This window comes from Burkholderia sp. RF2-non_BP3, from assembly GCF_001522185.1.
GTDB lineage: Bacteria > Pseudomonadota > Gammaproteobacteria > Burkholderiales > Burkholderiaceae > Burkholderia > Burkholderia diffusa.
The window spans coordinates 1-56,202 of record NZ_LOSU01000023.1; the positions used below are offsets into that span (position 1 = coordinate 1).

Annotated in this window: 53 protein-coding genes and 1 pseudogene (1 of these 54 only partly in view); 34 read left to right on the forward strand and 20 right to left on the reverse strand. The window is 68.8% G+C overall.

The features are described 5' to 3' along the window. The 7 genes and pseudogenes from glyA to WS45_RS08125 form a co-directional block, all read left to right on the forward strand. A pseudogene (gene glyA, locus WS45_RS08095) lies at nt 1–246 on the forward strand (serine hydroxymethyltransferase); the annotation flags it as partial. A gap of 6 nt (nt 247–252) precedes the next feature. Then, nucleotides 253–732 (forward strand): transcriptional regulator NrdR, encoded by a 480-nt coding sequence (gene nrdR / locus WS45_RS08100; RefSeq protein ID WP_006760615.1) that lies wholly within the window; start codon nt 253–255, stop codon nt 730–732. 153 nt (nt 733–885) lie between these two features. After that, nucleotides 886–1,443, forward strand: a complete 558-nt coding sequence (locus WS45_RS08105; RefSeq protein WP_059699504.1) for a GspH/FimT family pseudopilin — start codon at nt 886–888, stop codon at nt 1,441–1,443. Beyond that, entirely contained in the window at nt 1,440–1,862 is a 423-nt protein-coding gene (locus WS45_RS08110) for a PulJ/GspJ family protein (protein WP_059699502.1), read from the forward strand. The genes WS45_RS08105 and WS45_RS08110 overlap by 4 nt, the downstream gene beginning before the upstream one ends. Beyond that, nucleotides 1,846–2,685 (forward strand): PilW family protein, encoded by an 840-nt coding sequence (locus WS45_RS08115; protein WP_082721876.1) that lies wholly within the window; start codon nt 1,846–1,848, stop codon nt 2,683–2,685. The genes WS45_RS08110 and WS45_RS08115 overlap by 17 nt, the downstream gene beginning before the upstream one ends. A gap of 113 nt (nt 2,686–2,798) precedes the next feature. Then, nucleotides 2,799–3,347: a pilus assembly protein gene (locus WS45_RS08120; protein WP_082721885.1), complete on the forward strand. Its 549-nt coding sequence runs from the start codon at nt 2,799–2,801 to the stop codon at nt 3,345–3,347. Next, on the forward strand, nt 3,344–3,796 hold the full coding sequence (locus WS45_RS08125; protein WP_059699310.1) for a type IV pilin protein: 453 nt from the start codon (nt 3,344–3,346) through the stop codon (nt 3,794–3,796). Before WS45_RS08120 ends, WS45_RS08125 begins: the two co-directional genes overlap by 4 nt. Before the next feature lie 64 nt (nt 3,797–3,860). Here the strand turns inward: WS45_RS08125 and WS45_RS08130 are convergent, their stop codons facing one another. The 3 genes from WS45_RS08130 to WS45_RS08140 all read right to left on the reverse strand — a co-directional run bounded on the left by WS45_RS08130 (nt 3,861) and on the right by WS45_RS08140 (nt 5,164). Continuing rightward, a complete protein-coding gene (locus WS45_RS08130; RefSeq protein WP_059530521.1) occupies nt 3,861–4,304 on the reverse strand; it encodes a DUF3318 domain-containing protein in 444 nt (147 codons plus the stop codon). A gap of 43 nt (nt 4,305–4,347) precedes the next feature. Further along, nucleotides 4,348–4,737 (reverse strand): phage holin family protein, encoded by a 390-nt coding sequence (locus WS45_RS08135; protein ID WP_059690700.1) that lies wholly within the window; start codon nt 4,735–4,737, stop codon nt 4,348–4,350. Nucleotides 4,738–4,861: 124 nt separating this feature from the next. Beyond that, nucleotides 4,862–5,164: a DUF883 family protein gene (locus tag WS45_RS08140; RefSeq protein ID WP_006754606.1), complete on the reverse strand. Its 303-nt coding sequence runs from the start codon at nt 5,162–5,164 to the stop codon at nt 4,862–4,864. Nucleotides 5,165–5,482: 318 nt separating this feature from the next. Between WS45_RS08140 and WS45_RS08145 the strand changes: the two genes are divergently transcribed. Next, complete coding sequence (locus WS45_RS08145) at nt 5,483–6,121, forward strand: peroxiredoxin (RefSeq protein ID WP_034182833.1); 639 nt, start codon at nt 5,483–5,485, stop codon at nt 6,119–6,121. Between the two features lie 140 nt (nt 6,122–6,261). On the opposite strand, the gene WS45_RS08150 is transcribed toward WS45_RS08145, so the two are convergent. After that, entirely contained in the window at nt 6,262–7,449 is a 1,188-nt protein-coding gene (locus tag WS45_RS08150) for an acyl-CoA dehydrogenase (RefSeq protein ID WP_059682460.1), read from the reverse strand. Between the two features lie 172 nt (nt 7,450–7,621). On the opposite strand from WS45_RS08150, the gene WS45_RS08155 reads away from it, so the two are divergent. Further along, complete coding sequence (locus WS45_RS08155; protein WP_044844103.1) at nt 7,622–8,413, forward strand: IclR family transcriptional regulator; 792 nt, start codon at nt 7,622–7,624, stop codon at nt 8,411–8,413. Between the two features lie 102 nt (nt 8,414–8,515). Further along, nucleotides 8,516–8,926: a GFA family protein gene (locus WS45_RS08160; protein WP_059699509.1), complete on the forward strand. Its 411-nt coding sequence runs from the start codon at nt 8,516–8,518 to the stop codon at nt 8,924–8,926. Between the two features lie 176 nt (nt 8,927–9,102). On the opposite strand, the gene WS45_RS08165 is transcribed toward WS45_RS08160, so the two are convergent. Next, entirely contained in the window at nt 9,103–9,906 is an 804-nt protein-coding gene (locus WS45_RS08165; protein ID WP_059530510.1) for an EAL domain-containing protein, read from the reverse strand. A 379-nt stretch (nt 9,907–10,285) separates the two neighbouring features. On the opposite strand from WS45_RS08165, the gene WS45_RS08170 reads away from it, so the two are divergent. The 5 genes from WS45_RS08170 to fahA are packed head-to-tail and all read left to right on the forward strand — an operon-like array spanning nt 10,286 to nt 16,243. Next, nucleotides 10,286–11,974: an FAD-dependent oxidoreductase gene (locus tag WS45_RS08170; RefSeq protein WP_059699312.1), complete on the forward strand. Its 1,689-nt coding sequence runs from the start codon at nt 10,286–10,288 to the stop codon at nt 11,972–11,974. Nucleotides 11,975–12,003: 29 nt separating this feature from the next. Then, nucleotides 12,004–12,234: a DUF2783 domain-containing protein gene (locus tag WS45_RS08175; RefSeq protein ID WP_044844106.1), complete on the forward strand. Its 231-nt coding sequence runs from the start codon at nt 12,004–12,006 to the stop codon at nt 12,232–12,234. Further along, nucleotides 12,231–13,592, forward strand: coding sequence for an MFS transporter (locus tag WS45_RS08180; RefSeq protein ID WP_059530505.1), 1,362 nt, complete (start codon nt 12,231–12,233; stop codon nt 13,590–13,592). Before WS45_RS08175 ends, WS45_RS08180 begins: the two co-directional genes overlap by 4 nt. Before the next feature lie 15 nt (nt 13,593–13,607). Then, nucleotides 13,608–14,942 carry a homogentisate 1,2-dioxygenase gene (gene hmgA, locus WS45_RS08185; protein WP_059699315.1) on the forward strand — a complete coding sequence of 445 codons (1,335 nt, stop codon included), beginning with the start codon at nt 13,608–13,610 and terminating at the stop codon, nt 14,940–14,942. After that, nucleotides 14,939–16,243 (forward strand): fumarylacetoacetase, encoded by a 1,305-nt coding sequence (gene fahA / locus WS45_RS08190; RefSeq protein ID WP_059699317.1) that lies wholly within the window; start codon nt 14,939–14,941, stop codon nt 16,241–16,243. The genes hmgA and fahA overlap by 4 nt, the downstream gene beginning before the upstream one ends. A 157-nt stretch (nt 16,244–16,400) precedes the next feature. Here the strand turns inward: fahA and WS45_RS08195 are convergent, their stop codons facing one another. From WS45_RS08195 to WS45_RS08215, 5 genes are all read right to left on the reverse strand, one after another. Further along, entirely contained in the window at nt 16,401–17,561 is a 1,161-nt protein-coding gene (locus WS45_RS08195) for an MFS transporter (protein WP_059690706.1), read from the reverse strand. A gap of 133 nt (nt 17,562–17,694) precedes the next feature. Then, nucleotides 17,695–18,864 carry an MFS transporter gene (locus WS45_RS08200; RefSeq protein ID WP_059530493.1) on the reverse strand — a complete coding sequence of 390 codons (1,170 nt, stop codon included), beginning with the start codon at nt 18,862–18,864 and terminating at the stop codon, nt 17,695–17,697. Between the two features lie 262 nt (nt 18,865–19,126). Further along, nucleotides 19,127–19,918, reverse strand: a complete 792-nt coding sequence (gene bluB, locus WS45_RS08205; RefSeq protein ID WP_059699511.1) for a 5,6-dimethylbenzimidazole synthase — start codon at nt 19,916–19,918, stop codon at nt 19,127–19,129. A gap of 119 nt (nt 19,919–20,037) precedes the next feature. Then, a complete protein-coding gene (locus tag WS45_RS08210; RefSeq protein WP_059690708.1) occupies nt 20,038–21,036 on the reverse strand; it encodes a 2-hydroxyacid dehydrogenase in 999 nt (332 codons plus the stop codon). A 30-nt stretch (nt 21,037–21,066) separates the two neighbouring features. Beyond that, nucleotides 21,067–22,053, reverse strand: a complete 987-nt coding sequence (locus tag WS45_RS08215; protein ID WP_059699320.1) for a LysR family transcriptional regulator — start codon at nt 22,051–22,053, stop codon at nt 21,067–21,069. Here WS45_RS08215 and WS45_RS34840 point away from each other — a divergent pair. Next, a complete protein-coding gene (locus WS45_RS34840) occupies nt 22,052–22,423 on the forward strand; it encodes a hypothetical protein (RefSeq protein ID WP_156437089.1) in 372 nt (123 codons plus the stop codon). The two genes, WS45_RS08215 and WS45_RS34840, sit on opposite strands and share 2 nt — an antisense overlap. A 385-nt stretch (nt 22,424–22,808) precedes the next feature. Beyond that, nucleotides 22,809–24,020: a pyridoxal-phosphate-dependent aminotransferase family protein gene (locus tag WS45_RS08225; RefSeq protein WP_059699324.1), complete on the forward strand. Its 1,212-nt coding sequence runs from the start codon at nt 22,809–22,811 to the stop codon at nt 24,018–24,020. A 72-nt stretch (nt 24,021–24,092) separates the two neighbouring features. On the opposite strand, the gene WS45_RS08230 is transcribed toward WS45_RS08225, so the two are convergent. Next, a complete protein-coding gene (locus tag WS45_RS08230) occupies nt 24,093–25,028 on the reverse strand; it encodes an AraC family transcriptional regulator (RefSeq protein WP_059530479.1) in 936 nt (311 codons plus the stop codon). 133 nt (nt 25,029–25,161) lie between these two features. On the opposite strand from WS45_RS08230, the gene WS45_RS08235 reads away from it, so the two are divergent. After that, a complete protein-coding gene (locus WS45_RS08235) occupies nt 25,162–26,052 on the forward strand; it encodes a DMT family transporter (protein WP_059690710.1) in 891 nt (296 codons plus the stop codon). Between the two features lie 112 nt (nt 26,053–26,164). On the opposite strand, the gene WS45_RS08240 is transcribed toward WS45_RS08235, so the two are convergent. Beyond that, nucleotides 26,165–27,379 (reverse strand): MFS transporter, encoded by a 1,215-nt coding sequence (locus tag WS45_RS08240; RefSeq protein ID WP_059690711.1) that lies wholly within the window; start codon nt 27,377–27,379, stop codon nt 26,165–26,167. A 349-nt stretch (nt 27,380–27,728) separates the two neighbouring features. On the opposite strand from WS45_RS08240, the gene xdhA reads away from it, so the two are divergent. The 4 genes from xdhA to WS45_RS08260 all read left to right on the forward strand — a co-directional run bounded on the left by xdhA (nt 27,729) and on the right by WS45_RS08260 (nt 32,858). Further along, complete coding sequence (gene xdhA, locus WS45_RS08245; RefSeq protein WP_059699326.1) at nt 27,729–29,288, forward strand: xanthine dehydrogenase small subunit; 1,560 nt, start codon at nt 27,729–27,731, stop codon at nt 29,286–29,288. Between the two features lie 18 nt (nt 29,289–29,306). Next, on the forward strand, nt 29,307–31,670 hold the full coding sequence (gene xdhB, locus WS45_RS08250) for a xanthine dehydrogenase molybdopterin binding subunit (RefSeq protein ID WP_059699328.1): 2,364 nt from the start codon (nt 29,307–29,309) through the stop codon (nt 31,668–31,670). 1 nt (nt 31,671) lies between these two features. Beyond that, nucleotides 31,672–32,349 (forward strand): xanthine dehydrogenase accessory protein XdhC, encoded by a 678-nt coding sequence (xdhC, locus tag WS45_RS08255; RefSeq protein ID WP_059699512.1) that lies wholly within the window; start codon nt 31,672–31,674, stop codon nt 32,347–32,349. 107 nt (nt 32,350–32,456) lie between these two features. Continuing rightward, nucleotides 32,457–32,858 (forward strand): hypothetical protein, encoded by a 402-nt coding sequence (locus tag WS45_RS08260; RefSeq protein WP_059699330.1) that lies wholly within the window; start codon nt 32,457–32,459, stop codon nt 32,856–32,858. Between the two features lie 43 nt (nt 32,859–32,901). Here WS45_RS08260 and WS45_RS08265 read toward each other — a convergent pair whose 3' ends face one another. From WS45_RS08265 to WS45_RS08275, 3 genes are all read right to left on the reverse strand, one after another. Beyond that, nucleotides 32,902–33,849 (reverse strand): LysR family transcriptional regulator, encoded by a 948-nt coding sequence (locus WS45_RS08265; RefSeq protein ID WP_059530460.1) that lies wholly within the window; start codon nt 33,847–33,849, stop codon nt 32,902–32,904. Between the two features lie 69 nt (nt 33,850–33,918). Further along, nucleotides 33,919–34,557, reverse strand: a complete 639-nt coding sequence (locus WS45_RS08270; protein WP_059699332.1) for a 2-hydroxychromene-2-carboxylate isomerase — start codon at nt 34,555–34,557, stop codon at nt 33,919–33,921. Nucleotides 34,558–34,664: 107 nt separating this feature from the next. After that, the gene (locus WS45_RS08275) at nt 34,665–36,128 is read right to left on the reverse strand and encodes a TAXI family TRAP transporter solute-binding subunit (protein WP_059699334.1); all 1,464 of its coding nucleotides are present in this window, start codon (nt 36,126–36,128) and stop codon (nt 34,665–34,667) included. Nucleotides 36,129–36,580: 452 nt separating this feature from the next. On the opposite strand from WS45_RS08275, the gene WS45_RS08280 reads away from it, so the two are divergent. The 3 genes from WS45_RS08280 (at nt 36,581) to WS45_RS08290 (ending at nt 41,717) form a co-directional block, all read left to right on the forward strand. Continuing rightward, entirely contained in the window at nt 36,581–36,946 is a 366-nt protein-coding gene (locus tag WS45_RS08280; protein ID WP_059699336.1) for a BON domain-containing protein, read from the forward strand. Nucleotides 36,947–37,181: 235 nt separating this feature from the next. After that, complete coding sequence (locus WS45_RS08285; protein ID WP_059690717.1) at nt 37,182–39,272, forward strand: D-(-)-3-hydroxybutyrate oligomer hydrolase; 2,091 nt, start codon at nt 37,182–37,184, stop codon at nt 39,270–39,272. Between the two features lie 612 nt (nt 39,273–39,884). Continuing rightward, a complete protein-coding gene (locus tag WS45_RS08290; protein WP_059699344.1) occupies nt 39,885–41,717 on the forward strand; it encodes a S10 family peptidase in 1,833 nt (610 codons plus the stop codon). Between the two features lie 156 nt (nt 41,718–41,873). On the opposite strand, the gene WS45_RS08295 is transcribed toward WS45_RS08290, so the two are convergent. From WS45_RS08295 to WS45_RS08315, 5 genes are all read right to left on the reverse strand, one after another. Then, nucleotides 41,874–42,662, reverse strand: a complete 789-nt coding sequence (locus WS45_RS08295; RefSeq protein WP_059530551.1) for a sulfite exporter TauE/SafE family protein — start codon at nt 42,660–42,662, stop codon at nt 41,874–41,876. Nucleotides 42,663–42,941: 279 nt separating this feature from the next. After that, nucleotides 42,942–44,381, reverse strand: coding sequence for a DHA2 family efflux MFS transporter permease subunit (locus WS45_RS08300; protein ID WP_059699346.1), 1,440 nt, complete (start codon nt 44,379–44,381; stop codon nt 42,942–42,944). A gap of 127 nt (nt 44,382–44,508) precedes the next feature. Next, nucleotides 44,509–45,243: a DsbA family oxidoreductase gene (locus tag WS45_RS08305; RefSeq protein WP_059699350.1), complete on the reverse strand. Its 735-nt coding sequence runs from the start codon at nt 45,241–45,243 to the stop codon at nt 44,509–44,511. A 183-nt stretch (nt 45,244–45,426) separates the two neighbouring features. Beyond that, a complete protein-coding gene (locus WS45_RS08310) occupies nt 45,427–46,221 on the reverse strand; it encodes a helix-turn-helix transcriptional regulator (RefSeq protein ID WP_059530436.1) in 795 nt (264 codons plus the stop codon). Continuing rightward, the gene (locus tag WS45_RS08315; RefSeq protein ID WP_059690721.1) at nt 46,218–47,192 is read right to left on the reverse strand and encodes an ornithine cyclodeaminase family protein; all 975 of its coding nucleotides are present in this window, start codon (nt 47,190–47,192) and stop codon (nt 46,218–46,220) included. Before WS45_RS08315 ends, WS45_RS08310 begins: the two co-directional genes overlap by 4 nt. Before the next feature lie 332 nt (nt 47,193–47,524). Here WS45_RS08315 and WS45_RS08320 point away from each other — a divergent pair, with 332 nt between their 5' ends. From WS45_RS08320 to WS45_RS08360, 9 genes are all read left to right on the forward strand, one after another. After that, nucleotides 47,525–48,304 carry an ABC transporter substrate-binding protein gene (locus WS45_RS08320; protein ID WP_059699352.1) on the forward strand — a complete coding sequence of 260 codons (780 nt, stop codon included), beginning with the start codon at nt 47,525–47,527 and terminating at the stop codon, nt 48,302–48,304. Between the two features lie 67 nt (nt 48,305–48,371). Beyond that, a complete protein-coding gene (locus tag WS45_RS08325) occupies nt 48,372–49,616 on the forward strand; it encodes an NAD(P)/FAD-dependent oxidoreductase (RefSeq protein ID WP_059699354.1) in 1,245 nt (414 codons plus the stop codon). Between the two features lie 486 nt (nt 49,617–50,102). After that, nucleotides 50,103–52,967 carry a beta strand repeat-containing protein gene (locus WS45_RS08330; protein ID WP_059699356.1) on the forward strand — a complete coding sequence of 955 codons (2,865 nt, stop codon included), beginning with the start codon at nt 50,103–50,105 and terminating at the stop codon, nt 52,965–52,967. A gap of 277 nt (nt 52,968–53,244) precedes the next feature. Then, nucleotides 53,245–53,604: a COG4315 family predicted lipoprotein gene (locus tag WS45_RS08335; RefSeq protein WP_059530421.1), complete on the forward strand. Its 360-nt coding sequence runs from the start codon at nt 53,245–53,247 to the stop codon at nt 53,602–53,604. Between the two features lie 46 nt (nt 53,605–53,650). Next, entirely contained in the window at nt 53,651–54,166 is a 516-nt protein-coding gene (locus WS45_RS08340) for a sigma-70 family RNA polymerase sigma factor (protein ID WP_059507036.1), read from the forward strand. Beyond that, entirely contained in the window at nt 54,166–54,954 is a 789-nt protein-coding gene (locus tag WS45_RS08345; RefSeq protein WP_059690724.1) for an anti-sigma factor family protein, read from the forward strand. The genes WS45_RS08340 and WS45_RS08345 overlap by 1 nt, the downstream gene beginning before the upstream one ends. A gap of 28 nt (nt 54,955–54,982) precedes the next feature. Continuing rightward, entirely contained in the window at nt 54,983–55,396 is a 414-nt protein-coding gene (locus tag WS45_RS08350) for a hypothetical protein (RefSeq protein ID WP_059699359.1), read from the forward strand. Then, nucleotides 55,393–56,025 (forward strand): LolA family protein, encoded by a 633-nt coding sequence (locus WS45_RS08355; RefSeq protein WP_059690726.1) that lies wholly within the window; start codon nt 55,393–55,395, stop codon nt 56,023–56,025. Before WS45_RS08350 ends, WS45_RS08355 begins: the two co-directional genes overlap by 4 nt. Before the next feature lie 41 nt (nt 56,026–56,066). Next, nucleotides 56,067–56,202 carry the start of an SRPBCC family protein gene (locus tag WS45_RS08360; RefSeq protein WP_059530407.1) on the forward strand. The gene runs 374 nt beyond the window's last position, so 136 of the gene's 510 nt are visible here — the first part of the coding sequence; its start codon is at nt 56,067–56,069; its stop codon lies off the right edge, out of view.

The window sequence follows — 56,202 nt, forward strand, 5'->3', positions numbered from 1 at the left end:
CTGGGCGCGGCACACATCACGGTGAACAAGAACGCGATCCCGAACGATCCGGAAAAGCCGTTCGTGACGAGCGGGATCCGTCTGGGTTCGCCGGCGATGACGACGCGCGGCTTCGGCCCGGCGGAAGCCGAGCAGGTCGGTAACCTGATCGCCGACGTGCTCGAGAACCCGGAAGACGCAGCGACGATCGAGCGTGTGCGCGCGCAAGTAGCCGAGCTGACCAAGCGTTTCCCGGTTTATCGCTGATCCAGCATGCGCTGTCCGTTCTGCCGGCATGAGGACACGCAGGTCGTCGACTCGCGTGTGTCCGAAGATGGCGCCGCGATTCGTCGGCGCCGTCGTTGTTCGGCTTGCGACAAGCGCTTCACGACGTACGAGCGGGTCGAGCTGAACTTGCCGGCCGTCGTGAAGAAGGACGGCAGCCGCACGGAATTCGACCGTCGCAAGATCGTCGCCAGCATGCAACTCGCGCTGCGCAAGCGGCCGGTTGCGGCTGACGCGATCGACGCGGCGGTCGCCCGCATCGAATATCAACTGCTCGCAACCGGCGAGCGCGAAGTGCGTAGCGAGAAGCTTGGCGAACTCGTGATGAACGAGTTGCGCGGCCTCGATACGATCGCCTATGTCCGTTTCGCATCGGTATACCGCCGGTTCGAGGATGTTTCCGAATTTGCCGACGTGATCGAAGAGTTCCGTCGCGCGTCCCCCTCCAAACCTCCGCGTAAGCGCTGACGCGCTGCGTCCGTTCATCGTCTTCTCCGTGGGTTCAGTTCGCGCCGATTGTGTCGGCCGCGATCGCATGTCGCCAGTCGGCCGTTCGGCTAATGGCGCGTGTGTGCTTGCGTCGCTACAGTCGTCCCATCACGTTGACGGAGGGCGATGGCGATGGGACTGCACCGACAAGGCGTTAAACAACGCATGCGATGCGGCGGCTTTACGCTCGTCGAGCTGATGGTCGCGATCGCACTGGCAGCCGCGATCGGACTATACGCAGCACCTGCATTCGATCACTGGCACATGCGCGAACGTGTGGATGCACGCTCGCGTGCGTTGCTCGGCGCGCTGTCGTTCGCGCGCACCGAGGCGACACGTCTCGGCGTGCGCGTCACGCTGTGCAGGGCCGGGCGCAACGGCGATTGCGCGCATTCCGGCGAGCGGTGTGACCTGGCGGGATGGTCATGCGGCTGGATCGTCCGCGGGCAGTTCGACGGACGGTCGCGCGTGCTGCGGCGCTATCCGCGCGATGCCGACATTGCCGTCGCGGGGGCGGCGCACGATCTGGCATTTGCTCCGCCGGCGGGCCAGGTGCTTGGCGGGATCAGGCGTTTCGAGTTGCGTCCGCGGCGCACGCTGTCCGGTGACGACACACGCGTATCGCGCTGCATTCGGATCGCGGCAGGCGGCCGGGCGCGCGTCGTTGCCGGTCGATGCGAAGCGGCATGAAGCGCGCGCGCAAGTCCATGCACGGCACGTCGCTGCTCGAAGCGGTGCTGGCCGTCGCGCTGCTTGCAACGGTGATGCTGGCGGTGGCCGGCAGCCAGCTTGCGATGACGCGCGCGCAGCGGGCGACGATCTGGCGTGAGCGCGCGCTATGGCTGGCCGATGCCCGCATTGAGAGCCGGCGCGCAGTGGCGGGCGCCGACGACGGCATCGCAGCGCTCGCGTCCGCGTCGTTGCCCGGCGGCACGACGGCGCTCGACGATGGGCCGGCGGGTGTCCGTTACGTGACGGTCGGCTGGCGTGACGCTCAGGCCTCCGCGCCGACATCGGCGCGCTGCGAAAGTGCGCGGGCAGCGGTCGGGCCGCCATCGTGCGTGCGGACGCCGTTTCGGGAGGCCGAGGTCGATGTCGATGAACGGTGAGCGCCGCAGCCGCGCGCATACGCTGCTCGAAGTGCTGATCGCGATGACGGTCGGTCTGCTGGTGCTTGCTGCTGCCGGTGCGCTGTACCACGCCCAACGCGTCGCGCAGCGGCGAGCGGAAGACGGCTTCCGGATGCGCGATGCGGCCGCGACCGCACTGATGCTGATCGGCGAGCAGATCCAGATGGCCGGGTTTCGCCCGCTCGATGTCGAAGGGGCGCCATCGTTACCGCCGGTGTTCGGCTGCTCCGCGGGGCGCGTGCGAGGCAATGGAGCGCAGGTGCGCTGCGAAACCGTGCGCGCAGCGTCGGACGCATTGCTGGTTCGGTATGTCGGCGATGCCGTGTCGACGTGGCCGACGATTGGGGCACAGGTGTCGGATTGTCTCGGGCAGGGCGTTGGCGCTCCTGGTGCACGGCCGCTCGTGGAAAACCGTTTCGACGCGCATGTCAGTCCGTCGACGGGCGAGCCCGAGTTGTACTGCGAGGGAAGCGGGCGCCCGGGTACGCCGCAACCCGTCGTGTCCGGCATCGACCAACTGCGCGTGCGTTACCTTCGGCGCGAAGCCGCGCAGTTCGTCGACGCAGGGGCGATGGGTAGCGGCGACTGGCGCGATGTCGTTGCCGTGCATGTGTGCGTGCGCGTACGTGGCGAACCGATGCACGGGCCTGCGCGTCATGTCGATTGCGACGGCCGCACGGCCGTTTCGCCGAATGGTCGCGCGCATCTGGTGCTGCATCGAATCGTCGCGTTGCGCAATGCCGCGGTCGCATCCGCCGATCCCGTGGGTGATGCGGCGCAGGATCATGGGGTGTTGCGATGATCTACGCAAACCGATTCGTCGACGAGCTCGCGATGCGAATCGCAGCAGGTCGCGCAAGGCGGCGCGCGGTGGCGTACCGCGACAGGCGACATGCGGCACGCGGTGAGGGCCCCATGGTGAGCGGAACAACATCACGCGCACGCTTTCCGTCTACCAGCGGCGGCTGGCGTCGCGACGCGGGCCTTGCACTGCCGGCCGTGATCGCGGTCGGCGCGGCGGTCGCCGCGCTGACCGGCACATGGTTCGAATCCGCGTTGACGGAATCGCGCCGCACGCGTGCATTGTCGGACCGCCTGATCGCATTTCACGCAGCCGATGCAGCGCTGGCAGCCTGCACAGCGCGATTGCTCCGAGGCGGGGCGCCATACATCGACGAACCGGCGTCACCCGTCGAGCCGGACGCATGGCGGCGTGCGCCCGCGCTGGGCGTCGCCGAAGCGTTTGCCCCGTTCGCTTCCTGGCCGATGGCGGCCCAGCCGCCGCGATGCCTGATCGAAGCCTGGCGAGGTGTCGGTCCGCACGAGAGTCGTGCTTACCTCGTCACCGCGCGTGGTGTCGGCGGCCATGCGTCGAGCGTGGTCTGGCTGCAGAGCCAGGTCGCGTTGCGAGACGGACGCATCGTTGCGCAGCGCTGGCGGCGCGTCGCGACGGTTCATCGATGAGACAGCCTCGATTGCTGCACCGATCGGTGGCGTTCACGTTGCTCGAACTGATGATCGTGCTCGCGATCGTTGCCGCGCTTGCCGGGTGGGGTATTCCGTCATATCGCGAACATATCGCGCGCGTGCATCGCGCATCCGCGGTCGCTGCGCTTTATCGCGCCGCTCAGTACCTCGAAACACTCGACGGCGCGCCGCCACGGACGCTGCCCGACGCATATTCGCAGGCGCCTCCGGACGGGCAGGCGGTCTACGACGTGGCGCTGCGGCGAACAGTGGGCGACGATGTGCCGGTGGCCTACGAACTCGTTGCGCGCCCGCTCGATGCGGGCCCGATGCGCGACGACGCATGCGGTGCGTTCATGCTGCGCGCGGACGGGACCAAAGGCAACGCGGGATCGAACGACGCAGAGGCGGACTCGCGGGAGCGGGCATGCTGGGGCGTGCGTTGATCATGCGATCGCGCACGCAAAACACACAACGGCGCCGGGGTGCGTGCGCGCCCGTCGTTGGGTGTCAGTCGTCGTTCGCGGCAGGTTCGCGCTCGTCGCGCGACTGTTTCCAGATCCGGTAGATCTCCCATGCAGCGAAGCCGACGGAGCCCCACTTCAGCGCGGGGCCCGCGCTCGCGCGCAGCAGCGAGCGTATGGGTTTCGCCAGCACGAGCGACGCGAGCGAACTCAACATCGGGTACTGGTTGACGAGTTGGCCGAGGCTCGCGTTCAGGTTCTTGGCGGACTGGCTGAACTTCGTGCCCGACAGTCCCGGGACGAATACCTTGAGCCAGCTGAAGCGCGTGACGGCGTGGCGCATTTCGGCGGCGGCTTCGGCAAGCTCGAGCCGCTCGACCTCGGATCGCAGGATCAGCAATTCCTTGCGGAGCGCGCGATGCTGCGACGCGTTCCAGTTCGATCGCGACGAATGGGGGCGGGTCGAATGGCCCGTGACGTTCTGGCTCATGGCGCGTCGGCGAAGTAGGTGAGAGAGGGGAACGCGACTGCGTTCACGGCTTGCCGCGGAAAATTTCGCGGTCTTTCTCGAGCTCGGCGAGCGTCGCTTCGAACACGGTCGGCGCGTCGCGCAGGCCCGAACGCGCTTTCAGCGCACATACGATGCCCGCGATCGCGTACAACGCGGTGATGGCTGCGAGCGACTGCCAGCGATAGGTATCCCAGAACGCGATCGTGACGAGCACGGTCAGGCTGATGAGTGCCATCGTCGCGAGCATCATGGCCGCGAGCCCGAGGAACAGTACGCCCATCAGGCGTTCCTTCTCCTCGGCGAGTTCGATGCCGACCAGTTCGAGGCGCGTTTGCAGGAGGCCGATCGCGGAGCCGACGAGGCGGCGCAGCGGTCCCTGGCCGGACGGCTGCGGGTGGGTGTCTGTCGTCATGGATGAGGCGCTTGTGCGCGCAATAAGCGGCTAGGGCAAAGCCGGCCGGCGGCGAACCGCCGGCTGGCTTCGGCACCCATGCGCCGCACCGGGCGGCACATGGGGCGGAACGGCGCTGAGCGCGTTACTTGCGGTTGATCAGCAGGCCGATCAGCACGCCGACGCCGGCGGCGACGCCGATCGACGTCCACGGATGCTCGTGCACGTAGTCGTCGGTCGCGCGCGCGGCCTTCTTGCCTTTCTCGACCACCACGACCTGGACGTCGGTTGCCTTTTCCTTGGCCTGCTTCAGGCGCGACATGGCTTTTTCGCGCAACTCGGCCGCCCGGTCGCCCGTGCTGCTCGCTGCCTGCTTGAGCAGATCCTCGGCGTCCGCGAGAACGGTTTTGATATCCGACATCAGTTTCTCCTTGTTGATTTCCGACATTGCAACTCCCTTCATGCTGTCATGCTGCAGGTTCACATCGTAGCGAAACCCCTGCCGGCTGGCGAGCCGGGAAGACACGCGGCGGCGGTGCAAGACCACATGGTAAACGACCCGTAAGTATTGACAGAGCCGCAAATGCTGCGAAAAGTTTCCCTTGTGGCCGTCCGTCCTGCCCCGATACCGGGTAAAAATGACAAAAAAGTATGAATATCAAACAGAATAATCGTTCGCACCGCCCATTGCTTCCCGTAAGCTGATGGACTGTCCCGCGCCGTCCAGCGCGCGGTTTCAACCAGCATCGTTCGAGGAGGGAACATCATGAGTCTGCGTCTTGGTGACATCGCACCGGATTTCGAGCAGGAATCGAGCCTGGGCCCTATCAAGTTTCACGAGTGGCTGGGCGACAGCTGGGGCGTCCTGTTCTCGCACCCGGCCGACTACACGCCGGTCTGCACGACTGAACTCGGGCTGACCTCGAAGCTGAAGGGCGAATTCGAGAAACGCAACGTGAAGGTGATCGCGCTGTCGGTCGACGGCGTCGAATCGCACAAGGGCTGGATCAACGACATCAATGAAACGCAGTCGACGGTCGTCGGTTTCCCGATCATCGCCGACGCGGACCGCAAGGTGTCGCAGCTGTACGACATGATCCACCCGAACGCGAACGAAACGCTGACGGTACGTTCGCTGTTCGTGATCGACCCGAACAAGAAGGTGCGGCTCACCATCACCTATCCGGCCAGCACCGGCCGCAACTTCGACGAAGTGCTGCGCGTGATCGACTCGCTGCAGCTGACCGACAACTACAAGGTCGCGACGCCCGGCAACTGGAAGGACGGCGACGACGTCGTGATCGTGCCGTCGCTGCAGGATCCGGAAGAGCTGAAGAAGCGCTTCCCGAAGGGCTTCAACGCCGTGCGTCCGTACCTGCGCCTCACGCCGCAGCCGAACAAGTAAGCAGCGGCTGCCACGTCGGCGGCGCGTGACGAACGCGTGCGCCGATGAAAACGGCCCGCCCGGCAGCGATGCCGGGCGGGCCGTGTCGTTTCAGCGGCGAAGATATGACGCGCAGGGCGCCGCGGATCGCACGCGAATGGTCAGAAGAATGCCTGGATGCCCGTCTGCGCGCGGCCGAGGATCAGCGCGTGGATGTCGTGCGTACCTTCGTACGTGTTCACCACTTCGAGGTTCACGAGGTGGCGCGCGACGCCGAATTCGTCCGAGATGCCGTTGCCGCCGAGCATGTCGCGCGCGAGCCGCGCGATGTCGAGCGCCTTGCCGCACGAGTTGCGTTTCATGATCGACGTGATCTCGACGGCCGCCGTGCCTTCGTCCTTCATCCGGCCGAGACGCAGCACGCCCTGCAGGCCGAGCGTGATTTCGGTCTGCATGTCGGCGAGCTTCTTCTGGATCAACTGGTTCGCGGCGAGCGGCCGGCCGAACTGCTTGCGATCGAGCACGTACTGGCGCGCGGTGTGCCAGCACGACTCGGCCGCGCCGAGCGCGCCCCAGGCGATCCCGTAGCGCGCCGAGTTCAGACACGTGAACGGGCCGCGCAGGCCGCTCACGTTCGGCATCAGGTTCTCCTCGGGCACGAACACTTCGTCGAGGACGATCTCGCCGGTGATCGACGCGCGCAGCCCGACCTTGCCGTGGATCGCGGGTGCCGACAGGCCCTTCCAGCCCTTCTCGAGGATGAAGCCGCGGATCGCGTCCTTGCCGTTTTCTTCCAGTTTCGCCCACACGACGAACACGTCGGCGATGGGCGAGTTGGTGATCCACATCTTTGAGCCGGACAGCGAATAACCGCCGGGCACCTTCGTCGCGCGCGTGACCATGCTGCCCGGGTCGGAGCCGTGGTTCGGCTCGGTCAGGCCGAAGCAGCCGATCCATTCGCCGCTCGCGAGCTTCGGCAGGTATTTCTGCTTCTGCGCGTCCGAGCCGAATTCGTGGATCGGCACCATCACGAGCGACGACTGCACGGACATCATCGAGCGGTAGCCGGAGTCGACGCGCTCGACTTCGCGCGCGATCAGCCCGTAACTCACGTAATTGAGGCCGGGGCCGCCGTATTCTTCCGGAATCGTCGGGCCGAGCAGGCCGATCTCGCCCATCTCGCGGAAGATCTCGGCGTCGGTGCGTTCGTGGCGAAACGCCTCGGTGACGCGCGGCGCGAGCTTGTCACGCGCATACGCGTGCGCGGCATCGCGCACCATCCGCTCTTCCTCGGTCAGTTGCTGGTCGAGCAACAGCGGATCGTCCCAATGAAAAGTTGCAGCGCTCATCGTGTCATCTCCTGTTGGCCAGGGTGGGCGCTTCGGCGCTTGCCCTGATCCCATGCTTGGCGGTCGGTCCCGGGCTGGCGCTTCGCGGCCTGCCCCGATGTCTAAAGTTCGCTTGACTGTAGTTCCGCTGTGCGGAACAATGTTTTGCAAAACGAACCCAGTGTAGCATCACATGACGCTTTCAACCATCGACGAAACCACGATCGACGAACGCAAGTTCGTCGTTGCGCTCGCGCGCGGGCTCGACCTGCTGCGCGCATTCCGGCCCGGCGAGACGATGCTCGGCAATCGCGACTTCGCGGAGCGCACCGGGCTGCCCAAGGCGACGGTGAACCGGCTCGCCTATACGCTGACCGTGCTCGGCTATCTGCGCTACGACGAGACGCTCGGAAAGTATGCGCTCGACGCCGGCGTGCTGTCGCTCGGCTACGCGCTGCTGTCCGGCTCGGGGACGCTCGATCTCGCCCGGCCGCACATGCAGGCGCTCGCGCGCGAGATCGGCGCGGCCGTGTCGCTCGGCTGCCGCGACGGGCTCGACATGATCTATCTGGAGACGATCCGCAGCGAAACCGCGCTGACGCTCGGGCTTGCGCCCGGCTCGCGGCTGTCGATGCTGACGAGCTCGATGGGCCGCGCGTACCTGGCCGTGCAGCCGGAGGACGTGCGCCGCGCGCTCTATGCGGATCTGCACCGGGCGGCCGGCGGCGCGGCCGACGCGGATGCGCTCGTCGCGGCCGCGCAGGACGCGGTGGCCGAGTTCTCCGCGGGCGGGTGCTGCTATTCGTTCCGCGCGTGGCACATGGACGTGAACGCGGCGGCCGTGCCGTTTCGCGAACCGCGCGAGGGGCGCTGGCTGATCCTGAGCTGCAGCGGGCCTGCGTCGTCGATGGACGAGGACGTGTTCCGCACGCAGGTCGGGCCGAAGCTGAAGGCGCTTGCGCAGCGGCTCGGGCAGACGGTCTGAAACGGGCGCCGCGAGCGGCGCGTCGCCGCCGCTGCCGGTTGCGCCGCGCGCGAGGCGCGCTCATCATCATCCACCGGTTCCCTGACGATGACGAGGTTCGCGATGTCCCACCCGGAAACCATGGAAGGCGGCTGCGCATGCGGGGCGATCCGCTACCGGATCGCCGGCATTCCGGCCGACGCAGGCTTCTGCCATTGCCGGCTCTGTCAGCGCACGACGGGGGCGGCGGTCGTCGCGTCGGCATCGGTGCCGCTCGACGCGTTCGAATACCTGCAGGGCGAGCCGACGGTCTATGCGTCGAGCGCGTGGGGCGAGCGGCGCTTTTGCGGCGGCTGCGGCGCGCAGTTGGAGTATCGGTTGGCCGATGCGCCGACGACCGTGGAAATCAACTATGCAACGCTCGACGAGCCGGCGTGGCTGCGTCCCGCGTGGCACGTCTGGTACGGGGATCGCTTCCCGGGCATCGAGATCGACGACGATCTGCCGAAATTCGACGATGGCGGAAGGGCCTAGCGACGTGCCGGCGTCGAATCCCCGCACACGCGCGTTCGACTTTTCACGTATGAACGGAACAGGAACCGGCCATTATCGGGCGACGATGCACGCCGCCCCCGATTGCCGACGCAGTACCGACAGCGGATTCCGCCATCCGTAGTGCCGCGCCCCGCGCGGGCCGGCCATCCACCCGCTCAGGCCGGGACGACCTTCGAGAACACCGGCCCCTGCATGAACCGCACGTCGTGCTGACGCAGCAACTCGCACTGCGTCTCGTCGACGACGCCGTCGAAAATCAGCGGAATCCGCACGCGCTGCGCATACGCGACCAGCGCCTTCACCATCCCGTCGCGCAGCGCGATGCCCGCATCCATCTTGATGTAGTCGGGCCGCGCCATCTCCGATTCGACCGCGAGGATCCGGCCCGGGTCGGGCAGCTTGTCGGCGACCTTGAAACCGTGATGCTGGTAGCTGCGCGTCAGGTAGCCGAGGAAGGTCTTGTGCGCGACCGCGACCGCCGGCAGCTCGATCACGATCCGCTCGGTCGGCAGCCCGAAGCGCTGCAGCACCGACGAGAAATGCTTGCCGTGGTCGTACTTCACGCTTTTCAGCAGCCGTTCGTGCACGCGCAGGAACAGCAGCCCGTGGCGTTGCGCGCCGAAGAAGTTGATCGCGTGCAGCGCGCGAGACAGCCGGTCGATCGCGACGAGCGTCTGATCGTCGACGGCCGAGTCGACCGGATCGTGCGGCGCGCCGGTGACCAGCGTGACGGCCTGAAAGCCGAGTTCGTCGCCGTAGCGCTCGATCGCATCGGCGAACGACGTCGACTGCGGCGCGCCGGGCATCGTCACGTCGTAGATCGGCTCATAGGCGCTCGCGAGCGTGCGCTCCGGCAGGTTTGCGCACGCGGTGCCGCCCGCTGCAAGCGCGAGGTGTTCCCGCAGATACGGCAATTGCCCGGCACGGACGACCAGCTCGGGAATGTTGGGCGGAATCATCGGCGTAGGAAGGAAAAATGGCGGCCGAAACGGCCGCCTCATGCCTTGATATTAGCAGCGCCCGTCCGGCTCGGCTTGGCGTTTCGCTCATATGGTTATCCCGTTCCCGCGCGGATGGCTAGGGTTTACGTTGATTTCACTATTCGTAATTGGTTTTACTATTCGTAAATCCAAAGATTTGTCGCCGATCAAGAAAAGCGGCGTTCGGGCGCCCGGAGCGGCGCCGATTCCCGAATCGAATCAACAGGAAGCAAGGAGCGAGACGTGGCGGTTGACAGCAAGTTGGCGAGGCAGGGCGGGCCGCGGCAGTGGCGGGCAACGGACATGAGCGGGACGACGCGGCGCGCGTCGGCGCGCGGACGGCAGGGCTGAGGAGCGGATGGCGACCATGAGCATCGATTACCAGACGCTGAAGTTCGACTACCGGCCGCGCGCGACGCGGGCCGCCGGCGATGACGCCGCCATCCACCCGGTGGTGGTGGTCGGCGCGGGCCCGGTGGGCCTGTCGGCCGCGATCGACCTCGCGCAGCAGGGCGTGCCGGTCGTGCTGCTCGACGACGACGACACGCTGTCGACGGGCTCGCGCGCGATCTGCTTCGCGAAGCGCACGCTCGAGATCTTCGACCGGCTCGGCTGCGGCGAGCGTTTCGTCGACAAGGGCGTGAGCTGGCACGTCGGCAAGGTGTTCCTGCAGGACGAGCAGCTGTATGCGTTCGACCTGCTGCCGGAGGAAGGTCATGCGCGTCCCGCATTCATCAACCTGCAGCAGTACTACGTCGAAGGCTATCTGGCCGAGCGCGCGTTCGCGCTGCCGAACATCGACATCCGCTGGAGGCACAAGGTGACGGGTGTCGCGCAATCGGCGGAACACGCCACGCTCACCATCGAGACGCCGGAAGGCATCGAGACGCTGCGCGCGCAGTACGTGATCGCGGCCGACGGCTCGCGCAGCCCGATGCGCGCGGCAATGGGCCTCGAGAGCCGCGGCCGCACGTTCAAGGACCGCTTCCTGATCGCCGACGTGAAGATGAAGGCGGAATTCCCGACCGAACGCTGGTTCTGGTTCGATCCGCCGTTCCACCGCAACCAGTCGGTGCTGCTGCATCGCCAGCCCGACAACGTGTGGCGCATCGACTTCCAGCTCGGCTGGGACGCCGATCCGGTCGCCGAGAAGCAGCCGGAGCGCGTGATCCCGCGCGTGCGCGCGCTGCTCGGGCCGGATGTCGAGTTCGAGCTGGAATGGGTGAGCGTCTATACGTTCCGCTGCCAGCGGATGGATACGTTCCGTCATGGCCGCGTGCTGTTCGCGGGCGATTCCGCGCACGGCGTGTCGCCGTTCGGCGCGCGCGGCGCGAACAGCGGCGTGCAGGACGCGGACAACCTCGCGTGGAAGCTGAAGCTCGTGCTCGACGGCCGCGCGGACGATCGCCTGCTCGACACCTACGCGAGCGAACGCGAGTTCGCCGCCGACGAGAACATTCGCAACTCGACGCGCTCGACCGACTTCATCACGCCGAAGAGCGCGGTATCGCGCGTGTTCCGCGACGCGACGCTGAAGCTCGCGCGCGACTGCGAGTTCGCGCGCAAGCTCGTGAACAGCGGCCGCCTGTCGGTGCCGGCCGTGCTGGCCGATTCGCCGCTGAACACGCCGGACCGCACCGGCGACACGTTCGCGTGCGCGATGCGGCCGGGCGCGGCGGCGGCCGATGCGCCGGTGCGCGCGCACGGCACGTCGGGCTGGCTGCTGCGGCATCTGGACGACGGTTTCGCGGGCGTGCTGTTCGGGCTGCCGGGCGACGCCGCCGCGCTCGCGCAGGCGCTCGACGGCCTGGCGCTGCCGGTGCGGCCGGTGCTGGTCGTGCCGGGCGGGCACGCGCAACCGGTGGCCGGCGTCGACGTCGTGGAGGACGTAGACGGTCTCGCCGCGCAACGCTACGACGCGAAGCCCGGCACGTTCTATCTGCTGCGCCCCGACCAGCACGTCTGCGCGCGGATGCGCACGCTCGAGCGCCAGGCGATCGCCGACGCGCTGGCGCGCGCGACCTGCGCGCGCGGAACATCGCATTGAACACGACAACGATACCGGAGACACCCGTCATGCCCCGACTCGACACCCGCCCGCGCCTGGCCGATCCGGACGCGTTCTACGAAGCGCTGATCGACATGCATCGCGATCTGTCCGACGCCGACAGCCAGCTCGTCAACGCGAAGCTGATCCTGCTGCTCGCGAACCAGATCGGCGACGCCGACGTGCTGCGCGAAGCGATGGCGCTCGCGCGTCAGGGCGTGACGCCGCCCGTGCATCCGGCCGCCGAGGCGGCGCAATGAGCGCGGCGCCGGCCGACGCGCGCGTGCTCGAAGTCGAGCGCGTGATCGACGAGACCCATCGCCCGGGCTTTCACTGGATGCTGCTCGCGTTGTGCGGGCTGTGTCTCGTGATCGACGGCTTCGATGCGCAGGCGATGGGGTATGTCGCGCCTAGCGTGATCGCCGAATGGGGCGTGCCGAAGCAGGCGCTCGGGCCGGTGTTCAGCGCGAGCCTGTTCGGGATGCTGCTCGGCGCGCTCGGGCTGTCGGTGCTGGCCGACCGGATCGGGCGGCGCCCGGTGCTGATCGGCTCGACGCTGTTCTTCGCGGTGACGATGCTCGCGACGCCGTTCGCGGGTTCGATCCCGGTGTTGATGGCGCTGCGCTTCGTCACGGGCCTCGGCCTCGGCTGCATCATGCCGAACGCGATGGCGCTGGTCGGCGAATTCAGCCCGGCCGCGCATCGCGTGAAGCGGATGATGATCGTGTCGTGCGGCTTCACGCTCGGCGCCGCGATCGGCGGCTTCATCAGCGCCGCGCTGATTCCGGCGCTCGGCTGGCGCTCGGTGTTCTTCGTCGGCGGCGCGGTGCCGCTCGTGCTGACGCTCGCGATGTTCGCGCGGCTGCCCGAGTCGCTGCAGTTCCTGGTATTGAGAGGGCGCGATGCGCAGGCACGCGCCTGGCTCGCGCGCTTCGCGCCGCAGGCCGGCATCGACGCGAGCACGCGCCTCGTCGTGCGCGAGCGCGCGGCGAGCGGCGCGCCGGTCGCGGAGCTGTTCCGCCATGGCCGCCTGCCGGTCACGCTGCTGCTGTGGGCCATCAGCTTCATGAACCTGATCGACCTGTACTTCCTGTCGAACTGGCTGCCGACCGTGATGCGCGACGCGGGCTATTCGCCGGGCACGGCGGTGATCGTCGGCACGGTGCTGCAGACGGGCGGCGTGATCGGCACGCTGTCGCTCGGCTGGTTCATCGAACGCTACGGCTTCGTGCGCGTGCTGTTCGCGTGTTTCGCGTGCGCGGCCGTCTCGGTCGGGCTGATCGGCTCGGTCGCGCATGCGCTGCCGTGGCTGCTGATCGTCGTGTTCGCGGGCGGATTCTGCGTGGTCGGCGGGCAGCCGGCCGTGAATGCGCTCGCGGGCCAGTATTACCCGACGTCGCTGCGCTCGACCGGCATCGGCTGGAGCCTCGGCATCGGCCGGATCGGCTCGGTGCTCGGGCCGCTCGTCGGCGGACAACTGATTGCGCTGAACTGGACCAACGGCGCGCTGTTCCACGCGGCCGCGGTGCCCGTGCTGTGCTCGGCGCTGTTCGTGCTGGGACTGGCCGGCGTAACGCGGCGCAGCGGCGCGCAGGCGCCGAACGCCGCCATGAATTGATGGAGAAAGGAAACGATGACGCTTGACCTGTCGAAACCGGCGCGAGCCGGCTACCTGAGCGGTTTCGCGAACGAATTCGCGACCGAGGCGCTGCCCGGCGCGCTGCCGCACGGCCGCAACTCGCCGCAGCGCGCGCCGTACGGCCTGTATGCGGAGCAGTTGTCGGGCACGGCGTTTACCGCGCCGCGCAGCCACAACCGCCGCTCGTGGCTGTACCGGATCCGGCCGGCGGCCGTGCACCGGCCGTTCGAGCCGTTCACGGGCACGCAGCGGCTCGTGTCGGAATTCGGCGACTCGGCCGACGTGCCGCCGACGCCGCCGAACCAGCTGCGCTGGGATCCGCTGCCGATGCCGGTCGAGCCGACCGATTTCGTCGAAGGGCTCGTGACGATGGCCGGCAACGGCTCGGCGGCCGCGATGAACGGCTGCGCGATCCACCTGTACGCCGCGAACCGCTCGATGCAGGACCGCTTCTTCTACAGCGCCGACGGCGAACTGTTGATCGTGCCGCAGCAGGGGCGGCTCTTCATCGCGACTGAATTCGGCCGGCTCGACGTCGAGCCGTTCGAGATCGCGGTGATCCCGCGCGGCGTGCGTTTTTCCGTCGCGCTGCCGGACGGCGATGCGCGCGGTTACATCTGCGAGAACTTCGGCGCGCTGCTGCGCCTGCCGGACCTCGGCCCCATCGGCTCGAACGGGCTCGCGAACCCGCGCGATTTCCTCACGCCGCAGGCCGCGTACGAGGATCGCGAGGGCGCGTTCGAGCTGGTCGCGAAGCTGAACGGGCGCCTGTGGCGCGCGGACATCGGACATTCGCCGTTCGACGTCGTCGCGTGGCACGGCAACTACGCGCCGTACAAATACGACCTGCGCCTGTTCAACACGATCGGCTCGATCAGCTTCGACCATCCCGATCCGTCGATCTTCCTCGTGCTGCAGTCGCCGAGCGACACGCCGGGCGTCGACTCGATCGACTTCGTGATCTTCCCGCCGCGCTGGCTCGCGGCCGAGGATACGTTCCGCCCGCCGTGGTTCCACCGCAACGTCGCGAGCGAGTTCATGGGGCTCGTGCACGGCGCGTACGACGCGAAGGCCGAAGGCTTCGTGCCGGGCGGCGCGAGCCTGCACAACTGCATGTCGGGCCACGGACCGGATGCGGACACGTTCGAGAAGGCGTCGGCGAGCGACACGACGAAGCCGCACAAGGTCGACGCGACGATGGCGTTCATGTTCGAGACCCGCACGCTGATCCGGCCGACGCGCTATGCGCTCGACACCGCGCAGCTGCAGGCCGATTACTTCGAATGCTGGCAAGGCATCAAGAAACACTTCAATCCGGAGCAACGATGAGCGATACCCAAGACTGGCGCGCGACGCTCGACCCGGCCCGCAAGAGCTGGGTCGAGACGGCGAACGATCCCGCCTGCGATTTCCCGATCCAGAACCTGCCGTTCGGGATCTTCAGCGATGCGAAGCAACCGGCGCGCCGCGCGGGCGTCGCGCTCGGCGACCAGATCGTCGACCTCGCCGCGCTCGCGCGTGCGGGCCTCGTGACGCTGCCGGCCGGCGCCGACGTCTTCGCCGCGCCGACGCTCAACCCGTTCATCGCGCTCGGCCGCGACGCATGGCGCAGCGTGCGCGTGCAGCTGTCGAACCTGTTCTCGCGCGACGACGCGCGGCTGCGCGATGACGCCGCGCTGCGCGCGAACGTGCTCGTCGCGCAGCGCGACGCGACGCTGCACCTGCCGGTCGACATTCCCGGCTATACCGATTTCTATTCGTCGAAAGAACATGCGACCAACGTCGGATCGATGTTTCGCGATCCGAAGAATGCACTGCTGCCGAACTGGTCGGAGATGCCGATCGGTTACAACGGCCGCGCGTCGTCGGTGGTCGTGAGCGGCACGCCGGTGCGGCGCCCGAACGGCCAATTGAAGCTGCCCGACCAGGAACGTCCCGTGTTCGGTGCATGCCGCAAGCTCGACATCGAGCTGGAGACGGGCTTCATCGTCGGCCGCGGCAACGCGCTCGGCGAGCCGATCGCCTGCGAGGATGCCGAAGCGCATATCTTCGGGATGGTGCTGTTGAACGACTGGAGCGCGCGCGACATCCAGCAGTGGGAATACGTGCCGCTCGGCCCGTTCAATGCGAAGACCTTCGCGACGACGATCTCGCCGTGGATCGTCACGCTCGACGCGCTCGAACCGTTTCGCGTCGAGCAGCCCGAACAGTCGCCGCAGCCGCTCGCGTATCTGCGGCACGCGGGCAAGCATGCGTTCGACATCGCGCTCGAAGTGACGCTGCGCGCGGAGGGTGCCGCCGAAGCGACGTCGATCTGCCGCACCAACTTCAAGCACATGTACTGGACGATGGCGCAGCAGCTCGCGCATCACACGGTCGCGGGCTGCAACACGCGCGTCGGCGACCTGATGGGATCGGGCACGATCAGCGGGCCGACGAAGGACTCGTTCGGCAGCCTGCTCGAACTGACGTGGAACGGCAAGGAGCCGCTCGCGCTGAACGGTGGCGGCAGCCGCGCGTTCATCGAGGACGGCGACGAGCTCACGCTCGCGGGCTGGTGCCAGGGCGACGGCTATCGCATCGGTTTCGGCGCATGTGCCGGCAAGATCCTGCCGGCGCGCAGCGTATGACGGACTGCACCGCGACTCGTTACGCGTAGTCCGGACGGCGAGGGCGGCCCGCATTGCGCGGGCCGTTTTCATTTCGGCGGCGGGTGGCGGGCGGCGGTACGCAAGCGCCGGTGCGTGACGCCGCGCACGAGCGTCGGCGCCAACATCTGCGTCGGCGTCAGACCGCGCGCTGCAACGTGGCGCGTCGTTCCCACAGCGCGGCCGCGACGAACGCGGCGACGCAGACGACCAGCACGCCGATCAGCGCGTTGCTGCCCAGTTGCTCCATCAACGCGCCGGCGACCAGCGGGCCGCCGAAGCTCGCGGCGCTCCACGATGCCGACACGAGCGAGCTCGCGGTGACGAGCGCCGCGCCGCGAAAGCGTTCGCCGCATGCGACGAGCGACAGCGTGTAGATGCTGCCTGCCGCCGCGCCGAGCACGAACAGCAACGGCCAGCACAGCCACGGGTTCGCGATCACGAACGGCAGCAGCGGCAGGCCCGCGAGCACGATCCAGCCGGCGCCGAGGTGCACGCGTTCGCGGCCGAGCTTGTCCGCGAGCCAGCCGATCGGGAACTGCATCGCGGTATCGCCGAACAGCATGATCGACGCGAGCAGCACGGCGGTCGCGCTCGCGACGCCGTGATCCATCGCATAGAGCGGCAGCAGCGACAGCGCGAGCGTATCGAACAGCGCGAAGAAGCCGGTGCCGATGATCAGCGCGGGCATGCGCGGCAGCACGGCGAGCCAGCTGTCGTGCGCTGCGTGATGCGCGTCGTCGCCGGCGAGCGGCGCGCGGCGGATCGTCGCGAGCGTCGGCAGCGCGAGCAGGAACAATGCGCCGCACAGCGCGAAGCGGATGCTCGTCGCGCCGGCGATCTGGCTGACGAGCACGGGGCCCGCCATCTGGAACAGCGTGAAGTTGGTCGCGTAGATCGCGACGACGCGGCCGCGCGTCGAATCGTCGGCGAGCTGGTTGACCCATGCCTCGCCGATCGTGAACAGCAGCATCAGCGCCGCGCCGCACAGCACGCGCAGCACGCCCCATACGATCAGGTTCGACGTGAACTGCATCAGCGCCGTGGCCGCCGCGAGCAGCACGACCGACACGACGATCGCGCGGCGCGAGCCGATGCGCCGCGCGAGCGCGGTGACGAACGGGACGATCGCGAGGCCACCCAGGGCCTGCGCGGCCGTCAGCATGCCGACGACGTTGGTGCCGTGTCCGGCTTCGGTCAGGGCGAGCGCGGTGAGCGGCATCGTCGCGCCGGTGCCGAGACCGACGACCGCGACGCTCAGGATCAGCGCGAGGAAATCACGATTGAGAATGGCTTTCATCGGCCGCGATGCTACACCGCGGACCCTGAAAGGTCCATGAAGGCCATCAGGTTCGCATGGCGTTGCGCGCGCAACGAACGCGGCGGCACGCGGCCCGGCCGCCGCACCGCTGCGCATCGCCGCTGCGCGCGCGTCACACGTATCCGGTCGGCCCGCTCACCGGACGGCGCTCGAGCGACGCCGACCACAGCGTGAGCGCGAGCGCGGCGACCGCCATCGCGGCACCGACCCACGGCAGGTTCACGAGCGACACGCCGGAGCCGATCGCCATCCCGCCGAGCCAGGCGCCCGTCGCATTGCCGAGGTTGAACGCGCCCTGGTTCAGCGTCGACGCGAGGTTCGGCGCGTCGCTCGCGCGATCGACGATCAGGATCTGCAGCGGCGGCACGATCGCGAACGCGAGGATGCCCCACACGAAGATCGTCGCGAGCGCCGCGAACGGCAGGTGCATCGTGCCCGCGAACAGCGCGAGGACGATGCCGATCAGCGCGAGCGTCGCGATCAGCGACGGCATCCGGCGCCAGTCGGCGAGCTTGCCGCCGAGCGTGCCGCCGACGGTCAGGCCGAGACCGAACAACAGCAGCACATAGGTGACCTGGCGCGGCGAGAAGCCCGTCACGTCCTCGAGGATCGGCGTGATGTACGTGAACACGCTGAACAGGCTCGCGGACGCCAGCACGCTGATGCCGAGCACCATCAGCACCTGCGGATGCTTCAGCACGCTGAATTCCCGCGTGATGCTGGTGTCGGGCATCGCGAGGTTCCTTGGCAGGCACACCGCGAGCGCGGCGGCCGCGGCGATGCCGATGCCGGTGACGGCCCAGAACGTCGCGCGCCAGCCCCAGGCCTGGCCGAGCGCGGTGCCGAGCGGCACGCCGAGCACGTTCGCGAGCGTGAGGCCGGTGAACATCAGCGCGATCGCCTGCGCGCGCCGGTTCGGCGCGACGAGGTTGCTCGCGACCACCGAACCGATCCCGAAGAACGCCCCGTGGCAGAACGCGGTGACGACGCGCGCGGCCATCAGCACCGCGTAGCCGGGCGCGATCGCGCAGAACAGGTTGCCCGCGATGAACAGCCCGATCAGGCCCATCAGCGCGCGCTTGCGCGGCATTCTCGCGGTGACGATCGCGAGGATCGGCGCGCCGATCGTCACGCCGAGCGCGTAGCCCGACACGAGCATCCCGGCGGCCGGGATCGACACGCCGAGGTCGCGGGCGACGTTGGGCAGCAGCCCCATGATCACGAACTCGGTGGTACCGATTCCAAATGCGGCGACGGCAAGGGCGAAAAGAGGTAATGGCATCGCGGTGGGCTACGGAAAGGCCGCGGCCCGAGGCCGGCGCGGGATGCGCGCGGCGGGCGGGGCGGGAGGACATCAGCCGCGATTCTACTTCAGTGAAAACCCCTATGCTCGGGGCCAAAACGGATGTTGCCGGCGTGCGACGCGGTAGCAGCCGCAGCGCGTCACAGTGTGGGATTGGACGATGTCCGACGTCGGTGGCGCGGAAAAATTCGGGTCGGAGCGACGCCGGTGGCGCGGCGCTTTTCGCGCGCGCCGGGCTCGATTAGCGCTCGGGCAGGGCACCGGCTGGCGTCGAGTCGGAGCGGTCGCCCGGTGCGGCTGCCTCGGGCGACGGCGATGGCGATGACGACGGCGACGGCGACGGCGACGATCCGCCTGTCGTGCCGGCGTTTGCCGTGCAATCGGCGGTCTGCGTCGCCGGTGCGTCCCACCCGTTTTCGAACAGGCATGCCTCGATCGGCATCCGCGCGGCCCAGCGCTCCTCCTCGAGCATCGGCTTCGCATAGAACGCATCGACGTGCCCGACGCACAGCACGGCGATCGGCTTCGCGCCGGCCGGCATGCCGAGCAGCGTGCGCAGCGCGTCGACGTCGAACAGCGACACCCAGCCCATCCCGAGCCCTTCGGCGCGCGCGGCGAGCCACATGTTCTGGATCGCGCAGGCGGCGGACGCGAGGTCCATCTCCGGCAGCGTGCGGCGGCCGAACACGTGGCGCTCGCGATCGTCGGTCAGCGCGACGACCAGCAACTCGCCGCATTCGCGCACGCCTTCGACCTTCAGCCGCATGAATTCGTCCTGCCGTTCGCCGAGCGCGTCGGCGGTCGCGCGGCGCTCGGCCTCGACCAGCGCGTGGATCGCGGTGCGCAGCGCGGGATCGGTGATGCGGATGAAGCGCCACGGCTGCATGAAACCGACGCTCGGCGCGTGGTGCGCGGCGCGCAGGAGCCGCGCGAGCGTGGCCGGATCGACGGGCGCCGGCGTGAAGTGGCGCATGTCGCGCCGTTCGAAGATGGCGCGGTAGACCGCGGCAATGGCGGAGTCGTCGAAACGCATGAGCGGCAGAAGCAAGGGGGAAGTCGGCGCAACGATAGCAGACGCCGGCCGTGCGGCGTTACGTCAGTCAAAACAAAATGACGAATCGTTGACGGATCGCGTGCGCCGCGCGCCGTGGATCAGCGCCCCGTCGTGACGACGTTGGTCGGCGTGCCGGCGTGCCACGCCTCGATGTTCAGCAGCGTCGTGTGCGCGATCTCGGCGAGCGCCTCGCGCGTGAAGAACGCCTGGTGCGACGTGACGATCACGTTCGGGAACGTCAGCAGGCGCGCGAGGACGTCGTCCTGCAGCGGCAGGTCGGAGTGATCCTCGAAGAACAGGCCGCTTTCCTCTTCGTACACGTCGAGCCCGAGATGGCCGAGCTGCCCGCTCTTGAGCGCGTCGACCAGCGCCTGCGCGTCGACGAGGCCGCCGCGGCCGGTGTTGATCAGCATCGCGCCGTGCTTCATCCGCGCGAGCGTCTGCGCGTTGATCAGATGGTGCGTCGACGGCAGCAGCGGGCAGTGCAGGCTGACGATGTCCGATTGGTGCAGCAGTTCGTCGAGCTCGACGTAGCGCGCGCCGAACGCGATCAATTCGTCGTCGTAAGGCGGCATCGAGTGCGCGAGCACGTGCATCCCGAAGCCCATCATGATCTTCGCGAACACGCTGCCGATCAGGCCGGTGCCGATCACGCCGACGGTCTTGCCGTGCAGGTCGAAGCCGAGCAGGCCGTTCAGCGAGAAGTCGCCTTCGCGCGTGCGTGCGACCGCGCGCGGCAGCCGGCGGTTGAGTGCGAGGATCAGCGCGACCGCGTGTTCGGCAACGGCATGCGGCGAGTACGCCGGCACGCGCACGACGGCGATGCCGAGCCGCTCGGCGGCCGCCAGGTCGACGTGGTTGAAACCCGCCGAGCGCAGCGCGATCAGGCGCGTGCCGCCGTCGGCGAGCCGTTCGAGCACGGCCGCGTCGACGGTGTCGTTGACGAACGGACACACGACCTCGTAGCCGTGCGCGAGGATCGCGGTTTCCGCGTCGAGGTGCGACGGCTGGAAGTGCAGCCGATAGCCGAATTGCCGGTTGGCGGCGGTAAACGATTCGTCGTCGTACTGCCGGCTGCTGAACAGGATCACACGCACGCTGCACCTCCGATGGCTGTCGCGTGCAGTTTACTGCAGGCCCGTTTGCCGGCCGGTGACGATGTCGGCGCGATCGGGCGTGCGCAGGAAACCGTAACCGGTCCGCTCGCGGGCCCCCTGCGCGCCGAAGTGCTCGAGCGCATGCTCGACGAAGCTGCGCGTGCGGGCCGGCACGTACTGGCGGTTCGGGTAGACGAGCGACAGTTGCGCGTCCGGGTCGTCGATCCGGTAGGCGGGCAGCAGCCGCACGAGCGTTCCGGCGGCGAGCGCGTCGGCGATGCTCGGCTCGGGCAGCACCGCGATGCCGGACCCGGCGACGGCCGCCGCCTGCACGAGCGCCAGCTGGTTGACCGTGCAGGTCGGGCGTACCGTGATCGAATGCGTGACGCCGTCGTGGCCGACCAGCCGCCACGCGGGCGCATGCTGGTGCGGCGCGAGCGCGACCCAGTCGTGACCCGGCAGGTCGTCGGGTGCGCGCGGCTCGCCGCGCCGTTCGAGATACGCGGGCGCCGCGCAGGCGACGAACGGGCTCGGCGCGAGTGCGTGGCCGATCAGGGTCGGGTTGCCGTCGAGCCGGTTGCCCGTCGCGATGCCGACGTCGTAGCCGGACTCGAGCACGTCGAGCGGCCCTTCGGCGACGGTGAGCTGCACGCGCAGTTCGGGGTAGCGATGCCGGAAACTGCTGACGAGCGGCGTGAGCGCCAGCGGCGACAGCAGGCCCGACGCGACGACGCGCAGCGTGCCGGCGGGCTCGCGCACGGCGTGTGCGACGGACGCCTCGAGGTGGTCGAATTCCTCGAGCAGCGCACGGCAGCCGTCGAGGTAGCGCAGGCCGGCCTCGGTCAGCGACAGGTTGCGCGTGGTGCGGTGGATCAACCGCGTGTTCAGGTGAGACTCGAGCATCGCGATCGAGCGCGTGACGAGCGCATTGGACACGCCTAGATGGTGCGCCGCGCGCCGGAAGCTCTGCTGTTCGGCGACGCAGACAAACACACGCATGGTCTGAATCTGGTTCATGGCTCGCGGATTTCTGGCCCGGTTGATTGATTTTGGTTGTGATTTTTCGTTGCGCGACCTGGAAAACCGTCGCGTGACACCGGGGTTCCGGCCCGTATCGAAAAATCGGTTTTCGATTCTGCAGACGATTGTTCATTACAGAACCGATATCCGTCAACCTGAGAAAAAGGGCGGGTTGCGTAAAATCGAAATCGCGGGTATCGATTTAGCGGGGCAGTGTCGCGTGTGTATGCGGGGGATAGCCGGAAGTGAATTGAGTGAAACTGCCGGTGGTTTGAATATTGTCAATTTAAATCAATGCATTACGCGTGATCGTGTGTGGCCGGGCGCGGTAATGGGTGAAATCGCTCACCAATTGATGCCGCGATAATGGATGTTTTTTACCGGGGCCGGTTTTCGTGGACCGATTCCATCCCGCGCGATTTTTATCGTGATGGCCGGTATTCCGGCCGATGCATGTATCGTGCAGAACGCGGGCATCCGGAGCGCGTCGCCATACTGCGCGAGAAAATCGCGGACATCGAACTGCGGATGGAACCGTTACGCATCCGCACGGCAATGCCGCGGCATGACGAAATCGGCTCATGCGGCGCAGGCGCGGCCGGCTGGCCCGGTCCGTCGACCGGGCCAGCGTCGCGCTGTCCGGCGGCGCGTGCCTCTTGCGCGCGGGCGCGGAACGCGGAATGATCGATCAGTTCGCCATGCCGTGCGGCGAACGATGTCCGAGCGTTTTCTTCCTTCCTCCTTGACCTGCCATGTCCATCGATTACTCGCCGATTCCCTGTCCCGTCGTCGTGCCGCTCGACGCGATCCTGCCCGAAGAACCGCTGCTGATGATGGGGGCCGGCCCGGTCCCGATCCCGGCCGCCGTCGCGAAGGCGAACACGATCGTGATCAACCACCTCGGCGCGACGATGGCGAAGATCATCGAGCAGGTGAAGGAGATGGCGCGCTACGTATTCCAGACCCGCTCGAAGTGGGTGCTCGGCGTGGCCGGCCCCGGCTCCGCCGCGATGGAGATGGCGATTTCGAACCTCGCGTGGCGCGGCACGCGCGTGCTGTCGATCCGCAACGGCTTCTTCAGCGCGCGGATGGCCGAAATGGCCACGCGCGTCGGCGCCGACGTCGCCACGCTCGAGGTGGCCGACCGCTCGGTCGCGAGCCTCGACGAGATCGCGGACGCGATCGCGCGCGAGCGGCCCGAAATCGTCACGATCGTGCAGGGCGAGACGTCGAACACCGTGTGGAACCGCGATCTGCGCGACATCGCCGCGCTCGCGAAGGCGGCCGGCGCGCTGGTCGTGGTCGACGCGGTGTGCACGCTGTCGACGATGCCGCTCGAGATGGACGCGTGGGGCATCGACGCGGTGATCACGGGCGGCCAGAAGGGGCTGTCGTCGATCCCCGGTGTGTCGCTGATCGCATTCTCCGACGCCGCGTGGGAGCGCATGAAGCAGCGTCCGGAACCGAACGCGCATTGGTGCCTCGACATGGCGCTCGCGGAGAACTTCTGGCACAACGCGGGCTACCACTACACGGCGCCGGTGTCGGGCGTGCTCGCGCTGCACGAGGCGCTGCGGCTCGTCTGCGCGGAGACGCTCGAAAGCCGCTTCGCGCGCCATCTGCGCTGCTCGCTCGCGCTGCAGGCGGGCGTCGAGGCGATGGGGCTCACGCTCTATGCGCCGAAGGACTGCCGGCTCAACTCGGTGGTCGGGATCGAGACGCCCGAAGGGCTCACGCCGGGGATGGTGTGCGGCCATATCTCGAAGCAGTACCAGGTCGAGATTTCGGGCTCGTTCGGGCTGCCGATCGTGCGGATCGGGCAGATGGGCGAACAGTGTCGCGAACACAACCTGTTCCGCACGCTGCACGCGTTTGGCCGCACGATGGACGACCTGAAGGTGCCGGTCGACCTGCCGGCCGGCGTGGCCGCGCTCGAGCAGGAACTGTCGCGGCGCGGTACGTAAGCGGAGAGCGGAGAGTGGCGAGGCGGGTGCGCTGCACGAAGCCGCCTCGTCGACGGCCGGGGCGCGTGGCGTTCAGCCGCCCTGCATCGCGCGCCGGTACGCGTTCGGCGTCGTGCCGTGCGCGTCGCGAAAGCGATGGCTGAAGTGGCCGGCGTTCGCGTAGCCGCATTCGGCCGCGACCTGTGCGAGCGGTAGCGTCGTCGTGCGCAGCAGCAGCCGCGCCCGCGCGAGCCGCTGCTCGGCCACCCACGCGTGCGGCGCGCGGCCGAACGACAGCCTGAACATCCGAGAGAAATGGTATTCGGACAGCGCGGCGACGTTCGCCAGTTCGCCGAGCGTCAGCGGCTGCGACAGGTAGCTGTCGATATAGTCGCGCACGCGGCGGCGCACGGCCGGCGCGAGCCCGCCGCGGAACGGCACATCGGTGCGCGTCGTGCTCTGGCCGCGCAGCAGCAGGCTCAGCACGTCGTGCGCGGCTTCGTTCACGCGCAGCCGTCCGTCGGCATCGTCCCAGCGTTCGAGCGCGAGCGAACGGAACTGCGCCGCGACGCGCGCATCCTCGAAATAGGTGCGGTCGGCCAGCTTCAGCTCGCGCGGCTCGCGATCGAGCTCGCGGATCGCGCGCTGCGTGAAGTGCTCGGGCAGGAAGTACAGGTGGATGAAGTGCATCTCGCCGCGCACCCACCAGCGCGATTCATGGTCGCCCGGCAGCGCGCACAGCAGGCTCGGCGCGCCGTAGCGCGGCACGCGTTCGCGCTCCGTCCGGTAGCCGCCGTCGAGATAGCACGACAGCGTGTGGTGGCCGGGCTGTTCGTAGATCGTCTCGCTTTCGTCGGTGATGCGCGTCCATTCGGCGATCGCGAGATGGTCGCCGAGCCACGCGAAGCGTTCGAGCGTCGCATTCGCCTCGGCGAGCGTGCGGCACACCGACTGCAGGCCGAACGGCATCGCACCGCCGGCAAGGGCGGCCGCGTGGTCGGCGGGCGGGGCGTACAGGGGCGAACTCATGATGGGGCGAGTATAAGCGCGCGCGAAGCGCGCCGTGCGGCCGCCCGAAAAAGACCGCAATTCCGGACAATCCGCGCCGGCAGGGTGGCGGCACAGTCGGAGTCCGTTTCACTCGTTCCGCTTCGTTGCCGCCATGAACCTGTCGCTTTATTTCGTCACCGTGCTGATCTGGGGCACCACCTGGATCGCGATCAAATGGCAGCTCGGCGCCGTGCCGCCGCCCGTGTCGATCGCGTGGCGCTTCTGGCTCGCGGCCGCCGTGCTGTTCGCGCTGCTGCGCGTGATGCGCCGGCCCGTGCGCCCGCCGCGCGAGGCGTGGCGCTACCTCGTCGCCCAGGGCTTCGCGCTGTTCTGCCTGAATTTCCTGTGCTTCTACTATTCGGAGCAGGTCGTGCCGAGCGGCCTCGTCGCCGTGATCTTCTCGACCGCGCCGCTGCTGAACTCGATCAACGGCCGGCTGTTCATGGGGCGCCCGCTGCGGCCGTCCGCGATCGCCGGCGCGCTGCTCGGGCTGACCGGCATCGCATGCCTGTTCTGGCAGCAGATGGCCGGTCACCTCGACGATCACGCGACCTGGACGGGCCTCGCGATCGCGTTCGCGGGCACGATGTGCTTCTCGGCCGGCAACCTGTTGTCGAGCCGGATGCAGTCGATGGGCCTGCACCCGCTCGCGACCAACGGCTGGGCGATGCTGATCGGCGCGGCGATCCTGACGATCGGCAGTGCGGTGGCCGGGCTGCCGTTCATGATCGACCCGAACCCGCGTTATCTCGGCGCGCTTCTCTATCTGGCCGTGCCGGGCTCGGTGATCGGGTTCACGGCCTACCTGACGCTCGTCGGACGGATCGGGCCCGAGCGCGCCGCGTACTGCACGGTGCTGTTCCCGATCGTCGCGCTGGCCGTGTCGACGGTCTTCGAGGGCTACCAGTGGTCGCCGCTCGCGGTGCTCGGGCTGCTGCTCGTGCTGGCCGGCAATCTCGTCGCGTTCGACCTGACGCGCCGGTTGTTCCTGCGCACGGCCTGACCGGGGCGGCCGCCGCGATCGCCGCCGGAAACAAAAAACGCCCGCGCGATGCGGGCGTTTTCCTTTGGGCCGCCAGGGCAGCGGCCGCCTGGCCGGCCGGCGAGCGGCTCGCTCAAGCCGCCGCGCCGCTCCCCGCGACTCGCGCCTGCCGCTGGTACAGCATCATCGACAGCGCGACGCCCGCCGCCGCGGCCACCGCCGCGAACAGGAACACCTGCGGATAACCGAACTCACCGGCCACATAGCCCGCGAGCGGGCCCGTGATGCCGAGCGACAGGTCGAGGAACACCGAATACGCGGACAGCGCCGCGCCGCGGCTTGCCGGCGGCACCAGCGCGACCGCCTCGACGCCGAGCGCCGGGAAGATCAGCGCGAAGCCGAAGCCGGTCAGCGCGGCGCCGACGAGCGCGACGTGCGGCACGGGCGCGAGCCACAGCAGCACGAGGCCCGAGCATTCGAACGCGAACGACACGATCGCGACGCGGAAGCCGCCGTAAGTCTTGATCGTGTTCGCGAACAGCAGGCGCGCGCCGATGAACAGCGTGCCGAACACGGTCAGCGACAGCGCGGCGTTCGGCCAGTGGCGCGCCGCGTAGTACAGCGTGACGAAGGTCGCGATCGAGCCGAAGCCGGCGGAGCCGAGCGCGAGACCGAGACCGTGCGGCAGCACGCGCGTGAACACGCTCGCATACGACATCCGTTCGCCGTGCACGAGCGGCACGGAATCGATCAGGCGTGCGAGATAAAAGCCGGTCGCGGCGAGCGCGATCACGATCACGCCGATCAGCGCCGGATTCAGCGTATGCGCGATCGCGACGCCGACCGGCGCGCCGAGCGCGAGCGCGCCGTAGGTCGCGATGCCGTTCCACGAGATCACTTTCGCGTTGTGTGCGACGCCGACCCGCCCGATGCCCCACAGGATCGCGCCGGTGCCGCACAGGCTCTCGCCGACGCCGAGCACGAGCCGGCTCGCGACCAGCAGCACGAGGCTCGCGACCGGCCAGTGGGCCAGCAGCAGCGCGACGAGCAGCAGCACGCCCGACACGCCGCAGCCGATCAGCCCGCGCAGCACCGTCTGCTTCGGCCCGAGCGTGTCGGCGAAGCGCCCGGCGAGCGGGCGCGACGCGAGCGTCGCGAAATACTGGACGCTGATCGCGCCGCCCGCGACGATCGCGGAAAAGCCGAGGTCGTCGTGGACAAAGCCCGGCAGCACGGCGAGCGGCAGGCCGATGGTCAGGTAGCAGATGAACGTGAAGCAGACGACGGACACGATTTGCAGCGTGACGGCAAACCCGCTGCGCGGCGATGTGGCGGAATCGGTGGACATGGGGTCGGATCGAATGGGCGAAACGGAACGGAAGACGGCGAAAAACGGAATCGGGATTTTCCCATGGAACCGGTTTTCCCGCAGGGACCATTTAGTTAATCGCGCCCCGTTTCCGTTGCCGAAGAATCGCTGACGGCGCGGTACCGGCAAGCCCGGAATCCAGATGGAGCAAGGCGCGCGCCGCCCGTCGGGCGGCCTCGGCGCCCATATCGCGACAGTTATATGGGCCCCATGCGTGATGGGCTATGGGTTGCGGAATTTGATGGTGATAGCGTGCAAACTGTCAGAGAAACGTCGGTCGAGCGCCCCGCGCAGGCCGCCTTGCCCCCACTTGAAGAACGAACGAGACATGAGTGAGCCGATCCGCTTCTACCATCGTCACGCGGTCCGCGAAGTCAGCGGCGCGGACGTCACCCGCACCGTGCTGCAGTATCTGCGCGAGGACGCGCACTGCACCGGCACCAAGGAAGGCTGCGCGGAAGGCGACTGCGGTGCGTGCACGGTCGTCGTCGGCGAGCTGACTGACGCGGGCACCGTCGCGTTCAAGGCCGTCAACGCCTGCATCCAGTTCCTGCCGACGCTCGACGGCAAGGCGCTGCTGACGGTGGAAGACCTGCGCCAGCCGGACGGTTCGCTGCATCCGGTGCAGCAGGCGATGGTCGACTGCCACGGGTCGCAATGCGGGTTCTGCACACCCGGTTTCGTGATGTCGATGTGGGCGCTGTACGAGAAGCACGGCCACGAAGGCTGCGGCAGCGCGTGCGCGAAGGCGAAGGACGTGCCGACGCGCACCGAGATCGCCGATGCGCTGACCGGCAACCTGTGCCGCTGCACCGGCTACCGTCCGATCGTCGACGCGGCCGTGCGGATGTTCGACGCGACCGGCGAAGGTGCGCCGGCGTCCACCGCGCCGGTCGACACGGCCACGCTCGCCCGTACGCTCGCGTCGCTCGAGCGCGACGACACGTTCGACTACACGACGCCCGACGGCGCACGCTTCGCGGCGCCGCGCACGCTCGACGCGCTGGCCGCGCTCAAGGCCGAGCGTCCCGCCGCGCGGATTCTCGCCGGCAGCACCGATATCGGCCTGTGGGTCACCAAGCAGATGCGCCGTCTGGACGACCTGATCTACGTCGGCCAGATCGCCGAATTGCAGAACGTCGTGCACGGCGACGACTGGATCGAGATCGGCGCGGGCGTGACGGTCGAGAACGGGTATGCGGCGCTCGCCGGCACGTATCCCGAACTGACCGAAATGTGGAAGCGCTTCGCGTCGCTGCCGATCCGCAACGCGGGGACGATCGGCGGCAACGTCGCGAACGGTTCGCCGATCGGCGACTCGATGCCGGGCCTGATCGCGCTCGGCGCGCGGGTCGTGCTGCGCGGCGGCGACACGGTGCGCGAGCTGCCGCTCGAGGCGCTCTACACCGGCTATCAGCAAAAGGACATGGCGCCGCACGAATTCGTCGTCGGCCTGAAGGTGCCGACCCGCACCGGCGCGCGCGCGAAGCTGCAGTTCCGGACGTACAAGCTGTCGAAGCGGTTCGACTCCGACATTTCGGCGGTGTGCGCGGCGTTCGCGTTCATCGCGGACGGCGAACTGATCCGCGAGCCGCGCATCGCGTTCGGCGGGATGGCCGCGACGCCGAAGCGCGCGACGCACACGGAAAGCCTGCTCGACGGCGCGCCATGGCACGAAGCCACCGCGCAGGCCGCGATGCAGGCGCTCGAGCGCGACTACCAGCCGCTCACCGACATGCGTGCGACGAGCGCGTATCGCCTCGATACCGCGAAGAACCTGATGTACCGATTCTGGCTGGAGACGCGCCCGCACGACCCGCTGCCGCCGCAGGCGCTGAACGTGCGTGAAGTGGCCGCCGAAGTTGCCAACGACGCGGCGCGCGTCTGACGAGGGAGAACACCGAACATGAACCAGCAAGCAGAACCGTTCCTGAACACCCTCGACCCGCAGGCCGACGCCGCGCAGGTCCACGTCTCGCGCGCGCACGAATCGGCCCACCTGCACGTGAGCGGGCGCGCGACCTACACCGACGACATCCCGCTCGTCGCGGGCACGCTGCACGCGGCGCTCGGGTTGTCCGCGAAGCCGCACGCGAAGATCCTGTCGATGAACTTCGACGCGGTGCGCGCGACGCCCGGCGTGGTCGCCGTGTTCACGGCCGACGACATCCCCGGCGTGAACGACTGCGGCCCGATCATCCACGACGACCCGGTGCTCGCGAAGGGCATCGTGCAGTTCGTCGGCCAGCCGATGTTCATCGTCGTCGCGACGTCGCACGAAATCGCCCGGCTCGCCGCGCGCCGCGCGCAGGTCGACTACGAGGAGCTGCCCGCGATCCTGACCGCGCAGGATGCGCGCAAGGCCGAAACCTACGTGATCCCGCCGCTGAAGCTCGCGCGCGGCGACGCGGCCGCGCGTCTGGCCGCCGCGCCGCATCGCGAGTCGGGCGAGATGCTGCTCGGCGGCCAGGAGCAGTTCTACCTGGAAGGGCAGATCGCCTACGCGGTGCCGAAGGACGACGACGGGATGCACGTGTACTGCTCGACGCAGCACCCGAGCGAGATGCAGCACCTCGTCGCGCACGTGCTCGGCGTCGCGTCGCACAACGTGCTGGTCGAATGCCGCCGGATGGGCGGCGGGTTCGGCGGCAAGGAATCGCAGTCGGGCCTGTTCGCATGCTGCGCGGCGCTCGCCGCGTGGAAGCTGCTGTGCCCGGTGAAGCTGCGCCCCGACCGCGACGACGACATGATGATCACCGGCAAGAGGCACGACTTCCACTACCGCTTCGACGTCGGCTACGACGACGACGGCCGCCTCGACGGCGTCGCCCTCGACATGACGTCGCGCTGCGGCTTCTCGGCGGACCTGTCGGGCCCGGTGATGACGCGTGCGGTGTGCCATTTCGACAACGCGTACTGGCTCGGCGACGTCGCCATCGCCGGCTACTGCGGCAAGACCAACACGCAGTCGAACACCGCGTTCCGCGGTTTCGGCGGCCCGCAGGGCGCGTTCGCGATCGAGTACATCCTCGACGACATCGCGCGCTCGCTCGGCCGCGATCCGCTCGACGTGCGTTACGCGAACCTGTACGGCAAGACCGAACGCAACGTGACGCCTTACGGGCAAACGGTCGAGGACAACGTGCTGCACGAACTGCTCGGCGAACTCGAGACGACGAGCGACTACCGCGCACGGCGCGCGGGCGTGCGCGAGTTCAACGCACGCAACGCGGTGCTGAAGAAGGGCATCGCGCTCACGCCGGTGAAGTTCGGCATCGCGTTCAACGTCACGCACTTCAACCAGGCCGGCGCGCTGGTGCACATCTACACCGACGGCTCGGTGCTCGTGAACCACGGCGGCACGGAGATGGGGCAGGGGCTCAACACGAAGGTCGCGCAGGTGGTCGCGCACGAGCTCGGCATCCGCTTCGGCCGGATCCGCGTGACGGCGACCGACACGAGCAAGGTCGCGAACACGTCCGCGACGGCCGCGTCGACGGGCTCCGATCTGAACGGCAAGGCCGCGCAGGATGCGGCGCGCCAGCTGCGCGAGCGCCTCGCGGCGTTCGCGGCGAAGCAGTTCGGCGACGGCAAGGTCGACGCGGCCGACGTGAAATTCGGCAACGACTTCGTCTGGATCGGCGGCGCGAGCGTGCCGTTCGGCGAGGTGATCGCGAAGGCGTATCTCGCGCGCGTGCAGCTGTGGTCCGACGGGTTCTACGCGACGCCGAAGCTGTACTGGGATCAGTCGAAGCTGCAGGGGCGGCCGTTCTACTACTACTCGTACGGCGCGGCCGTGTCGGAAGTCGTGATCGACACGCTGACGGGCGAGATGCGCACGCTGCGCGTCGACGCGCTGCACGACGTGGGCGCTTCGCTGAACCCGGCGCTCGACATCGGCCAGGTCGAAGGCGCGTTCATCCAGGGGATGGGCTGGCTCACGACCGAGGAACTGTGGTGGAACGCGGGCGGCAAGCTGATGACGCACGCGCCGTCCACGTACAAGATTCCGACCGTCAACGACACGCCGCCCGAGTTCAACGTGCGGCTGTTCCAGAACCGCAACGTCGAGGACAGCATCCACCGGTCGAAGGCCGTCGGCGAACCGCCGTTGTTGCTGCCGTTCTCGGTGTTCTTCGCGGTGCGCGACGCGATTGCCGCGGTCGGCGACTACCGGGTGAATCCGCCGCTCGACGCGCCGGCCACCGGCGAGTCGATCCTGCGTGCGGTGAATGCGGTGCGCGCGGCGAGCGCCGCGCGGGCAGGCTGACATGAAACGGCCCGCCGGCTCACCGCGCCCGCCGCATGCCGCGTCGCATGCGCCCGCCGCCGGTTGCGACGGCGCGTGCGGCAACGCGGCGTCGCCGATACGGACGTTCGCGCCGGGCACCGGCCGGCGCCCCCGCGCGAGCGCCGCGCCGCCGCCGATGCACATCGTGCTGTTCGGCGCGGGGCACGTCGGTCATGCACTCGTCACGCTGCTCGGCGCACTGCCGTGCGTCGTGCAGTGGGTCGACACGCGCGACGAACTGTTCCCGGACGAATGTCCGCCGAACGTGCAGCCGGAGCCGACCGACACGCCGGAGGCCGTCGTCGACGCGGCACCGCCCGGCGCGTATTTCCTCGTGATGACGCACAACCACGCGCTCGATTTCTCGCTCGCCGCGCAGATCATGCGGCGGCGCGACTTCGCGTACTTCGGGATGATCGGTTCGCGCACCAAGCGCGTGAAGTTCGAGCGCCGGCTCGCGGCGCGCGGCGTCGATCCGGCGCGGCTCGCGGAGATGGTGTGCCCGATCGGCATCGCGGGCATCGTCGACAAGGCGCCCGGCGCGATCGCGGTGGCCGTCTGCGCGGAACTGCTGCAGGCCCGCTCGGGCATGGCGGTGGCCGACACGAAGGCGGCCGCGGCGGGGCGCGTGCGCGACGACGTGAGCTGCGCGCGGTAAGGACGGGTAACGACGCAGGTCGGCACGCCCGACGCACGTCCGCGCGTTTTTGCCTACACTGCACGGATCGCGCGGCATCGGGCCGCGCGTCATTTCGTGCAGGCACCATGTCCGATCCCCAGGTCTATCTCGACGCACTCGATGCAAGCCTCGTCGACATCGAGCGCTGGCTGTCCGGCACCGATACTTCACCCGCGACGCTCGATGCGCTGATCGCAGCCTTTTCCGCCGATTTCACGATGATCATGACCGACGGTCGCGCGCTCGATCGCGACGGCACGCGCGCGCTGTTCGCGACGCTCGGCGGCGCGAAGCCGGGGCTGCGCATCGCGCTGTCGGACATCCGCGTGCTGATGGCCGACGCATCGCACGCGGTGCTCACCTATGTCGAGGCGCAGCAGATGGCATCGGGCGAACTGCCCGCGCGTCGCGCGACCGCCGTGTTCGCGCGCGACGCGGCAGGCATCGTGCGCTGGACCCATCTGCAGGAAACCTTCTGCACGGCCTGAGCGCCGGCGCTGCGTCGTCGCGCGCAGGCAATGCCGCGCGGCGTCAGCGCTTGCGGCCGCGTGCGGCGGTCAGCTCGTCGGACACGCTCTGCATCAGCGCGCACAGCCACGCGATGTCGGTCGGGCGGTCGGGGTGCGGGTGCGTGAGCAGGTAGCTCTTGATGCGCGGAAACGGCACGGGCGGCGTGACGACGACGAGCGGCAGCAGCTGCGCATAGTGCGTCGCGAAGCGGCGCGTCGTCGTGAAGATCAGGTCCGACTGCAGCAGCACCTGCGGCACGATCCCGAAATACGGCAGCGTCGTCACGATCCGCCGCGTGAGGCGCGCGCGCGCGAGGCCGATCTCGATCGCGTTGCGCTTGTCGCCGGTGTACGGCGTCGGCGCGACGTGCGCGGCCGCCGCGTAGGCTTCGCGCGTGAGCGGCTCGCGCGCGAGCGGATGCGCGTCGCGCATCAGGCACACGATCGTGTCGGAGAACAGGTCCTGGCGCGCGAACTGCGGGTCGGGCTTCGGCCAGTTGCCGATCACGAGATCGAGCGCGCCCGATTCGAGCGCCTCCGCGTGATCGAGCGCGGGGTTCAGCGAGTCGATTTCCAGATGTGCATGCGGCGCCGCGTCGCGAAAGCGCTCGATCAGCGTCGGCATGAAGAAATCGTTCAGGTAGTCGGGCGCGGCGACGCGGAACGTGCGCCGCGCCGACGACGGGTCGAAGTCGCCGTGCGGCGTCGCGATGAAGTCGACCTCGCGCAGCGCACGCGACGCCGCCCCGAGCAGCGACGCGCCATACTCGGTCGGCACCATCCCGGACTTGCCGCGCACGAGAATCGGGTCGTTCAGCGTCTCGCGCAGCTTGCGCAGCGCGGTGCTGATCGCGGGCTGGGTCTGGTTCAGCCGCAGCGCGGCCTGCGTGACGCTGCGCTCGAGCAGCAGCGTGCGCAATACGCGCACGAGCCAGATATCGAGCGAGGCGGTACGGTCGTCGTCTTCCATCGGTGCGCGGTGATTCGGCAGAAGCGTAACCTTACCGCAGCCACGCGTCGCGGTGCGTGATACCGGCCATCACACGCGCCCCTTCGGCAGCGTGCTGATCCGCTTGACCTCGCGCGACTCGAGCCAGTTCGGCGTGCGCGCGCAGTACAGCACCATCGGCAGCGCGTCCTCGCCCCAGAACAGCTGCTGGTTCATCCAGAACGTCGGTACGCCGAACACGCCGAGCGCGATCGCGTCGTCGGTGTTGCGGCGCAACTGCGCGCTCGTTTCCTCGAATTCGATCAGCTCGTCGCCGTGCCCGACGCCGACGCGCTCGCACAGCGCGGCGAACCCGTTCGGCGTCGACGGATCGTTGCCGTCGTGCCAGATGAAGCGGAACATTTCCAGCACGGTCGCGATGTCGGCGCGCAGCGCGATCGCGAGGCGCAGCACCTTGTCGGAGTCGAACGGATGCGCGGGCGGCATCTTGAAGCGGATGCCGAGCTGTTCGGCGCGAAACAGCGCATGGCGGTACGTGAACATGCGCTTGGCCGGCACGTCGGCGCTCGGGCGCTGTCCCCAGTGGCGCTGCAGGTCGGGCAGCGACACGGCGACGGGGTCGAACGGCACGTCCGGCCACTTGTCGTGCTGTTCGAGCAGCAGGTAGGAGAACGGCGACACGAAGTCGAAGAACCAGGCAGGCTGGGTGGTGTCGAGGCCGGTTGTCATGGCGATCTCCAGAGAGTGGGGCGTGTGCGCCTCGCGGCGGCCTTCATGTTACGTGGCGGCGCGCGGACGCAGCCGCGCGGATGCAGCAATGATCGCGGATCGGCCGCTCATGCGGAACCGGGAGTCGCCCGAGGGGGCTCGCCGGCAGGCGCCGCCGCCGCGCCGCCGCGCGCCGCCGCGGGTCCGCCGGCGCCGGGGGTGCCCGACGTGCCCGACGTGCCCGACGCGGTGTCGTGGTCCTGCGCGGTGAGCCGCTCGCGCACGAAGCCGATGTGCTCGCGCAGCACGTAGAACTGCCCCGCATACGCGAGCGGCATCTTCATCCGGTTCACGGCTTCCTCGATGTCGTCGAGTTCGTCGAGCAGACGGACACGCTCCTCGGCCGTATGCTCGCCGAGCGCGCGGCGCTCGAGCGCGATCAGCGCGCCGTACCAGCGGTAGATGCGCGAACGCACGCGCCAGCCGTACAGCGACGGCACCAGCCGCAGCCCGGGGATCAGCACGACGATCAGCGGCACCACGACGACCAGCAGCCGGTCGACGAGACTCGCGACCCAGAACGGCAGCCGCCGGTACAGGAAGGTCTTGCCCGACTTGTAATAGCGCGCCGCGTCGTCGGACAGCGGGAAGCCGCGCGTGACGGCCGACGGGAATTCGCCCGCGTGCTGCAGGATCGTCGCGTGGCCGTGTACTTCGCGCGCGGCCTCGATCAGCAGGTCGGACAACGCGGGGTGCAGCGAATCGCGCGCGACCAGCTCGATCGTCGGTGCGACCGTATGGATGTCGGCGGGCGGCAGGTTGCGGCCGAGATCGTAGACGCCCATCGGCAGCGTGATCGCGGTCAGGTACGGAAAGCGCCGCGCGTACGCCTCGGCCTGCGTGAACGAGTACACGTGCACGCCGGGCGCGCGGAACAGCTTCGCCATCACCGGGATCTGCGTCGAGTCGCCGGACAGAAAGGCGGCGTCGATCGTGCCGTCGAGCAGCGCGGTCGCGGCGTCCTCGCCGGCCGTCGGCAGCAGCTCGGTCGAGCCGCCCGGCACGATGCCGTTCATCTTCAGCAGCGCCAGGCTCAATTCGCGCGCGCCGCTGCCTTCCGCGCCGAGCGCGAGCCGCTTGCCCTTGAAGTCGGACAGGCGCGCGACCACCGGGCCGCGGTACATGATCGCGAGCGGCACGTAGCCGATGCTGCCGAGCGATACCAGGTGCTCGTCGCGCTCCTTCGGGCCGATGCCGCTCTGCACGAAGCCGACGTCGACCGGCGCGTCCGGGTTCGACAGCCGAGCGAGGTTCTGCGCGGATCCTTCGGATGACTGGACGTCGAGCGTGACGCCGTTCTTCGCGAGGATCGTCTTGTATTTCTGCGCGGCGTTCCAGTAGGTGCTGCCCGGCGGGCCGGACGAAATCACGAGCGTGGACGGCGGCGCCGGCTGGATCAGCTTGACCGCGAGCCAGACCGCCGCGACCGCGAGCAGCACGGTGGGGCCGATCGACAGCGCGAGGTCGCGCCACGACACCGCGACGAAGCGGGCGAGGATGCGGCGGGGCGGGCGAGGGCGGGCTGGCTTCATGAGGTGGCGGATGACACGGGCGTGACGCGTCGATGACGGGCGTCACGGACGATGTACGCGATGCAGGTTCTGGCGGCGATGGTACCCGGTTTCACCCGGCATGCGCGAGTTCGGCGCGGCGGCGCGGCGCGGGACGCGGGCGCGCGAGCCGGCCGCCGCCGGGCGCTCGCGCGTCAAAAGCTTTGCGCTTCGGCGGGCGCTGGATTACATTGTGCGTCGCAGCCGCGACCGATTCGCGCGCGACCCGGCACGCAATAGACCGGGCGCGTCCGGCCGGCGGCTGTCCGGCCCGGCCGGCCCGCATTCGCGTGCGCCGGTCGCCGGCCCGTGTCGCCTCTCTCGCATCGCCGTGGAAATCATCGGCCATCCCGCCCGTTCGCGCGCGGGCCGGCCGCCTTTGGGGGTATCCGGCCGTACTGTGCACGGCCGTTCCGAAGTCATAAGGAGATAGCATGAAGTCGATCGTGTTGAGAGCGTTGGGTGTTGCGGCCGTGGCGGCCTGTCTGTCGGGCAGCGTATATGCGCAGTCGAGCGACGCGGCGGCAACCGAGGCGCCGGCTGCGGCAGCGAGCTCGCCGAAGGCCGCGGCCAAGACCGCGAAGAAGGCGAACCGCCAGCTCGGCTACGCGGTGCGCAAGGCAATTACGAAGGCTGGCGGCATCGACGTGGCGAACCTCGTCGTGCGCTCGAAGGGCGGCGCGATCTCGCTGGAGGGCACGGTGCCCGACCAGGCACAGATCGACAAGGCGGAAGAGGCAGCGAAGAGCGTGAAGGGCGTGACGTCGGTCACGAACAAGCTGACGGTTCAGCAGCAATGATGCCGGGCGGCGGCGCGCCAGCGCCGCGCGCCCGCTTGCGGCGGGCCCCGATGTACCGGGGCCCGTTTGCGCTTTAGAATGCCTCGGGCCTGCCGCTTTGCGCCAGGCCCCCGAACGGGTATCCCCAAGGGTCTTCCTTCGGGACGGAAAGTGCTGGACGGCCCGGCGTTTCTTCTGAGGCCGTGAGCCGCGCACGACGCAGCGGCGGACCGATAACGATATCGAGAGGTCGGCAATGACGACGCACGGGTGGGGCAGTCGGATTCTCTTGGGCGCGGCGCTGGTCGCGGTCGCGATGCTCGGCGCCTGCAACGGCGACGAATCGGGCGAGCGCAACCGGCTGCCCGGTTTCGTGTCCGGCAGCGTGCGCACGACCGCTTACGACGGCTCGAGCGACGATCTGCTGACGGCCGGCCTCGGCAAGACCGGGCTCGCCACGGCCACCGCGCCCGCGTTCGCGAATCCGTCCCGGCCGACGAGCGCCGAGCTGCGCCGGGTCGCGATCTGGTCGAACTACCGCGCGCTCGTCGACATGAGCGCCAATGGCGGCTACGGCCGTTTCTGGGGGCCGAACGTCGATCTCGACGGCAACGACACGCTCGGCGAGGGCAAGATCCCCGGCACCGAATATCTCGCGTATTCCGACGACGGCAGCGGCCGCAAGAACGTGACGCTGCTCGTGCAGGTGCCCGCGAGCTTCGATCCCGCTCAGCCATGCATCGTCACAGCGACGTCGTCCGGTTCGCGCGGCGTGTACGGCGCGATTTCGGCGGCCGGCGAGTGGGGCCTCAAACGCGGCTGCGCGGTCGCATACAACGACAAGGGCGGCGGCAACGGCGCGCACGAACTCGGCACCGACACGATCACGCTGATCGACGGCACACTCGCCGACGCCGTGCTCGCCGGCAACGCCAGTCTCTTTACCGCCAACGTCACGAGCGGCGACCTGGCCGCGTTCAACAGCCGTTTCCCGAACCGCTACGCGTTCAAGCACGCGCATTCGCAGCAGAACCCCGAGCAGGACTGGGGGCATGTGACGCTGCAGTCGGTCGAATTCGCATACTGGGCGCTCAACGAGCAGTTCGGGCCGCTGCTCGACGGCTCGCATCACGGCGTGCGGTACCGCCCGGGCGACATCACGACGATCGCCGCGTCCGTCAGCAACGGCGGTGGCGCGGCGCTCGCGGCGGCCGAGCAGGACACGCGCCGCTGGATCACCGCGGTCGTGGTCGGCGAGCCGCAGGTCAACGTGCGGATGGCGCCGAACGCGGTCGTGCGCGAGGGCGGCCAGCCGGTGCCGTCGTTCGGCCGGCCGCTGGCCGACTACGCGACGCTCGCGAACCTGCTGGAGCCGTGCGCGGCCGCATCGGCGTCGCTCGCGGGCGCGCCGTACCTGAGCGCGCTGCCGGCCGCCACCACGCAGTCGATCCGCACGCAGCGCTGCGCGACGCTCGCCGCGGCGGGGCTCGTGTCGGGCGCCGATACGCAAAGCCAGGCCGCCGACGCGCTCGCGCAACTGCATGCGGCCGGCTATCTCGCCGACTCCGACCTGCTGCAGGCGCCGATGTGGGATTCGCAGGCGATCCCGGCCATCGCGGTCACCTATGCGAACGCGTATACGCGCTCGCGCGTGACCGACAATCTGTGCAATTTCAGCTTCGCGACCACCAGCGCGGCGACGGGCACGGTCGCGCCGCCCGCCACGTCGCCGATGCCGGCCGTGTTCGGCCTCGGCAACGGCGTCCCGCCGACCGCCGGCGTCAGTCTCGTGTTCAACACCGGCGCGGGTGTCGACCACCGGCTCGCGACGCCCGATGCGAGTTTCGCGGGCGCGCTGTGCCTGCGGCAGCTGTGGACCAACGGGATGCTCGACATGCCGGCGAACGTGGACGCGGTGCGCGTGAACGCGAACCTGCAGGGCAAGCCCGCGATCATCGTGCAGGGCCGCAGCGACGCGCTCGTGCCCGTCAATCACGCGTCGCGCGCATACGTCGCGCAGAACGGCATCAGCGAAGGCGGCCGCAGCCAGCTCGTGTTCTACGAGGTGACGAACGGCCAGCACTTCGATGCGTTCCTGCCCGTCGCGGGCTTCGACACGCGCTTCGTGCCGGTCCACTACTACAACCTTCAGGCGCTGAACCTGATGTGGCGGCACCTGAAGAGCGGTGCCGCGCTGCCGCCGTCGCAGGTGATCCGCACGGTGCCGCGCGGCGGCACGCCGGGCGCCGCGCCGGCGTTGACGAGCGCGAACCTGCCGCCGATCTCGGCGTCCCCCGGCGCGAACACGATCACGACCGGCGCCGGCGCGATCGACGTGCCGCTCTGACGGCGCCCGCCGCGCCGCGATACGGAAGCCGGACAGTTGTCCGGCTTTTTTCTTTTCGGCGCCTGGAATCCGTCCCGCATTGGCCTCTACCGGAATGGCACGCGCTGTAACAAATTATTACTTTACGGCGGAAAACCCGGAATCTATTATGCGCCGATATTTTCACTTAATTTAATAAATTCCCGTAAAGACAATATTCCTTTCCATATAGTTAATCGATCCTTTCGATTTTATTAAATCGGCTCGAACTGCGATTGGTCGCCGTTTGGTGATTGATCGGCATTTCGCCGAGGGGGATTGTTCGTCTGTTGGAAGCGAAGGCGCCTTGTCTGGCGGGCTTTGCGGGGAATGCTTTTGCTTGCTGTTTCTCGCGCGTGCAGATAGTGGGACTGAATTCGCATTGCCGCGCATTATTGAATCGTTGTTTGCAATGGAATTGATTCCATTGCGCGGTCGCGGAATATGGGTGGGGTAAATCGTGCCGATCGGTATTCACCGATCCGGTAAAAAACTCGGAGTGCATCGCAAAACGAATGTGCTCCCGGTGCGGAGCGCCGACGCAAATGATCCTTTGCGACCGGCGGTATTTATCGTTCTGTTCGAGAGGCAATAATGACGACACTGAAGTCCTTGAAAGACGGTTTCGCGCTATTTGGAACGACACTGCGCCTGCCGCTCGCCGCAGCCGCGGCGGCGCTGCTCGTCACGGGGTGCGGCGGCGACGACGGGTCCGGCCCGACCGCCGCCACCGCGGCGGCCGCGACGACGTCGAACGGCAGCACGGCGGCCACCACCAATGCCACGGCCGCCGTCCCGGCCGACCAGCCGTACGTCGACAACGACGTGTACGGCACCGGGCCGAACGACGCGGTCACGGATTCGACCGAAGGGGCCGCGGTCGTGCACCGCCAGGTCACGATCGGCGGCAAGACCGTCCAGTACACGGCCACCACGGGCCACCTGACCACCATCGATCCGATCACGTCGGCGCCGAACGCGAAGATGTTCTACGTCGCGTACACGCAGGACAACCCGGACCCGTCGAAGCCGCGCCCGGTCACGTTCTTCTACAACGGCGGCCCCGGGTCGTCGTCGGTCTACCTGCTGCTCGGCTCGTACGGGCCGAAGCGCCTGCAGTCGTCGTTCCCGAACTTCACGCCGCCGGCCCCGTACAAGCTGCTCGACAACCCGGACAGCCTGCTCGACCGCACCGACCTCGTGTTCATCAATCCGGTCGGCACCGGCTACTCGGCGGCGATCGCCCCGGCGAAGAACAAGGACTTCTGGGGCACCGACCAGGACGCGCATTCGATCGATCGCTTCATCCAGCGCTACCTGACCAAGTACTCGCGCTGGAACTCGCCGAAGTTCCTGTATGGCGAGTCGTACGGCACGGCGCGTAGCGCGGTCGTGTCGTGGGTGCTGCACGAGGACGGCATCGACCTGAACGGGATCACGCTGCAATCGTCGATTCTCGACTATGCGAACGCGCTGTCCGCGCCGGGCACCTTCCCGACGCTCGCGGCCGACGCGTTCTACTGGAAGAAGACGACGCTCAACCCGACGCCGACCGATCTCGACGCGTACATGGTGCAGGCCCGCAACTACGCGGACAACACGCTCGCGCCGCTCGCGCAGAAGCCGAATCCGCAGGACGGCGGCTTCGTGAACGTGCGGCTGAACCTGAATCTGCAGACCGCGCAGCAGATGGGCTCGTACATCGGCACGGATCCGACGTCGCTGATCCAGACGTTCGGCAACCCGGCCGCGCTCGGCAATGTGCCGTCGTCGGACGACAACCCGCCGTACACGTTCTTCCTGACGCTCGTGCCGGGCACGCAGATCGGCCAGTACGACGGTCGCGCGAACTTCACGGGCAAGGGCATCGCGCCGTACATCCTGCCGAACTCGGGCAGCAACGATCCGTCGATCACGAACGTCGGCGGCGCGTACACGGTGCTGTGGAACAGCTACATCAACACCGACCTCAAGTACACGTCGACGTCGTCGTTCGTGGACCTGAACGACCAGGTCTTCAACAACTGGGACTTCAGCCACACCGACCCGACCGGCGCGAACAAGGGCGGCGGCAATACGCTGTATACGGCCGGCGACCTGGCGGCGACGATGAGCGTGAACCCGGACCTGAAGGTGCTGTCGGCGAACGGGTATTTCGATGCGGTCACGCCGTTCCACCAGACCGAGCTGACGCTCGCGCAGATGGCGCTCGATCCGACGCTCAAGGCGCAGAACCTGACGATCAAGAACTACCCGTCGGGCCACATGATCTACCTGAACGACGCGTCGCGGACCGCGCTGAAGGGCGACCTCGCCAACTTCTACGACGGGATCCTCGCGAACCGTACCGCGCTGCAGCGCGTGCTGAAGCTGCAGGCGCGCACGCAGCAGCTCAAGCAGCAACAGTTGAAGCAGCAGGGGCAGTAAGCATCGCGTTGCGGCCCGCACGGTCCGGCCTTGCGCCGGGCGGTGCGGGTTCGCGAGGCCCCGGATGGACGACAGCCCGATCGGCGCAGGCCGGTCGGGCTGTTTTTTTCGGAGGATGGCGGTGCCGGCGGCCGAGGCGGCGCCCGGCGGCGCGACCTACGCGAGCACGAGCCGCACGCCGACCGCGACGAGCGTCGCGGCGAGCAGGTTGCGGAGCAGCCGTTCGGGCGCGCGTGCCGACAGCAGGCTGCCGAGCACGATGCCGGGCAGCGAGCCGAGCAACAGCGACAGCAGCATCGACCAGTCGACCGAGCCGAGCAGCCAGTGGCCCATGCCCGCGACGAGCGTGAGCGGCACCGCGTGCGCGATGTCGGAGCCGACGATGCGCGTGGTCGCGAGCATCGGGTACAGCAGCAACAGCACGGTGACGCCGATCGCGCCGGCGCCGACCGAGGTCATCGACACGAGCGCGCCGAGCACGGCGCCCGTCAGCACGGTCGACCCCAGCGTGCGCATGGGGCTCGGTGCGAGCGGGTTGCGCGCGGCGAGTGCGGTCAATTGCGGACGGAAGATCAGCGCGAGCGACGTGAGCAGCAGCGCGACGCCGAGCACCAGCTGGATCAGCCGCGCGGTGCCGGGCGAATTCATCCCGTGCGTGTGCAGCACCCACAGCGTGACGGCCGCGGCCGGGACGCTGCCGGCCGCGAGCCGGCCGGTGATGCGCCAGTCGATCGACCCCTTCAGCCCGTGGACGAGCGTGCCGGTGGCCTTGGTCGCGGCCGCGTACAGCAGGTCGGTGCCGACCGCCGTCGCGGGGTGGATGCCGAACAGCAGCACGAGGATCGGCGTCATCAGCGAACCGCCGCCGACGCCCGTCAGGCCGACGAGAATGCCGACGAACAGGCCGGACAGGGAGTACAGCAGATCGATATGGGGAAGCGACATCGGAAGCAGGCGGTTATGCGGCGTTCGGCGGCGGCGCGCGGCCGCGGCGCGCGCATCAAAGTCCGCCATTGTCGCAAAAGTGGCGCGTCGGTGTACGACTACGTTAAAAATCGGCGCGGAAGGCCCGCTGGACGGGCCGTGGGTGGCCGGTGAAACGGTCGTTTGAATGGGGCCGGGCCTGACGCGGCCGTGCGCCGGCGTCGGCGGGTGTTTCGCCGATGGTTTGCCATCGGGCATGACGGGGGCGACGCGCGTCCCCGGTTCAGGTACGGACGGCCGTCAATGCATCGCGGGACCGACGCCGGCAACGGCGTCCTGGCGGCGGATGCGCAGCGCGAGGCCGAGCAGCCCGGCCGCGGCCGCACAAGCCGCGCCGACCGCGAACGCGGCGTGGTAGCCGCCGTTCAGCGCGTCGAGCGGCGTGGCGTGCGCCGCCGCGAGCGCATCGGTGCGCGCGGCCGCGAGGCTCGCGAGCACGGCGAGGCCGAGTGCGCCGCCCATCATGAACGCGGTGTTGACGATGCCCGACGCAAGCCCCGAATCGGCCGGATCGACGTCGCTCATCGCGGCGAGCAGCACCGGATTGAACGCGACGCCGGCGCCGATGCCGAGCAACGTCATGCCCGGCAGCACGTGCCAGATGAAGCTGCCGTCCGCCGGCGCGCGGGAGAACAGCGCAAGGCCGCACGCCGCGATCAGCAGGCCGGCCGCGATCGGGCCGCGGATGCCGAAGCGCATCACGATCCGCGCCGACAGCCCGAGCGAGAACGCGGCCATGATCAGGTTCGCCGGCAGGAACGCGAGCCCGACCTGCAGCGGCCCGTAGCCGAGCACGCGCTGCATGTAGAGCGCGGACAGGAAAAACCACGCGAACATGGCCGCCGCCCACAGCACGCCGATCACGTTCGCGAGCGCGACGTTGCGCGCGGCGAACAGCGTGAGCGGCATCAGCGGATGCGCGACGCGCGCCTCGATCGCGATGAACAGCGCGAGCAGCACGACGGCCGCGCCGATCAGCGCGATGGTCTGCGTCGACAGCCAGCCGGCCTCGTTGCCGCCGACGATCCCGTAGACGGCGAGCATCAGCGACGCGGTCACGGTGATCGCACCCGCCACGTCGAGCCGCGCGGCGCCGGCCGGCGCGCGCATGCGCGGCAGTAGCGCGACGCACATCGCATAGACCGCGATGCCGATCGGCAGGTTGACGAGGAAGATCCAGTGCCACGACAGCGTGCTCGTCAAGAGCCCGCCGAGCAGCACGCCGATGCTGCCGCCGCCCGCGCAGACGAAGCCGTAGACGCCCATCGCGCGGGCCCGTTCGCCCGGTTCGGTGAAGAGATTCATGATCAGCGACAGCGACACGGCCGACACGATCGCGCCGCCGAAACCCTGCACCGCGCGCGCGGCGATCAGCATCGCCTGCGATTGCGCGAGGCCGCAGGCGAGCGATGCGAGCGTGAACACGACGAGGCCGGCGAGGAACATGCGCCGCTGGCCGTACAGGTCGCCGAGCCGGCCGCCGAGCAGCAGGCAGCCGCCGAACGTCAACAGGTACGCGTTGACGACCCACACGAGGGCCGTCTCGGTGAAATGGAGGTCGGTGCTGATCGACGGTAGCGCAACGTTCACGATCGTGCTGTCGAGCACGATCATCAGCACGCCGAGGCAGAGGACGATCAGCGCGTACCAGCGCTTCTCGCCGTGGATCCCGTGGGTCATGGGCTGGCCGCCTTCTCTCTGATAGTTATTTGAAAGGCTGCATTGTAGACGTCATTCGCGCGCGCTTCCTGCCGGTTTATGGCAGGAGCGACGCGTAGCGGCGGCGCGCGTCGCGCGGCGCCGGAGGTTATCCGCGCGGCGGCAGTTCGCAGCCGTCGGGGCCGCACGCGGCGGCGGCGTCGCCGGCGAATTCGACGATGGCGCCGTCGCGCCACGCCTGCTCGAGCGCCTGCGCGAACACGTCGGCCGGCTGGGCGCCCGATACCGCGTAGCGGCCGCCGAACACGAACAGCGGCACGCCGCGTCCGCCGATCTGCGCCGCGCGCGCGATGTCGGCCTCGACTTCGTCACGGTACGCGTCGCTGCGCAGCACGGCTTCGACGGCCGAGCGCTCGAGCCCCGCTTCGACCGCGAAGTCGATCAGCGACGCGTGGTCGAACAGCGAGCCGTGCTCGCAGAAATACGCGCGGTACAGCCGCTCGGTCAGCGCATGCGCACGGCCGGTCGCCTCCGCGAGCTTCACGAGCCGGTGACCGTCGAGCGTGTCGCCGACGAACGTGCCGGGCAGGTCGTAGCTCAGCCCGACGCTCGCGGCCGCATCGGTCACCTGGCGCAGCATCTGGTCGACCTGCGCGGGCGACATCCGGTACTTGCCCGCGAGCATCGCCTCGACCGGTTCGACCGGCTGGCCCGGCATCAGCCGGTACGCGCGCAGCGCGACGTCGACGTGCTCGGCGTGCGCGAACGCGGCGAGCGCCTCGTCGAAGCGGCGCTTGCCGATCCAGCACCATGGGCAGATCAGGTCGGACCAGATTTCGACGGTCAGGATCGGGCGGGCAGTCGGGGCAGGGGTGGTCGTCATGAGCGGTCCGGGGCGGCGAATAAATGTAACCGGGACTATATCACTTTATGCTTCGATGCTTCGTCTGGGTCTCGCCCGGGCCGAACGGCGCGGCCCGGATGCTTCACGAAGCATAGTCACGGACCGGGTGTACCGGTAGCGATTGTCGATCCCAGTCGGGGCGCCGCCCGCTGCGCGCGCCGCTTACACGTCGCCCTGCGTTTCCTTCAGATGCTTCAGGTGCTTGTAGACGGTCGCACGCCCCATCCCGAGCACGTTGGCGACGTAGTTCGCGGCGCTCTTGCCGCGGAACGCGCCTTCCGCGTACAGCGCCTCGACGAGCTCGCGCCGGTGCTCGCGCGTGAGCCCGTTCAAGCCGACCTGCCGCTCGCGCAGCCAGCCGTGCAGGAACGTGTTGATGCGTTCCTGCCAGTCGTCGCGGAACAGCTCGTCCGGTTGCGCGACGATGCCCGCGCCCTTGATGAACACGTCGAGCGTCGCGCGGACGTCGTCGAACACCGCGATGTTGAAGTTGATGCACATCATCCCGGCCGGGCGGCCTTCGTCGTCGAACAGCACGTTGCTCACGCAACGCATCCGCCGGCCGTCCCAGTTCAGCTTTTCGTACGGACCGATCACGCGCTCGCGCGCCGAATGATCGATTTCCTCGAGTGCGGAGTCGTCGCCGACCTCGCGCTTCGACAGGTTGTTCGCGAGATACAGCACGGTCTGGTCGTGCAGGTCGTGGATCACGACTTCCGCATACGGGAAGAACAGCGCCGCGATGCCGTCGGCGATCGGCGCATAGCGGGTGAGCAGCAGGTCTTTGACGGGGGATTGCTTCTTGCGCATCGGAATCGCCATCTCGGGTGAGCGGGGGCCGGGCGGTGCATCGGCGCGGCGCGCCGGCGTGCCGTCGACCGGCTGCTCCGTGCGCCCGCGCGCTGCCGCCGCGGCGGTTGCGCCATTGTATCGGCCCCGCGTGCGCGCGCCGCTCATGCGCGCGTCAGATGCGTGTACAGCGCATGGGCGATCGCGATGTCCTCGAGCCCGAGGCCGATCGAGCGGAAGAATGCATGACGCGTGCGCGACGGCGCCGCGCAGGTGCCGGCGACGAGCGCGGGCAGGTCGCCGACGATCCGCTCGGGCGTCCAGCCGTGCCCGGCCGCCGCGATCTGCATCTCGCCCGCGCTCGCGGGCGTCGTGTGCCGGTAGTCGCAATACACGTCCATGTCGGGCAGCCACGCGGGCGGGATTTCGTGCGCGCGCGCGACGTTGGTGCTGATCGACGTGACGAGCGCGGGGCGCGTGAGCATGCCGTCGGCGAGCACCGGCGTGCCCGACGACGTGCACAGCATCACGACGTCCGCGTCGCGCACGCACGCCTCGACGCTGGCGGCCGCACGGGCCCGCGGATCGATCCGCGCGAGCGTCGCCTGCAGCGCCGGGTCGCCGGCGAGCGCGGGCGAATGAACGCTGATCGATGCCCAGTCGCGCAATGCCGCGGTGTGGCGCAGATGCGCGAGGCCGACCGCGCCCGTGCCGATCACGGCGAGGCGGCGCGCGTCGCGCGGCGCGAGGCAGTCGACCGCGAGCGCCGTCGTGCCGGCCGTGCGCTCGACCGTCAGCAGCCCCGCGTCGCACCACATCAGCGGCTGGCCGGTGCGCATCGACATCAGCGCGGTCCATGCGGTGACGATCGGTCTCCCGTCGGGTTTGCCGCCGGTCGCGACGTACGGCGACAGCTTCGCGCCGAACACCTGCTCGTCGGCGAGCGCGCCGAGATACGTGATGAAATCGCCGGCCTGCTCCGGGAACAGCGTGAGCGTCTGCGGCGGCTGCACCGCGCGGGCCGACGCGAGCGACGCGAACATGCGGCGCAGCGTGCCGAGCACGTCGAGCGACGGCAGCGCCGCGCGCACCGCGGCTTCGTCGACGGTCAGCGGCAGGGTCGGGGCGGGTTGCGTCATGGGACTTCTCCGGTCGGGGCCGGACAGGACAGTCTCGACATAGCGCGTCCGGCGGTGTTCGTGGTGGACTAAAAGTCTAATATAGACAAAGTAGGTTGGGTGGATTTTTCTTTTGAGGAACGAGGGGATTTGATTTCCTCGGAAAAAACATCGATAAATCAGTGGTGATGAGCAATCTCGACTGCATCTCAAGGGACTGCATGAGCGTCGGATTATCGTATCCCCTATAGTCTATAGTAGACTAAGAGTCTATATTTTCGCGTGCAGACCGGCGTGCCGCCGCACGATGACCGGTCTTCATCGCCTCAATCCGGAATCGAAGGACATCCGTCATGAACTGGAAGCTTTCCCTCTGCGCCGTCGCGGCGCTTGCGTGCGCGGCCGTCACGGCCCACGCGGAACAGACCACGCTGCGCTTCGGGATCGAAGCCGCGTATCCGCCGTTCGAGAGCAAGACGCCGGCCGGCCAGCTGCAGGGTTTCGACATCGACATCGGCAACGCGGTGTGCGCGAAGCTGAACATGAAGTGCGTGTGGGTCGAGAATGCGTTCGACGGGCTGATCCCGGCGCTGCAGGCGCGCAAGTTCGACGCGATCAATTCGGCGATGAACATCACCGCGAAGCGCAAGCAGAGCATCGATTTCACGCCGGCGATCTACGTGGTGCCGATCGTGATGGTCGCGCACCGCGGTTCGCCGCTGCGGCCCGATGCCGCAAGCCTGCGCGGCAAGCACGTCGGCGTGCTGCAGGGCTCGTCGCAGGAGGATTTCCTGAAGGCGCACTGGGCGAATGCGGGCGTGGCCGTCGTGTCGTACCAGGATCAGGACCAGATTTATGCCGATCTCGTTGCCGGGCGTCTCGACGCGGCCGTGCAGGAGGCGCAGACCGCGCAGGACGGTTTCCTCGACAAGCCGGCCGGCCGCGACTATCAAATCGTCGGCGACGCGCTGAAGGATCCCGCGACGCTCGGCGAAGGCACCGGCTTCGGGATGCGCAAGGGCGACAAGGCGCTGCAGGCGAAGATCGTCGGCGCGCTGGACGCGCTGAAGAAGGACGGCACGCTGAGCGCGCTGTCGCAGAAGTACTTCAAGCGCGACATCGTCGCGAAGTAAGCCTGGCCGCGCGCCGGCCGCGGTGCCGGCGCGCGTCGCACCGAATCTCGACGCAGTACGGGGAAGCATGGATTTCGACGTCATCGTTCTGGGGGCCGGCATCGTCGGCGTGTCGTCGGCGCTGCATCTGCAGGATCGCGGGCTGCGCGTCGCGCTCGTCGACCGGCGCGCGCCCGGCGAGGAGACGAGCCACGGCAATGCCGGGCTGATCGAGCGCTCGTCGGTCGTGCCGTATGCGTTCCCGCGCCGTCTCGGCACGCTGCTGCGCTACGCGCGCAACCGCTCGGTTGATCTGTACTGGGATTACAAGGCATTGCCCGCGTATGCGGGCTGGCTCGCGCGCTTCTGGCGCGAATCGTCGCCGCAGCGGCTCGCGGCCGCCGCGCGCGACATGCTGCCGCTCGTCGCGGCGAGCGTCGTCGAGCACGACGCGCTGCTCGCGCGCACCGACGCGCAGCCGCTCGTGCATGACGGCGGGTGGATCGAGGCGTTCCGTTCGCCGGCGCTGTTCGACGCGGAAACGCGCGCGCAGCAGCGGGTGGCCGACGCGCACGGGTTGCGGATGAGCGTCCTCGACGCGCGCGCGTTGCGCGAACGCGAGCCCGGCATCGGCGACGCATTCTGCGGCGCATTCCACTGGCAGGACCCGAAGACCGTGTCGAGCCCCGGGGGCCTCACGAAGGCGTACGCGCGGCTGTTCGAGCGCGACGGCGGCACGTTCGTGCACGGCGACGCGACGACGCTCGCGCAGGTGAGCGACGGCTGGCGGGTCAAAACCGAGCATGGGCCGATCGCGGCCCGCTCGGCCGTGGTCGCGCTCGGGCCGTGGTCCGATCACGTGTTCGCGCCGCTCGGCTACCGGATTCCGCTGCGCGCGAAGCGCGGCTATCACATGCATTACCGGCCGACCCGCGCGCCGCTGAACGTGCCCGTGTGCGATACCGAGGCGGGTTTCGTCGTCGCGCCGATGGAGGGCGGCCGCCTGCGGCTCACGACCGGTGTCGAGATCGCGTTGCGCGGCGCACCGCCGACCGGCGTGCAGCTCGCGCGCGCCGAGCCGCTGGCGCGCGACGCGTTCGGCATCGGCGAGCGGCTCGATCCGGCGCCGTGGCTCGGCATGCGACCGTGCACGCCCGACATGCGTCCGGTGATCGGGCCTGCGCCGCGCCATCGTCATCTGTGGTTCGCGTTCGGCCATTGTCACCACGGGCTCACGCTCGGCCCCGCGACCGGGCGTCTGCTCGCCGAGATGATGACGGGCGAGCCGACCTACATCGATCCCCATCCATACCGACCCGCGCGCTTCGGCTGAGCGCGTTTCGATGTGACGGCCGCCCCGGTGCGGCCGTCACATTTTTTCATTTGGTAATCCGCGCTGCATTATCCGCGGTCGCGCGAATGGAAATTGTCTGCGTAATTGATCGGAAAGAAAATCGCCAAATAAGAAAATCGGTAAACAAGCGATTTATTAATGCATTTTCATGAAAATGAAATGCGAAACAGGCGATTCGGCCGGGCAATCCGGCGGCGCTTTCGTGCCGGACGTTCCGATGTGGCACGGAATGTACCGGAACACGTTACTTCGGGCCTCGCAAACGTTACGTTACATCCGCGCGCCCGACGCCTGATTCATCAGATGATTATGGCTGTGCGATCCGCTTATTTGCCCTGAAATCCATATAAAACCGTTATTGGCTTGCAATGAGCCGACGAATCAATTCGCTTTAACCGGGTGGCACACTTCGTGCAATCCGTCCCCATGCTTTATCAACGTAGTGCCAACCGAGATGGGGTAAAGATGGGACAAAAGCTTAAATTGACGGGTGTGGCGCTGTCGGTCGCGACGGTGTTCGGGGTACTGGCTTCCGGTTCGGCTATCGCGGGGACGCTCGATGCGCTGCCGCTTCCGCAGGTAATCGTGAATCCGCCGACGAACAGCGTCTCGATCGGGCTGGCCGCGACCGGCACGTCGCCGCTGGGTTCGGTCACCGTGGCGGCGGGCGGATCGGGCGCGATCCAGACGTCGCTCGGCAATCCGGCGCAAGCCTTGTCGGGCGCGGTGAACGCGCTGCAAGGCGCGCTCGGCGGCGCTGGCGGCACGGTGACGCCGCTCGCGCCGGTGCAAGGCGTGGTGAACCAGGTGACGGGGGCGCTTGGTGGCGGTAATCCGGCGGGTGCGTTGACTGGCGCGCTGGGCACGGCGACGGGGACGTTGAGCAATGCGGTTGGTACGGTGACGGGCGCGCTGGGCAACGTCGGCGGTGGGGCGAATCCGCTGGCGCCGGTTCAAGGCGTCGTCAATCAAGTAACGGGGGCGCTCGGCGGCGGCAATCCGGCAGGTGCGTTGACCGGCGCATTGGGTACGGTCACGGGTGCGCTGGGTAACGTCGGCGGCGGTGCAAACCCGCTGGCGCCGGTTCAAGGCGTGGTCAATCAAGTGACGGGCGCGCTCGGCGGCGGCAATCCGGCGGGTGCGTTGACTGGCGCGTTGGGTACGGTGACGGGTGCGCTGGGTAACGTCGGTGGCGGCGCAAACCCGCTGGCGCCGGTTCAAGGCGTCGTCAATCAAGTAACGGGGGCGCTCGGCGGCGGCAATCCGGCAGGTGCGTTGACCGGCGCGTTGGGCACGGTCACGGGTGCGCTGGGTAACGTCGGCGGCGGTGCAAACCCGCTGGCGCCGGTTCAAGGCGTGGTCAATCAAGTGACGGGCGCGCTCGGCGGCGGCAATCCGGCGGGTGCGTTGACTGGCGCGCTGGGTACGGTGACGGGTGCGCTGGGTAACGTCGGTGGCGGCGCAAACCCGCTGGCGCCGGTTCAAGGCGTCGTCAATCAAGTAACGGGGGCGCTCGGCGGCGGCAATCCGGCAGGTGCGTTGACCGGCGCGTTGGGCACGGTCACGGGTGCGCTGGGTAACGTCGGCGGCGGTGCAAACCCGCTGGCGCCGGTTCAAGGCGTCGTCAATCAAGTGACGGGCGCGCTTGGCGGTGGCAATCCGGCGGGTGCGTTGACTGGCGCGCTGGGCACGGTGACGGGTGCACTGGGTAACGTGGGCGGCGGTGCAAACCCGCTGGCGCCGGTTCAAGGCGTGGTCAATCAAGTGACGGGCGCGCTCGGCGGTGGCAATCCGGCGGGTGCGTTGACTGGTGCGCTGGGCACGGTCACGGGTGCACTGGGTAACGTGGGCGGTGGTGCAAACCCGCTGGCCCCGGTTCAAGGCGTCGTCAATCAAGTGACGGGCGCGCTCGGTAGCGGCAACCCGGCAGGTGCGTTGACCGGTGCGTTGGGCACGGTGACGGGTGCACTGGGTAACGTTGGGGGCGGCGCGAATCCGCTGGCGCCGGTGCAGGGCGTGGTGAATCAAGTGACTGGCGCGCTCGGCGGCGGCAACCCGGCAGGTGCGTTGACCGGCGCGCTGGGCACGGTCACTGGCGCACTCGGCAACGTCGGCGGCACGAACCCGCTGACACCGATCCAGAACGTCGTCGACCAGGTCACGGGCACGGTGGGCAGCGGCAATCCTGCCGGTGCGCTGAGCAATGCGGTCAATACGATCACGGGGACGCTCGGCAACATCGGTGGCGCATCGAGCCCGCTGGCACCGGTGCAAGGCGCCGTCACGCAACTCGCCGGCACGCTTGGCAACGGCAACCCGGCCAGTGCACTGACGGACGCCGTGAACTCGATGACGGGCGCACTCGGCAACCTCGGCGGCACGAATCCGTTGGCGCCGGTGCAGGGCGTCGTGAACCAGGTCGTCGGCACGTTGTCGGGCGCCGGCGGCGGCAGCCCGATCGCGCCGATCACGAACCTCGTCAGCGGCCTCCAGAACGCACTGCCGACGGGTGGCAATGCGGCCGGCGCGCTGACCGGTGCGATCGGTTCGGTCACGAGCACGCTCGGCAATCTCGGCGGCACGAACCCGCTGGCCCCGGTGCAAGGCGTCGTGAACCAGGTGGTCGGCACGCTCGGCAGCGGTAACCCGGCAGCCGCACTGAGCAACGCAGTCAGTTCGGTAACGGGCGCACTGGGCAACCTCGGCGGCACGAATCCGCTGGCGCCGGTGCAAGGCGTCGTGAACCAGGTGGTCGGCACGCTCGGCAGCGGCAACCCGGCAGCCGCACTGAGCAACGCGGTGAATTCGGTAACGGGCGCACTCGGCAACCTCGGCGGCACGAATCCGCTGGCGCCGGTGCAGGGCGTCGTGAACCAGGTCGTCGGCACGCTGTCGGGCGCAGGCGGCAGCCCGATCGCGCCGATCACGAACCTCGTCGGCGGTCTGACCGGCGGCAGCAACCCGGCCGGCGCACTGACCGGTGCGCTCGGTTCGGTGACGGGCGCCCTCGCGAACGGCCCGGCAGCCCTCGGGCAGGCGGCCGGCGCGCTGTCGGGCGCCGCCGGTTCGACGGCTGCGGCGGGCGGCAGCCTGCTCGGCTCCGGCGCGAGCGCGGCCGGCAGCACGGCGGGCGCGACCGGTTCGCTGGTGTCGACGACCGGCAACGCGACGGCAACGGTCGTCAACGCCGTCGGCACGACGCTGGGTACGGCACTGGGTTCCACGCCGAGCCTGTCGGTCACGCCGCACTCCGGCAACGGCTCCGCGAACAACCCGCTCGCACCGGTGTCGACGCTGCTGCAGGCGGTGACTGGCGCATTGCCGAAGTAACCGGCCGGAACGCGCGGCGGCGGTCCATCGCCTGCCGCGTGCAACGGGTCGTACGACGCGGCATGACAGCAATGTCATGCCGCGTTTTTCTTTGGGATCCCGAGGTGTTTCGTGCGAGGAATGGCGCCGCTTCGTGGGGCGGCATGGAATAACTGGCCGGATTCGTCCGTTTACATACCGAGTCTCGGCGCGGCCGGACAGCGGGATAATGGTCATCGCGAAGTCGACGTCCCGTTCGGCGGCATCGTGCCGCGACGCCATGCCAAGGAGAACGGGAATGAAGACGATGCTGTTCGCCATCGCGCTGACGGCCGCGATCGCGCGGCCCGCGGCCGCCGAGCCGCCGCAGGCCGGTGACGGGAAACTGGTCGACGAAGATCACATGACGCTGTACGTGTTCGATCACGACGCGCCGGGCAAGAGCACCTGCACCGGCACCTGCGCGGCCAACTGGCCGCCGGCGCTCGCCGACGGATACGACAAGGCGTCGGGTGCACTGAGCCTCGTCACGCGCGACGATGGCAAGAAGCAATGGGCTTACCACGGCCGTCCGCTGTATCGCTGGAAGATGGACCGCAAGGCCGGCGACGCGGGCGGCGACGGAATCGGCGGCATGTGGCACGTCGCGCGTCCCTGAACACCGACCGACGGACTGACGGCGCGGCGACGCGCGAGGCATCCGGATGAGCTACGAATCGGACCTGCTGGTGTGGTTGCCGCATCTCACGCGATATGCGCGCGCGCTGACGGGCGACCGGGCCTGGGCGGACGATCTCGTGCAGGACACGCTCGAGCGCGCGCTGAACCGGCCGCCGCGCGACGGCGGCAACCTGCGTGCGTGGCTGCTGACGCTGCTGCGCCACCGCTTCATCGACCAGTTGCGCGCGCGGCACGAGATCGCCGTCGACGATGCGACCGCGCCATGGCAGACGATGGCCGCGCCGACCGACGAGATCGGCGGCCTGCTGTTGCGCGACGTGCAGCGCGCGCTGTACCGGCTGCCCGTCGAGCAGCGCGAGGTGCTGCTGCTGGTCGCGCTCGAGGAATTGAGTTACCGCGACGCCGCGCAGGTGCTCGGCGTGCCGGTGGGGACGGTGATGTCGCGGCTGTCGCGGGCGCGTGAACAGATGCGTGCGCTGCTGTCCGGCGAGCCGCCGGCGCGCGGCGCGGCCGCGTTACGGGTGATCGGGAAGACATGATGGACGACGATCCGCGCAAACCTTCGAACGATCGGGACGGCGGAGCCGACGCGTCGGCGCAACTGCTGTCGGCGCTGCTCGACGGCGAGCTGTCCGGGCAGGAGCGCCGCGAGGTGCTCGAACGGCTGGCGTCCGATCCGCGCGAAGCCGACCGGTTCGCGCATTACGGCGCGCAGCGCGACGCGCTGCAAGCACTGTTCCCGCTGCCGGCCGCCGCACCCGCGCTGTTCGTGCAGCGGCGCGTGCCGCGTTGGCGCGGCGTCGCGTATGCATTCGCGGGGCTGGCGGCCGGGCTGGTGATCGGCGTCGCGCTGCACGCGGGCTGGACGACCTTCGGCGCCGAACCGGCCTTCGCCGCGCGCGCGGACGTCGCGTATGCCGTGTACGCGGCCGATCGCGAGCATCCGGTCGAGGTCGACGCACGCGATCCGGCTCGCCTTGCCGCGTGGCTGTCCGCGCGTCTCGGGCGGCCCGTGCGTGCGCCGTCGCTCGACGAATACGGCTATGCGTTGCTGGGCGGCCGGCTGCTGCCGGGCGACGCGGGGCCGGCCGCGCAACTGATGTACCAGCGCGCGGACGGCAAGCGCGTGACGCTCTACATGACGGCCTACGATGCGCGGCGCTTCGCGCCCCGGGCGATGTCCGCCGGCGGCCGCGATACGTACTTCTGGTCCGATCGCGGCATGGGTTATGCGCTCTCCGGACACGCCGACGAACGACGGCTGCGCGAGCTCGCGATCGAAGCATGCGGCGCGCTCGGCGGACCGACCGACGCGTGGAAGGGCTGACGCGCGCGACATCGGCAGGGAGCCAGCGATGAACACGAAGGCGGTGATGGTGGCGGTGGCGCTCGTGGCGGGCGCCGGGCTCGCGCGGGCGGACGGCGATGCGCCGGTGCGCGTGCCGGTCGACGCCGACGGCGTGCAGCGGGTGGCGATCGTCGGCGGCAGCTATTTCTTTCGTCCGAGCCACGTGATCGTCCGCGCGCACGTGCCGGTCGAACTCACCGTCTCGTCCGAGCCGGGCGTCGTGCCGCACAGTTTCAAGATCGACGCGCCGCAGGCCGGCATCGCGGTGCATACCGAGCTGGGCACGACGCCGCGCACGTTGCGCTTCACGCCGACGGCGCCCGGCCGCTTCGCCTACTATTGCACGCATCGGCTGCTGTTCCTGCGCAGCCACCGCGAGCGCGGAATGGAAGGCGTGCTCGACGTCGAGGCGGCGCCGTGATCGCCGCGTTGCTGGCCGCGAGCCTGATAGGAGCGAGCATGACAGCCGATCCCGTGACCATCGCGCAGACGCATTTCGACCAGGTCCATTCGTACCGCGCGACGATCCGCTCGTCCGCGCGCAGCGGCGAGCATGCCGAATTCCACTATGCCTACCTGAAACCCGGTTTCGTCCGGATGGACTTCGTGTCGCCGCATCACGGCGCGGTGCTCGCGTACGACCCGGGCAACGGCAAGGTGCGGCTGCGTCCGTTCGGCGAGCATGCGCTGCCGGCGCTGACGCTGTCGCCGTCCAATCCGCTGCTGCGCGACCGCAGCGGCCATCGCGTCGACCGTTCGGACGTCGGCGTGCTGCTGCACAACGTGCATGCGCTGCAGCAGGGCGGCGCGACCGTGACGGAAGGCAAGGAAAACCTCGGCGGCCGCGCCACGCTGCGCGTATCGGTGACGGGCGCGCCCGCGCACGTGGTCGACGGCGTGCACCGCTATCGTCTGTGGCTGGACACCGAGGACGGCTTTCCGCTGAAGGTCGTCAGCTTCGCGGACGACGACGGCGCGCCGCTCGAAACGGTGACGCTCGACGACGTCGAGATCGACGTCGCGTTTCCCGCCCGTTTTTTCTCGCCCTGATCGCGCTTTTGACCCCGATTCTGATTCGCGCCGGAGGCAGCATGGCGGAATACCGGTTTTCGACGACGTGGCGCGTGGACGCGCCGCTCGCGGCTGTCTGGGACGCGATCTACCAGGTCGATCGCTGGCCGGACTGGTGGAAGAGCGCCGTGCGGACCGTCGAGATCGAGCACGGCG

Bases quoted from the DNA above. Each gene is read 5' to 3' on its own strand.
- WS45_RS08230 (WP_059530479.1), bottom strand. From the start codon at position 25,028: ATGAGTTCGCCCCTGTACGCCCCGCCCGCCGACCACGCGGCCGCCCTT.
- WS45_RS08335 (WP_059530421.1), top strand. From the start codon at position 53,245: ATGAAGACGATGCTGTTCGCCATCGCGCTGACGGCCGCGATCGCGCGG.
- WS45_RS08235 (WP_059690710.1), top strand. From the start codon at position 25,162: ATGAACCTGTCGCTTTATTTCGTCACCGTGCTGATCTGGGGCACCACC.
- WS45_RS08265 (WP_059530460.1), bottom strand. From the start codon at position 33,849: ATGGAAGACGACGACCGTACCGCCTCGCTCGATATCTGGCTCGTGCGC.
- WS45_RS08135 (WP_059690700.1), bottom strand. From the start codon at position 4,737: ATGACGACAGACACCCACCCGCAGCCGTCCGGCCAGGGACCGCTGCGC.
- WS45_RS08155 (WP_044844103.1), top strand. From the start codon at position 7,622: ATGACGCTTTCAACCATCGACGAAACCACGATCGACGAACGCAAGTTC.
- WS45_RS08275 (WP_059699334.1), bottom strand. From the start codon at position 36,128: ATGAAGCCAGCCCGCCCTCGCCCGCCCCGCCGCATCCTCGCCCGCTTC.
- WS45_RS08330 (WP_059699356.1), top strand. From the start codon at position 50,103: ATGGGACAAAAGCTTAAATTGACGGGTGTGGCGCTGTCGGTCGCGACG.
- WS45_RS08180 (WP_059530505.1), top strand. From the start codon at position 12,231: ATGAGCGCGGCGCCGGCCGACGCGCGCGTGCTCGAAGTCGAGCGCGTG.
- xdhA (WP_059699326.1), top strand. From the start codon at position 27,729: ATGAGTGAGCCGATCCGCTTCTACCATCGTCACGCGGTCCGCGAAGTC.
- WS45_RS08115 (WP_082721876.1), top strand. From the start codon at position 1,846: ATGTCGATGAACGGTGAGCGCCGCAGCCGCGCGCATACGCTGCTCGAA.
- WS45_RS08145 (WP_034182833.1), top strand. From the start codon at position 5,483: ATGAGTCTGCGTCTTGGTGACATCGCACCGGATTTCGAGCAGGAATCG.
- WS45_RS08315 (WP_059690721.1), bottom strand. From the start codon at position 47,192: ATGACGCAACCCGCCCCGACCCTGCCGCTGACCGTCGACGAAGCCGCG.
- WS45_RS08350 (WP_059699359.1), top strand. From the start codon at position 54,983: ATGAACACGAAGGCGGTGATGGTGGCGGTGGCGCTCGTGGCGGGCGCC.
- WS45_RS08240 (WP_059690711.1), bottom strand. From the start codon at position 27,379: ATGTCCACCGATTCCGCCACATCGCCGCGCAGCGGGTTTGCCGTCACG.
- WS45_RS08345 (WP_059690724.1), top strand. From the start codon at position 54,166: ATGGACGACGATCCGCGCAAACCTTCGAACGATCGGGACGGCGGAGCC.
- WS45_RS08270 (WP_059699332.1), bottom strand. From the start codon at position 34,557: ATGACAACCGGCCTCGACACCACCCAGCCTGCCTGGTTCTTCGACTTC.
- WS45_RS08310 (WP_059530436.1), bottom strand. From the start codon at position 46,221: ATGAGCGGCGCGCGCACGCGGGGCCGATACAATGGCGCAACCGCCGCG.
- xdhC (WP_059699512.1), top strand. From the start codon at position 31,672: ATGAAACGGCCCGCCGGCTCACCGCGCCCGCCGCATGCCGCGTCGCAT.
- WS45_RS08150 (WP_059682460.1), bottom strand. From the start codon at position 7,449: ATGAGCGCTGCAACTTTTCATTGGGACGATCCGCTGTTGCTCGACCAG.
- WS45_RS08290 (WP_059699344.1), top strand. From the start codon at position 39,885: ATGACGACACTGAAGTCCTTGAAAGACGGTTTCGCGCTATTTGGAACG.
- WS45_RS34840 (WP_156437089.1), top strand. From the start codon at position 22,052: ATGGCTCGCGGATTTCTGGCCCGGTTGATTGATTTTGGTTGTGATTTT.
- WS45_RS08125 (WP_059699310.1), top strand. From the start codon at position 3,344: ATGAGACAGCCTCGATTGCTGCACCGATCGGTGGCGTTCACGTTGCTC.
- WS45_RS08175 (WP_044844106.1), top strand. From the start codon at position 12,004: ATGCCCCGACTCGACACCCGCCCGCGCCTGGCCGATCCGGACGCGTTC.
- hmgA (WP_059699315.1), top strand. From the start codon at position 13,608: ATGACGCTTGACCTGTCGAAACCGGCGCGAGCCGGCTACCTGAGCGGT.
- WS45_RS08225 (WP_059699324.1), top strand. From the start codon at position 22,809: ATGTCCATCGATTACTCGCCGATTCCCTGTCCCGTCGTCGTGCCGCTC.
- WS45_RS08200 (WP_059530493.1), bottom strand. From the start codon at position 18,864: ATGCCATTACCTCTTTTCGCCCTTGCCGTCGCCGCATTTGGAATCGGT.
- WS45_RS08285 (WP_059690717.1), top strand. From the start codon at position 37,182: ATGACGACGCACGGGTGGGGCAGTCGGATTCTCTTGGGCGCGGCGCTG.
- WS45_RS08140 (WP_006754606.1), bottom strand. From the start codon at position 5,164: ATGTCGGAAATCAACAAGGAGAAACTGATGTCGGATATCAAAACCGTT.
- fahA (WP_059699317.1), top strand. From the start codon at position 14,939: ATGAGCGATACCCAAGACTGGCGCGCGACGCTCGACCCGGCCCGCAAG.
- WS45_RS08340 (WP_059507036.1), top strand. From the start codon at position 53,651: ATGAGCTACGAATCGGACCTGCTGGTGTGGTTGCCGCATCTCACGCGA.
- xdhB (WP_059699328.1), top strand. From the start codon at position 29,307: ATGAACCAGCAAGCAGAACCGTTCCTGAACACCCTCGACCCGCAGGCC.
- nrdR (WP_006760615.1), top strand. From the start codon at position 253: ATGCGCTGTCCGTTCTGCCGGCATGAGGACACGCAGGTCGTCGACTCG.
- WS45_RS08195 (WP_059690706.1), bottom strand. From the start codon at position 17,561: ATGAAAGCCATTCTCAATCGTGATTTCCTCGCGCTGATCCTGAGCGTC.
- WS45_RS08295 (WP_059530551.1), bottom strand. From the start codon at position 42,662: ATGTCGCTTCCCCATATCGATCTGCTGTACTCCCTGTCCGGCCTGTTC.
- WS45_RS08280 (WP_059699336.1), top strand. From the start codon at position 36,581: ATGAAGTCGATCGTGTTGAGAGCGTTGGGTGTTGCGGCCGTGGCGGCC.
- WS45_RS08300 (WP_059699346.1), bottom strand. From the start codon at position 44,381: ATGACCCACGGGATCCACGGCGAGAAGCGCTGGTACGCGCTGATCGTC.
- WS45_RS08120 (WP_082721885.1), top strand. From the start codon at position 2,799: ATGGTGAGCGGAACAACATCACGCGCACGCTTTCCGTCTACCAGCGGC.
- WS45_RS08160 (WP_059699509.1), top strand. From the start codon at position 8,516: ATGTCCCACCCGGAAACCATGGAAGGCGGCTGCGCATGCGGGGCGATC.
- WS45_RS08325 (WP_059699354.1), top strand. From the start codon at position 48,372: ATGGATTTCGACGTCATCGTTCTGGGGGCCGGCATCGTCGGCGTGTCG.
- WS45_RS08260 (WP_059699330.1), top strand. From the start codon at position 32,457: ATGTCCGATCCCCAGGTCTATCTCGACGCACTCGATGCAAGCCTCGTC.
- WS45_RS08320 (WP_059699352.1), top strand. From the start codon at position 47,525: ATGAACTGGAAGCTTTCCCTCTGCGCCGTCGCGGCGCTTGCGTGCGCG.
- WS45_RS08130 (WP_059530521.1), bottom strand. From the start codon at position 4,304: ATGAGCCAGAACGTCACGGGCCATTCGACCCGCCCCCATTCGTCGCGA.
- WS45_RS08170 (WP_059699312.1), top strand. From the start codon at position 10,286: ATGGCGACCATGAGCATCGATTACCAGACGCTGAAGTTCGACTACCGG.
- WS45_RS08305 (WP_059699350.1), bottom strand. From the start codon at position 45,243: ATGACGACCACCCCTGCCCCGACTGCCCGCCCGATCCTGACCGTCGAA.
- WS45_RS08105 (WP_059699504.1), top strand. From the start codon at position 886: ATGGGACTGCACCGACAAGGCGTTAAACAACGCATGCGATGCGGCGGC.
- WS45_RS08215 (WP_059699320.1), bottom strand. From the start codon at position 22,053: ATGAACCAGATTCAGACCATGCGTGTGTTTGTCTGCGTCGCCGAACAG.
- WS45_RS08110 (WP_059699502.1), top strand. From the start codon at position 1,440: ATGAAGCGCGCGCGCAAGTCCATGCACGGCACGTCGCTGCTCGAAGCG.
- bluB (WP_059699511.1), bottom strand. From the start codon at position 19,918: ATGCGTTTCGACGACTCCGCCATTGCCGCGGTCTACCGCGCCATCTTC.
- WS45_RS08165 (WP_059530510.1), bottom strand. From the start codon at position 9,906: ATGATTCCGCCCAACATTCCCGAGCTGGTCGTCCGTGCCGGGCAATTG.